The organism is Bacteroidota bacterium (assembly GCA_030017895.1).
In the GTDB taxonomy this organism is placed as follows: domain Bacteria; phylum Bacteroidota; class Ignavibacteria; order UBA10030; family BY39; genus JASEGV01.
The window spans coordinates 1-57,671 of sequence record JASEGV010000002.1 but is presented as its reverse complement, the minus strand read 5'-3'; the positions used below and the strand labels follow the sequence as shown (position 1 = coordinate 57,671).

Genomic DNA, 57,671 nt, shown 5'->3' with positions numbered 1-57,671 from the left:
CTAGATGATCCTGAGTCAAATTTGTAAAAACACCGGCAGCAAAATTTATCCCAAAGACTCTGTTTTGATGCAGGGCGTGCGAGGAAACTTCCATCACTACAGTAGAGCAACCGGCTTCATTCATTTTTAAAAACATCTTTTGCAGCTCCAACGATTCAGGTGTTGTCAGCGTCGAAGGAATTACTTTGTCGCCGATTTTATTTTCTATTGTTCCTATCAATCCGATTTTATTATTTTGTTTTTCTTCAAATAATGATTTGATTATATGTGTTGCAGTTGTTTTTCCGTTGGTTCCTGTTACTCCAATTATTTTTAATTTATCAGCAGGATGTTTACAGTAATTTGCAGAAAGAATTGCAAGTGCTTTACGACTGTTCCCGACGACGATTTTTACCACACCTGTGTGCATAAAAAACGAATCGGGCAAAGCATTGTCGTCTTCAACTACTACTACTTTTGCTCCGTTGGCAATGGCGTCCTGAATAAATTTATGTCCGTCGGAATTTTTTCCGCGAAGTGCAACAAACATATCGCCCCGGCTGATTTCGCGCGAGTCGTATTCAACTTTGTTGATTACTACATCGTGCGTAACTGCCATTTTCCCAAACTGAGTCTGGAAAATTTTAATAACCGTTACACTATTTAGTAAATTCGCTAACTGCATATTTTAATAATAAATGTATTTGTACTTTATAATTCTTAACGGGCTTCCGGGTGAACTTTCGGTTTCTTTAACAGGTTTACCATCGTTATTATTTTCATATTTATTTGTTCTGATTAAATTTCCGTTGCCGTCGAACATTTTACGTTCGACCAAAATATTTTTCATGTCATATTTAAAAAGCCACTTATAGCGAGGCGTTCCCCTGTCTTTTCCTTTTTCTTCAATAAGTTTTCCTTTGTTATTGTAAGAATATTCCTTTTCTGTGTAAGTTACACCTTCCGGATTTGATATGATTTCTCTGACTTTCAATTTTTTATCGTTGTAGAAATATTTAGTTCTGAATGAAGATTTTCCGTCGGGAAGAATTTCCACAGCCCCAATAACAGTCCCTGTCGTATCAAATTCATACACCAACTTTAAAACAACATTTTCGCCTTCGAATAATATTGAAGAATCTAAAAGCTCTTCGCTGTTATAAAAATATTTTGTGTCGTAAGTGATTTCTTTTTGAATTTCCTCCCAAAACCTCTGATTTGATTCTGAAACAATTTTACCTTTTTCATCATAATGTTTTACAACCACCGACCTATCGGGTACTAAAATACCGTTTGCTCCTTGGGTATGGCTGGTTTGAGTTTCGGATTTTATTTTTTTTGATTGCGAGAAAATCAAACTTTGAATTGCTACTGAAATCGTTAAGCACAAGAATATTCTAAACATCATAATTTACTCGCCACTTTTTTATCTTCACAAATTAGAGACACATTCGCATTAAGCGAAGCTGATTTTCCCGCTTCGGGCGATTGACTGACTACAATACCGTTACCAAGAGCAGTCGATTCAAAGCCTTCCAACGAAAGCCTGTTCACCGCCCGCCTTAATGGAAGCCCAACTACATTCGGTACTATATAAAAACTATTTTCGTCCGCATGATTTGTTTTGGCAAACATCAATTTTACTTCAGCCCCCTTTGCTACTAAAGTTCCGGGTTTCGGGTCTTGGTCTAAAACTGAAATTCCGTTTCCAATTTTTGAAGCAGATAAACCAAATTTCTCCAACAAACGCACGGCATTTTTGGGTTGCATACCGCAAACATCCGGAACTAATGGAAAATCGCTTGCTTCATATAATTTATTTTCATTTGTTTCACTATTCCGATTGAATGAGCTTTTCGTAATGCTGATTCGTTCAGCAATAGCTTTGAAGATGTTTGCACTTGTAACTCCACCAGTATAGCCGCCGGTTTTTGGATTGTCAAGCATTACTAAACAAACTACTTGAGGATCTTCAATTGGAAAGAAACCCACGAATGAAGCGAGATGGTTTTTTTGTGAATATTTTCCGTCAACTATTTTGCGTGCAGTTCCTGTTTTTCCGGCTATTCGCAGTCCGTTTATAATTGCTGATTTTGCCGTTCCGCGTTCACCTTCAACAACAGATGTGAATATCTCTAAAAGTTGGGATGCAGTTTTTTCGCTGAATACACGACGAATGATTGTTGGTTGTGTTGAGGCTACTGAATCGCCCCTTTCATTTTGAATTTGTTTCAGAATATATGGCTTCATCAAAACCCCTTTATTTGCGAGTGCTGCATACGCCGCAGCAATCTGAATCGGAGTTGCGCCAACTTCATATCCGCGAGACATCGCTTGCAGGGTAGTTCCCGACCATTGGTTTGGTTTTTTGAGGAGGCCTTTTGCTTCACCCGGCAGTTCGATATTTGTGAAGTTCCCAAATCCCAAATCACGCGCCTGTGAGTAGAAAGCATCCGAGCCAACAATTTTATTAATCTTTGCAAAGACTATATTGCTTGAAACTTCCATGGCCTCTTTAAAAGTTAAAATACTATAAGGATGTGTATCTGTTATGAGAATACCTTTCTTACCGACCGGATAAAGATATCTACCATTTTCGGCATTAAATTTTTGTTCTAGCTTCACCAGATCTAATTCTAAGGCGGCAGCCGCAGCAACAATTTTAAACATCGAACCGGGTTCGTAAGTATCAGTAAGAGCTTTAATTCGTTGATTGGCTAAATCAGCTTGTGACGAGTGCGATGGATCAAAACTTGGATATTGGGCAACAGCTAATACTTCTCCGGTCGATGGTTTCAGCATTATTACAATTGCACCGTCAGCTTGAAATTTCTCCACACCCTTTTGTAATTCTTCTTCAACTATAGACTGATATGCGAAATCGATAGTTAAATAAATACTGTTACCGTTTTGAGGATCGATCTTTGGAAAATCCAGCACTGGTTGAATTCGTCGTGAACCATCACGATATTTTATTATCGAGCCATCCTTCCCTTGCAATTGTGAATTGAAATAACTTTCGATTCCCCCTTTTCCATAGTTATCGTAGTGCATTCCGCCTAGAACCTGTGCTGCCAAATTTCCATAGTGATAGAAACGTTTTGGCACTTCCTCAATTAACACACCGTGAGGTTTGTCCTCTTGTAAAAAACTTTTATAACTCGGACGAATTTCAGATTCTAAACAGACATATCGTTTATTAGAATGAAATTTTTTTAAATAAACCCGCGGATTGATGTTTGTTAATTTAGATAATTTTTTAGCTATCGCATTTTTCGATTCATTATCCATTAAGGAACAATCGGCTGCAACTTTAATTGCCATAGCCGATGATGCTAAAATATTTCCGTTACAATCGTAGATATTTCCTCTCTTAGCAGGGATTGTTGCCGGCTGCTTGTATTGCGATTGTGCTTCTAATTGTAAGTCGGTGGACCGCACTACCTGAATTTGAATCAATCGACTTGATATAATAATAAATACGACCAGGCAGGCAAGCAATATTAATTTTGAACGACGTTGTTTAATCCTTAAAAATTTTTGAGAAGCAATATGTTTTTGAGTCGATATCATTTATTATTGGAAAGTTCAAACCATTCGGAGGGAGTTTTTTGGATGAACATCCCCAATTCCCGTTGAGCTAAGGGAACAATCCTTTCGTATGTTGATTTTTTATTAATCTCAGCAATTAAGAATTCGTTTGTGCTTTTTATTGTTTTATATTTTTTTGATAAAGAATCGATTTCTTTCACTAATGAATTTATTGTTAAAATATTATTTATTACAAGCAAACCGAGAGAAGTACAAAAAATAATAATAAGCCCCATTTTTATGAGCGATGGTCTTTGATTTGATACAGACTTGTTTTTTCGCAACATAACTTCCGAAGGCAAAAATCCTTCTGTTTTTTTTGATCCATTATAAACGAAACGTGGATCAGGAGTCATATTATTTAATTTATCTTCGTTTCTTGGAGACATATTCTTAATCATTTAGAAGCTCAGCTACCCTCAGTTTTGCACTGCGAGACCTTGGATTTTGCACGATCTCCGGTTCTTCAGGTAGAATTGGTTTCTTTGTTAGAACTCGTATTAACGGCTTCGTTGTTTCTATGCCGGTCAATTTCCATGTAATATCTCTAGTCGGAGTTGAAAACTCCTTGAAGAACGACTTTACAATCCTGTCTTCTAGCGAGTGATACGAGATAACAATTAATCTGCCTGCCGGATTCAGGTGCATCAATGAACTTTTTAAAGCCGACTGTAAAGATTCTAATTCTCGGTTTACTTCAATTCTTATAGCTTGAAAAATTCTTGCTAACGATTTATTCAAGAATTTTCCGCTTACAACAGATTTTACAATTTCAGCTAATTCTAAAGTAGTTTCAATTGATTTACGTGTTCTTGAATCAACAATTTTTTTTGCAATCCGGCGCGAAAATTTTTCTTCGCCGAACTGCCAGAATATCCGGCTGAGTTCTTCTTCGGAATACGAATTAACGATGTAATGTGCATCCAACTCTTGCCTCGAGTCGAAACGCATATCAAGTTTAGCATCGCAGCTAAAACTAAATCCCTTTTGGGCTGAGTCGATTTGACGGGATGAAATTCCTAAATCAAAAAGAAAACCATCCACTTTAGGTAAGTTATGTTCGGAAAGAATTTGGGAGAGATGCGAAAAATTGCTTTGTATTAATAACACTCTTTCTCCAAAACGCACTTTTGAAAATTCAAGAGCATCTTTATCGGCATCAATTCCAATTAAAACTCCTGTGGGTATGAGTCGTTCTAAAATTTTTTCCGAATGACCACCACCTCCTAAAGTTGCATCGACATAAACACCGTCAGGTTTAGTAATAAGGTACTCAAGAACTTTTTCGACTAAAACCGGCGTGTGATATTCATAGCTCATTGCATATTATCAAGGAACATCAACCAAGATTGTTCATTACCTTTTGAGCGACAGTTTCGTAAGAATCAACTTGACTGCTAATATATTCTTCGTAAATTTTTGGATTCCAAATTTCTATTCTATTCCGAATTCCGATTATTAACGCATCGCTATCGATCTGAGCATATTCGCGTAAATCGGGTGGGATACTTATCCGGGCTTGCGAATCTAATTCCACTTCTGAAAGATTAGCGTATATCGTCCGCTCTAATTGGCGATGTTCAGAATTATAAGCCGACAGCTTAATAAATTCCGCTTCAACATCTGCCCAAACGTTAATCGGATAAACGAACAAGCATTTATCGAATCCGCGCATCACAACAAAATGATCCTTGATATCGTCGGTAAGTTGCTTTCGCAATTTCGACGGAATATTCAGGCGACCTTTGCTGTCGACACTATATTTGTATGTTCCTTTAAATGAAGCCATAAATTTTATAATTATTGAAAGGGGGTAATTTTCCTACACACTTTTACCCACTCTTGTATAATTTATATGGTAATTTAAACGATTTTCCTTGAAAGTCAAGCAAAAAAACAAATTTTTAATAATAATTTTTGTGGGTAGTTTTTTAAAGTCGTAGTATTTTAGAAAATTGGCTTTTATAAGCTAATTTCGAGGGTTGGATAACAAACTGTAGGTGAAGGTTTTTTTTACTTTTTTGCTGATAATATGTATTTTTGGGTTAATACTTTTCTTAACTCGTTTGTTGATTGAAAATGAACAGCATCAATCCCAAGTAAGAATGCACTCTCAACGTTTGTGATTTTATCATCAATAAAAAAAATATCTTCCGGCTCAATTTCCAATTCATTGAGCATGAATTGAAATATTTCTTCATCCGGTTTCATTACACCGATTTTATACGATAAAAATAATCTTTGAAAATTTTCTAAAATTGGATAGTTCTTTTTAATATGATGCAGATGGAGTTCGTTAGTATTGCTCAATAAATATAACGGATATTGTCGTGCAAGTTCAATAACTACTTCCTCGATATTTTCAACCATCACGGTCGCAACACTGCACCAAGCATGAACAAACTTCTCATAATCAATATTAATTTGAAGCATCCTCATAGTTTCGTTGTAAAACTCGTGCGAACTTAATTTTCCACTTTCGTATGCAATCGCAGGGTTTTCTAATAAATTGTAAACCTCCTCTTCACTGAATTTACCGTTAAGTCCTGTATGAACAAGCAAAGGTTTATAATCGATTTTTACTAATACATTTCCTAAATCAAAAACTATTGCTTTTATATTACTCATACTCATTATTTGTACTCAGAATTTGTAACTTCTATTTTTTCACTTATTTGTATAACAGCGTAATAACCGCGGCTTGCTTGCCCGCAATTAATTATTTTTGTTTTCCCCAAAGTATCCTGCCCCCGACCTTCGTGTATGTGCCCGCAAATTACTACATCTACTTTTTCAGCCTCAATAAAATCCCGAACAGCCGAACTGCCAACATGATACCCCGAATGAACAATATCTACTTTCGTCCCATAAGGTGGTGCGTGTGAAACCAGAATTTTAGTTTTTGCATTCAATACATCTTTATATCCTTCGGCAATTTTTTCTGAGATTGCTTCTTCATCAATTTCATAAGGTGTTCGAAGTGGTGAAGTCGGCACCGCCGATACACCAAATATCCCAACTTCATTCATAATAATGCCTTTACCGTTGATTGAAACGTTCAGTTTATCAAACAAATCATCATGCTGGGGTAAGTCCATATTGCCTGCAATACAAAACAAATTGGGGGTTAAAGTTTGAAATTGCCGTATAACCGATTCAACTTCTTGGACTCTGCCTAAGTTTGTTAAATCGCCGCCAATAATTACCATATCGGGTTTTTCTGATTTAATGATCTCTAAAACCCGGTTATACGAACCGTGTATGTCAGTGAATGCTAAAATGCGCATCTATATTTGTTTGATGTTATAAATTTTACAACTCAACCTACAAAAACATTTAAAAATATCAAAACTTGACTTCTCAAAAATAATTCCTTATTTTAGTGTGCGACAAATATGACGCTGATAATAATATACAAAGACATATATGTCTATCAAATAAACAAGAGGTTAATATGAGATCAAAAATCGGCAACCGTATAAACGAATCACGGTTGAACAAAGAACTCGACCAACACACATTAGCTGAAAAAGTTGATGTGGCAACACGAACACTCCAGCGCTGGGAAAAAGGCGAGCAAGTCCCCGACAGTAATTATCTGATGCGACTTGCAAAATTTACGGGTGTGCGACCTGAATGGCTGCTAACAGGTGAAGGCGAGATGTATCATTCGCCGCCCGACAGGACAAAAATTTTTCCATTACACAAAACAACATATTTACGAGATATTCCTTTAGTGGATATTCCATTGTACTCATCGGTTCCTGCGGGGAGAACTACTCCTATTTTTCATCCCGATTATGTTGACCGTTATGTAACGATTGATAATATAAACGACCCGAATGCTTTCGCACTCGTTGTAAAGGGAGCAAGTATGTCGCCAAAAATTGAGGACAGTGATATTGTCGTCGTGAGTCCGAAGCAGGAAGTTCGCAACGGCGATATCTGTGTAGTGCGTGTGAACGATGAGGATGTTTTGAAGAAAGTAAAAATCGACAGCACACATATTCACTTAATTCCACTAAATCCTGATTTTGAACCGGTCTCGGTTCGAAAACGTGACGTTGGATTTATATGGAGAGTTGTGAAGGTTATAAAGAATTTATAATGTTTCGACTACGCGCTGTCATGTGCTTGTCGAAGGGCTCACCACAAGTTTTTTATTTTTACCTGCTCGCCAGACTACCCGCCGGCAGACGGGGATTTAGGATTCGATCGATTTACTCCTTTTGTTTTCTCACTAAATTTAATTAGATTTACACAGTCTTATACAGTTTTTAATCAAGAAGAGGCTATTTGCCTCTTGTTTTTTATAATTTAAACAGGAAAGTTTTATGAAAAAATTTGTTTTGTTTGTATTTGTAATGATTTTTGCGACCTCCTCAATATTTTCACAATCTATTATTATCAATGAACTTTATAATTCAAGCGGCAACGATGAATGGGTTGAGTTGCTCGTGGTTCAAGATGGGTTAGATATAAGGAGCTGGGATATTAGGGATTTTTCGAGTACAGGCGGTGCATTAGCTCCATTAGTCTTTACAACAAATGCCCTATGGAACAATCTCAAATCAGGTACTGTTATTATCATTGCTCGTCCCGAAAACACTTTCCCCGAAGATTTTGATCCGAGTGATTATTCACTTACAATAAAATCAAACAATTCTACTTACTTTACTGGCAATGTGTTTTCAATTGCTGGAACTAGCGATGCTGTTCAAATCCGTAATACATCACAAACACATATCTTTGGTGTTTCATGGGGACCTGCCAATGCAGCCAGCATACCTGCACCAAAAGTTCATTTTTCGGCTGCTTTAACTTCGAACACGGCAACTGCTTTCAAGGGAAATAGTGTAAGCCAATTAATCGATGTAGCAAACTGGTCACAAAACACTCTTACTATCACGCGTGGAACCGGTAATACAACAGAAAATTCTGCTTGGATATCTTTACTACGTGCACGTCCGGAAGGTTCAGGTTCAGTATCAATTACTCCATCTCTTTTAGATGGCAGTGTCGATACAACCATCAAAATTACATACCGTAAAGACCCTGCATTTGCTGTTAATAATTTAAGAATAATCGTCCCACCCGAATTTTCATGGTCAAAGAATATTAGCGACGTTAGTTACACAAACATAATTGCAACTGCAAGCGTAATTGGCGATACAATTTATTTTACAGGTATATCGTTCAGTGCAGATTCAACAGAAATTACAATCTCACCTATTACATCAGCAACCTTTACAGGTTATTATAAATTTAAAACACAATCGGGTGCAAGCGGAACTTACGGAGACGTCGCACCGATCCCGGTTATTACTGTCTATGGTGCAGCAATTCCGATCTCGGAAGTAAAAGTAAACGATGCTAACGGAGCTTCAACGAGAATCGGTGATCTGGTAACTGTTCGTGGAATTATAACCGTCGCGAACGAATTCGGCAGTCCAAGTTTTATACAGGATAATTCCGCCGGTATGTCGATATACGGAACTATATTTTCAGCAGCCGTTAATATTGGTGATGAAATTCAGGTAACTGGAAAAGTAACACAATTCGGTGGATTGAACCAGATCGAATTGCCCGAACAGTATTCAGTTATCAGCACAGGCAATTTTGTTGATCCCGTAATATCAACACCAACACAGATTAATTTTAATGGTGTTGGAGGAGTTGAAATTTATGAGGGCAAACTCGTACACATCATCGGTGTTACTGTTACCACCCTAAGTGGAACCCCTGTAACAAACTGGGCTGCAAATACGAACTACCGCCTGATTGGCGCTTCAACAAGCGATACGGTTCAACTGCGTATCGATAATAACACAAACTTAGTCGGCGGAGTAGCTCCTGCGGGTACATTCGACCTAATCGGTGTCGTGGGGCAATACAAGACAACAACACCTTACATCGGTGGTTATCAAGTTATGCCTCGCTTTACTCAAGACATTATATCATCGGGACCTTTATTCACAGAATATCCTGAAGAAACTTACCTTGATTCATCTTCGGTAACGGTTGGCTGGAAAACACTTTTTCCCGGTACATCGCGTGTTCGTTATGGAGTTAATACAAACTACGAATTAGGTGTAATCGAAATTGATAATGATTTGAGGATATCTCATTCAGTAGCATTAACCGGCTTAACAGCAGCAACAATTTATAACGTTCAAGCTTTTTCCGTTTCAGGAAACGATACAAGTTTCGCAGGTAATTTAATAGTGAGTACAACATCAAAATCTCCGACAACCGGAAAAATTAATGTTTATTTTAGCAAGAGTGTGAACACAACATTATCGATTGGTGAAGCGGCTTTAGCTAATATAAATTTATCATCAAAAGTTATTGAGCGGATAAACAATTCGCGAAGATCGATTGATGCTGCTCTTTATAGTTTAAGCGGTACGGTTGGCGCTAATGTGGCAAGCGCATTGGTGGCAGCAAAAAATCGTGGAGTTAAAGTTCGAGTAATAGGTGAGTACGATAACAGAACCACTTTGCCTTGGTCAACACTCACAAATAATGGAATCACGGTTATCTACGATGCTTACGGACTTAATGACGGCACGGGCTTACATCATAATAAGTTTTTTGTGTTTGACTATCGCGGCGGCGCGCCGGAAAGCGTTTGGGTATGGACCGGTTCTTGGAATGCTACAGACCCCGGAACCGATGCCGACAGACAAAATGTGATTGAGATCCAGGATGTGGCTCTTGCGGGCGCATACACACGCGAGTTCGAAGAAATGTGGGGAGCCAACACCGAAACTCCAAACTCCGGAATTTCTAGATTCGGCGCAAGAAAGCTAAACAACACACCGCATAAATTTATTATTGGCGGTAAATATATTGAGTCGTTTTTCAGTCCAAGCGACAGAACAACAACCTATATCGGCAAAGCTTTAGGAAAAACTCAAAGTTCCATTAATATTGCTATGCTAACTTTCACAAGAAAAGAGTTAGCCGATTCAATAGTAGTAAAGAAAAGTGCTGGAAAAAAGACACGTGTTATTTTAGATAATAACACTGATAGCGGGACACAATTTCCATACATGCAATCGAGTGGTGTAGATATTTTGTTAAAAGTTGGCACCGGATTTTTACATCATAAGTACGCAATCGTTGATGCAGAACCTTATGGAGGAACTGCATGGGTTGTAACCGGCTCGCATAACTGGTCGAGTGCCGCTGAAACAAGGAACGATGAAAACACATTAATTATAAAAGATAACAGAGTTGGTAATCTTTACATACAGGAATTTGCTGCCCGATATACAGAAGCCGGCGGAACTGACCCTGTCCGTGTAAGCGTGAACGAAAATGGTAACGGAATTCCCGATGACTTCAACCTAAGTCAAAACTATCCGAACCCGTTCAACCCAACAACTACAATTGCATTCAGTTTGCCTATAGCAAATTTAGTTACTCTTAGAGTTTACAATATATTGGGACAAGAAGTAGCTACATTAGTTAACGAAGAAATGAAAGCCGGAAACTACACTGTTAATTTCAATGCATCTCATTTAGCGAGCGGAGTTTATTTCTACAAACTTACTGCCGGTTCGTTTAATTCTGTAAAAAAATTGAGTCTGCTTAAGTAAGCAATGGAGTAGTTGAGTAAATAAAAAAATGTGCTGCTTTAGAAAGAAAAAGAGTTCAGAGACCAATACGGGCGTTGAGCTTGTCGAAACGCCATTACCGGTGAGTTTAGAAAACGGTTGCTTCGACAAGCTCAGCAACTATCTGTTTTCCGCAATGCAGCACCCATTTTTCTGATATTGTTTCTATTTCCTGTTCTGTTTTTCCAGTGCCGAACGTTTTTACTACAGAGATAATTTGAACGCTGATACTTTTATTTCGGTTCTTATTTTACAATGATTTAATTTTTTGTTGAAAGAGGCTTGCAGAAGACAGGAAAAGCGCAATCCGAAACCAAAAACAGATCTATTTTTTATGTAAGTATCGAATCAATTTTAAAACAAATCCTGCCGGTATAAATTTTACTAAGCAAACAAAAATTCTGTTCATCAATCCTTGAATAGCTAACCTTTTCCCTTTATTCATCGCGTGGTATCCATAAAGAGCTGCATCATGAGAACTGGAAAATTTTAGTAACTTCATAATTTTTGATTTTTTCATTCCTGCAGTATTTTGGAAACCTGATACAGTCGGTCCGGGGCACAAACAAGTTACCGTAACTCCGCTTCCTTCAAGTTCAGTTGCGATTGCTTGCGAAAACGATACTACAAAAGATTTTGTAGCATAATAAACCGCCATAAACGGACCTGGTTGAAATGCCGCTGTCGAAGCTACGTTTAAAATTTTACCACTCCCCCGTTTAACCATACCTGATAGAAAAAGTCTGGTTAAGTGAACAAGTACGATGATATTAACATTCATCATACTGTTATGAACATCCCAATCTGTTTCTTGAAAATTTCCAACAGATCCGAATCCTACGTTGTTGACTAAAACATCTATCTGTGTTTGTTCAAGCTCGTTAAATAATTCTTCAGCGGATGTTGGTTTCGCTAAATCTTTTTGGATTACTCTGACTGAAACTTTACTTCCCTTTTCCAATTCAGTTTTTAATTTCTCAAGTTCATTTATTCTGCGGGCAACTAAAACTAAATCATAACCATCACCTGCAAATAATCTAGCAAATTCTAAACCAATGCCGCCCGAGGCGCCTGTAATTAATGTTGTTTTTCGATTCATTTTCTTTTTCTCACAACTTCATACACTAAAAGTGCTGCGGCAACTGAAGCATTCAGCGATTCGATTTTACCGAAGAGCGGTATCTTTACTAAAAAGTCGCACTTCTCTTTTACAAGTCGCCGCATTCCCCGCCCTTCGCTGCCTACTACCAATGCCAACGGAATTTTGTAATCAAGCTCAGTATATTTTTTATCGGCGCTACTGTCGGTTCCTACAATCCATACTCCATTTTCTTTTAACTCATCAATTGTTTGTGCGATGTTTGTAACGCGCGCCATTGCAACGTATTCGACTGCACCGGCTGAGGCTTTCGTAACTGACGATGTTACAGGAGCTGCGTTGTGTTTCGGAATAATTACCCCGTGCACACCGGCACACTCGGCTGTCCGGATTATGGCTCCTAAATTTTGCGGATCCTGAATTTCATCTAAAATCAAAATGAACGGAAGTTCATTTTTCGCTAATGCAATTTCAAGTATGTCATCTACGTCAACAAACTTTTTCTCTTCGATTATTGCAGCAACACCTTGATTAACATCACCTGAGGTTAATTCCTCAAATTTATTGCGATTGATTTCGATGCAGGGAATTTTTCTCTCCCGTGCAAGTTTATAAATTGTTTCGATGTTTCCGCCTCTGATACCGTGTAGAAGGAAAATTTTTACAATGGGAGTAGCAGCACGAAGTGCTTCGATGACCGGATTCCTGCCAACAATTAAGTTGTGTGTGATTTTACTTTTTTCTCTCATTTTTTCTTTTCAAATAAAAAATACCTAAAACTCCGATAGCAATTAATATAATAGAAATAATTTGCGCTTCAGAAAGTCCGAATAAAACTATTGGATTTAGTCGTATGAACTCCACAAAGAAACGTTCCGCTCCTGAAAAAGTCAGATAAATCATAAACAGCAGTCCGTCGGGTGCAATTTTTTTACGAAGTTTCCAGAGGATTAAAAATAAAAACACTGCGGCAATCAGTTCGTACAACGGTGCCGGATGTACTAAAATACTATCAGGAACAACTCCGTTAACTCCATATTTTTCAACGATTTCAGGGAAGTCGCGGAATGCAGCAGAGGGCGGGTAAGTGCCGTTTTCATAACTCATTGCCCATGGCAACTTGGTCGGCATCCCGTAATCTCCGTCGCCCGACAAGTGGCAGCCGATACGAGCAATCCCGTAGCCGATCATCAAACCGGGCGCTGCCGCATCGGTGATTTTTAATACCGGAACTTTCTTCTGCTTCAAATACAAAATTATAACAATCGTAGCAAGTATGAACCCACCATAAAATGTAAGTCCGCCTGCAGAAAACATCATCTCGATCGGTGATCGCAGAAAGTGTTCCAAATTTTCTATCAAGTGAAATAATTTAGCGCCAACGATTCCACAAATAACAGCAAGCAACGTAATTGTCGATGCTAAATTCGGGTCTAATTTTTTTCGTTTCAACTCACTTGTTAGTATATAGCTTGCAGTTAGGAATGCTATGCCAAGCATCAGTCCGTAACTGTAAATTGTAAACGGTCCTATTTTAAAAAGTTCTGGATACATATATTTATAAATTTTTCTTCAGGAATTTTTATAACTTTAATTTTATATTTTGATATACGTATTTCAAAAACGTTTTCTCGTTTATCTATTCCGATTATCTCAACGATGTAATTTCCTTTTAACGACGCATATTTTTTTTCAAATGTAGCTGGACCACCGCCGGGAATAAGTAACCTCGGTGTTTTTAATCCAATCAATTTAAAAGTGATGTGATTGTCGTGAATAGTTTCTTCTACATCGATCTCGTATCTGAATGTTGTGAATATTTGAGAAGTTTCTAACCGGAAAGTAGTTATGTATTTCTTTGTAAGTTCATTGTAGTTTGAGAACAAAAACAGGTTCAATTCATTCTTTTGATCTGTTTTGTCGATTTTACTTTTCATTTTTATGATGTCAGAAATTTTACAAGTTCATCGAACGATAACTTATTCTGATTTCCGGTTTTCATTTCTTTAAGTTCGACAGTGTTCGTTTTGATTTCTTCCTCGCCAATCACTATTACAAAATCAGCTTCCTGGCGGTCGGCTTCACGCATTTGTGCTTTTAAACTGCGGCGCAGCCAATCAATTTCGCATGCAATGCCGGCTCGACGCATTCGCGTTGCCTCGTGCAGTACTTTTTTATAAGATAACTCATCCGCTGCTGCAATAAACAATTTTGGATGTTGTGTATTTGGTTTCAAGCTTTCACGTTTTTCCAAAACCATTAATAGTCGTTCCATACCCGCAGCGAAACCGACTGCCGGTGTCGATTTTCCACCTAACTCTTTCACGAGCAGATCATATCTTCCTCCGCCGACGAGAGCATTTTGCGAACCGAGTTCATTGCTGGTTATTTCGTAAGCGGTCTTTGTGTAATAATCCAAACCGCGAACAATTCTTCCATCTACTTCGTATTGAATACCTAAAACGTTCAATGCTTCCTGCAATTTTTCAAAATGATTTTTACATTCATCGCAGAGAGAGTGCATCATCAGCGGCGCATCCTGTGTAAGAACTTTATCGATCTCATCTTTCGAGTCTAATATACGCATCGGATTTGTTTCCAAACGTTTCTGGCTCTCGATACTGAGTTTGGCGAAAACTTTTTTTAAGTGTTCCTTTAATTTTTCTTTATACTCGTTTCTGCAAATGGGGCATCCGACAGAATTAATTTTTACCTGAAATTCCTGAATGCCAAACTTTGTGTAAATAGCCGCCGATAGTGCGATTATCTCAGCATCAATTTCAGGATTGGAGCCGCCGATTGCCTCGGCACCGAATTGATGAAATTGCCGTAACCTGCCTGCTTGGGGTCGCTCTTGCCGAAAAGCCGGGCTGATGTAATACACTTTTGTAAGTGGCAGCTTCTCACCCAAATTGTGTTGGATGTAAGCACGAATAACCGAAGCGGTCATTTCCGGTTTTAGTGTTAAACTATCGCCGCTGCGGTCGGTGAACGAATACATTTCTTTCCCGACTATATCAGTCAACTCACCTATGCTTCGTGCAAAGAGGGATGTTTCTTCAAAAACGGGAGTTCTGATTTCTTTGTAATTGAACAACTCCATTGTTGCGCGAATATTTTTTTCGACTAATTGCCAAAGGTGAGTTTCATCTGGTAGAATATCCTTCGTACCTTTTATTGATTTGAATTTCAAGTGAATGCCTAAATTATTTCTCGATTAGATGTCAAAGTAAGACGACTCTTCTGTTTTGAAGGCATCGATTACTTCTGCAGGATTGGATAAATTAAGAAGTCTCTGACGGAATTCTTCTTTGTTCATTAAACGCGAAATGCGGCTTAAAAGTTTAATGTGGGGTCCAACCATATTATCGCGGGCTACTAATAAAAACACCAACCGAACGGGTTTTTCATCGAGCGATTGATAATCTATCGGTTTAGCCGTAATCCCGAAAGCTGCAATAATATCGGATACGGCATCGGTTTTACCGTGCGGAATTGCGAATCCGTTGCCAACACCGGTGGACATAATTTTCTCCCGTTCAAAAATACATGACCGCACTTTTTCTTTTTCCAATATTTTCGTGGAAGCATTTGAAGCTATAAGTAAATCTATCATCTCGTTGATGATTTCTTCTTTTGTATTTCCAATAAGATTTGTTTTTACAAGGTTTTCATTTAAGATATCGATTATTTTCATCCGTATTTCCTTCTAAGTTTGAAATATTTTTCCTACATGTCGCGCCATTCGATTACTTTTTGCATATACTCATCCGCCAACCGAATTGCCGCTTCTTCGGTGTGGGCTTCAGTGCGTATGTGGAAAAATGGCCTTTCTCTATCCGGTATTATTTGAGCGGAGATATTTTCATCATGTGAGGAATTGAATTTTATTTTTACCCCATCCACAAGTTCCCTGTCAGCATTTTCTGTCGCTTTATTTAAGTGTCGCATAACCTTACCTTTGCAGTCCCACGGACACATTACATCGCGTTTAACGCTGTAATATTTAATAATTTTTTTATCGAGTGATCCGAATTTTTCACCGCTAACTGCTAACAATTCAATTATTTTCGCAGCTGAGTACATTGCGTCGGAAGCGAAGAAAAATTCCGTAAATATGAAACCACCCTTTGTTCCACCTACAAATGCAACCGATTTATCGGACGCAGCTTCCATCATTGCAAGGTGCGAATTTTTTGCTTTTGTAATTGAACAATCTTTACTCAGCACATCAATCTCTGACGGCGCAACTATAGGAACGGCTATTCGTCTGGTATTCGGATAAACATCCAGGAATAATTTAATCACCATAGTCAATAAGCGTTCACTGTCGAGAATATTTCCGAGTTCATCAATAATGGTAATTCGTTCCGATCCTGCATCTATCATAATACCAAGGTCGTATTTTAAGGAAGTAACTATATGAGCAAGCTGCTTAAGCGATTCGGAAATCTCTAATTCGTCGCGTGTCAACTTGTTCGGATCGAGGTGAGAATTCAAGGCAACTGATTGAATGTTAAAAGAACCCAAAAGCGTTGGGAAAATAGTCGAGGCAACTCCGTATGAATAATCCAATACAATATTGAATTTAGCTTTCTTGATTGCTTCGAGATTTAAAGACGACAAAAACTTCTGGCGATAAACTTCGTTTGTCCTTTCAGAAAAATGGATACTACCCACCTTGTTAGCAGGTGCACGCAGATAATCTTCTCCGAAGAATATCCGTTCGACTGATTTAGTTTTCCGGATTGGTAAATCTCTTCCGTTGGAATCGAAAAATATTATATCAGTCATCGCTTTGTTGTAAGGAGATTTCCTCACATGAATGCCCGCTGCTTCGTTGCCTGTGCTAAGTTCGTGACGTACGAGCGGAATTGGCATAGCACGCAAATCGTTCACGCTAACGCCAGCAGAAAGTAAACCGCATATCATAGCACGATTCAACATTCGTGAAACATTATCGGAATCGCGGCTTGTTGCTACTATTTTTCCAACACCTAAATATGTACCTAATGCAGCGCCGAGCCGGGCGCCGAATTCAGGATTCATCTCGAGGTTCGAAAGTCCTGTTACACGTGCATCCGTGAACAATTCTTTCAGCCACCGGTCTTCTAATACCAAACTACGATTCAGAACAGCAGAATCTTCTACAATCTTTTCGGGCCAGAGTTTAATATTAGCTATCAACTTCGCTTTGTTGCCGATGATACACTTGTCGCTTATAAAAACATTATCGCCGATAATCACCTCATCTTGAATATCGCAATCGAAACCGATCACATCGGCTGAAAGTTCTGAATTTTTTCCTATCTTGGAACCGCTCCAGATTACACTATTTTTGATAATTGAGCCTGCCCCTATCTTGCAATGGTCGCCGATAACAGAATTCGAAATAATAGCATGCTCATCAATCACGGAATTCTTACCAATCAAATTATTTCCTGAAAAATTTTCTGGAGCAGTTTTAATAACAGTTTTTTCGCCGGACACAAAATTTTTATTTTGCGTACCGTCGGTTTTAACTTTAACTTTTCCATTCAGGAAATCCAAATGTGCTTCTTGATAATCATAAAGATTTCCGATATCCCGCCAGTAACAATCGGCAATGTATCCGTAAAGATCCATTTTTTGTTCGAGCATTAAAGGGAACAAATCCTTGCTGAAGTCGAATTCCTCACGATATGGGATAAGCTTTAGTACTTCGGGCTCTAAAATATAAATACCTGTATTTATTGTATCTGAAAAAACTTCGCCCCATGTAGGTTTTTCGAGGAAACGGGAAATCCTTCCGTCATCCTCAGTAATTACAACACCAAATTGCAGCGGATTGTTAGCGTGTGTTAATACAAGCGTTGCCTTGGCTTTTTTTGAATTATGAAATTCAATTGCTTGAGTTAAATCGACATCTGTTAAAACGTCGCCGCTGATAATCAGTATTTTATCGTTCGAAATTCCCAACGACACGACCGCATTTTTAACGCTGCCGGCAGTTCCGTAGTCGGCTTCTGCCCGTACGTAACTCATCGTTACACCATATTTTTCACCGTTCCCGAAATAACTTGAGATAACCTCCGGTTGGTAAAATAGCGAAGAAATAATATTATCTATGTTGTGGTTTTTTAACAAGCTGACGATATGCTGCATCATCGGCTTATTTACAATTGGAACCATTGGCTTAGGTATATTTGCTGTTAGAGGCCTGAGTCGTGTCCCAAAACCCCCTGCCATTATGATAGCTTTCATATAACTCGCTCTTTAGCTATTTAATTTTTGGTGAATTTATTGAAAATTTAATAAAATTTAGGCTACATTGCAATAAAAATATTATTTAGGGTGTGATTTCGTATCGTTTGATTTTTAAGTAGAGAGCTTTCTGGCTGATTTTCAGAACTTCAGCAGTTTTGGTCCTATTCCCTTTCATCATCTTTAAAACGTTTTCGATGTGAATTTTTTCGACTTCATCGATAGAGAGAGTTTGATGATTAAAATTTTTATTTATACCAACAACTTCAGTGTGTGGCGCGATGGAATTTTGTCTGCCTCCAATATGCATCTTTAAATCTGTCGGTTGGATAATATAATCCGGAGATAGTAAGACGGCTCCTTCGATTACATGTTCTAACTCTCTCACGTTACCGGGCCAAGTGTAATTCATCAGGACTTCACGGGCTTCGGGGCTGATAATTTTTGGTTCTTTAACTTTTGCTTTTTTCTTCAGAAAATATTCGATCAGAAGCGGAATGTCCTCGATCCGATCACGTAATAACGGGATGTGTAATGTAACAACGTTCAAACGGTAGAGCAAGTCTTCACGAAATTTTCCGTTACGAACTTCTTCGTGTAAATCTTTATTGGTTGCCGATATCACTCTTACATCAACATGAATTTCGTGTGTTCCTCCAACTCTCCTGAAATTACCTGTTTCTAAAAAACGTAGAAGCTTGGGTTGAATTTGCATACTGATATCTCCTGTTTCATCGAGGAATAGCGTTCCGCCATTGGCTACTTCTACCAAGCCCTGCTTTACAGCGTATGCATTTGTAAATGCGCCTTTCTCGTAACCGAACAATTCGCTCTCCAGCAGTGTATCCGGAATTGAAGCACTATTGACTGCCACGAAGGGATAATCTTTTCGCGGACTACTCTTGTGAATCAAATGGGCAACTAATTCTTTTCCCGTTCCGCTGGCTCCCTCGATCAACACGAACGAATCGCTGTCGGCGATTCTTCGCGCATCATCAAGAACCTGTAAGAAAGCCGGGCTTTTTCCAATAATTTCGGCACTCGAAGTTTTGGAAAGCTCATTTTCCAACAGTTTACTTTTTATTAATAGTTTTTTCCTTTCGATGGCTCGTTCGAGTACATTCAGAAGTTCATCAATGTCGTAAGGTTTCCCGATGAAATCGTAGGCACCAAGTTTCATAGTTTGGACAACTGTTTTTACATCGCCATAACGGGATAAAATTATAACTTGCGAGTCCGGCGACTTTTCCTGTATAAATTGCAAAACCTCGAATCCACCCACACGAGGTAACTTTATATCAAGGAGGATAACATCATAAAGATTGTTTTGAATTAAATTGATAGCCTCCACACCATCAAATGCGAGGTCAACTATATAGCGGTTAGTTTCCTGTAGTTCGGACTGAAGAAGATTACTTAATTGAATCTCATCGTCAACGATAAGAATCTTATCTCGTTGAACCATTTACTCACTTAATACTCTTTCGATGGTGGTTAGTAAATCGACCAGGTCATAAGGTTTACTAACAAAATCTTCTGCTCCCAATTTTTTTGATTCGATTGCATTCTTAAGGTCGGCAAAACCTGTCAACATAATAATTTTTAAATCTTTGTGGTTTTGTTTGATATACTTTAAAACCTCGAAACCATCCATATTGGGCATCTTAATATCCAACAGAACCAGATCAAAATTATTTTGCTTAATAGCGTCTAAGGCGAGTAACCCGTCGGCTGCTGTTTCAACTTCATAACCTTCACCTTTTAACTCCTGACTGAGAACTGTACGAAGTGTATCTTCATCGTCAACTACTAAAATTTTACTTTTTTCTGACATGTTAAGCTCCTAATTTATATTACTTGAATTTACGAATTAAATTCGACCTTCTTTTAACTCATGTTCTTTACGTTAGTAAGTTAAGAAAATGATTTAATAAAATCAACTCTTATAGCAATTAAAAAAAAATACTTGTAAATTATGATAACAAATACTATAATAATTCAAAAAATAGGTAAAATGATGGATTTCGATACAATCAACATACTACTGATTGACGATGACGCGGCTTATGTTAGTGTAGCAAGGCATCTTTTAAATAAATTCCCCGGTAGGAGATTCAATTTAATTTGGAAGGAAAATGGTCAGAAAGCAGTTGCTGAACTAAAAACCAACCCGAACATCCAATTAATTTTGGTAGATTATTATCTTCCCGATCAAAACGGTTTAGAGATTGTAAAAGAAATTTCCGAACAAGGTATATCGGTACCCATAATATTTTTAACTACTCACAAAAATTTCAAATTAGCTATTGAAGCTATGAGGTATAACGTTGAAGATTATCTCATCAAAGACGAAGCTGTTGATACTTTATTGCCGCGTGCAATAATAACTGTTTTGGAACGGGTTAAAATAAAAAGACAAATTGAAACTGCCGAAAAGACAAAAATGATTTCTGAGAAAAGAGCGGAGGCTATCCGTGAACTCATTGTTACTATCTGTCACGAATTCAATAACCCGCTGGCAGCAATCAGAATAAGCACCGATATTATTTCGCGCCAGAAGCTAACCGCTGAATCTGAAAAAATTTTGCAAGAATTGATTACAAACTTGAAAATAATTGAAAAGGAAATCTTAACATTACGTGATATCGATGTTTCCGAAGCCTTAAAGTAACTTGCATTTATAAACGGATATTTCTATATTAAAACAGTTATGATAATGCGTGTTCAAACATTTTCTCTTAAAATTGAAAGAATTTTTCCGACTCTCGAGGGTATCAAAAAGAACAATACCCTCAACTCAAAAATCTTTACAAACGAAAAAAATAACATAAAGAGTTTCTAAAAAAGTCCTGCTGATAAATCAGGACTTTTTTTATTCCAGAATGACGATTAAAGAAATAAATAGCCTAATATCTGAATGGGCACCCAAAGAATTAGCATGGGAAAGAGACAACATTGGTTTGCAGGTTGGCAGTTACGAAAAACCTGTTCATAAAATTTTAGCTGCATTAGATGTTACAATCGATGTAGTTGACGAGTGTATATCCAAGAACATTGATTTACTCATCGTTCATCATCCGCTGATATTCAATCCAATTAAATCCATTAATTCTAATGATAGAATCGGACAATTAATATTTAAACTAATCGAAAACCGGATTTCGGTAATCGCCGCTCATACAAATTTAGATTTTACTAAATATGGTGTAAGCTATACACTTGCTCAAAAGTTGGAATTAAAAAACATCAAAATTTTGAAGCCGACAGAATCGCATTTCAAAAAAATAGCAGTGTTTGTTCCGTCCGATTACACCGAAAAAGTTGCTGAGAGTATGGCAAACGCCGGCGCTGGCGTCATTGGAAATTACGATTATTGCTCTTTCCGCACTTCTGGAATCGGCACATTCAAAGGGGGCAAGGAGACCAAACCATTTATCGGCTCTCCCGGAGAGTTCGAAAAGGTGGAAGAAATAAAATTGGAGATGATTGTACCAAATTGGAAATTATCCGATGTTACGAGTGCCCTACGTCGTTCGCATCCTTACGAAGAACCCGCTTTCGATATCTATCCTTTGGAAATCGTATCGGAATATTATGGTGCCGGGGCAATCGGAACTTTTGAAGAAGCATTAACTCAAAAAAAATTTTTGCAACATGCAAAAGAAAAATTAAATGCCGAAAACATTAAATACGTCGAAGGCAGTCAGGACAAAATAAAAACTGTAGCTGTTTGCGGTGGTTCAGGAAGCAACTTAATTCCCGATGCGATAGCTGCTAAAGCCGATGCATTTGTTACCGGCGATGTGGGATACCATTCATTCATTGAAGCTAATGGAATAATTCTACTTGTCGATGCCGGACATTTCGAAACCGAAGTAGCAATTGTCGATTCTATTGTGAATTATTTAAAAAACAAGTTTATCTCGCTGAAGGAAAATATTCAGATTTCAGCGACAACGCAGATAAAAAATCCAATTCAAAACATATAAAATATTTTGGAGAAATTATTGGAAACAAAATTACGTTTTCTATACGCACTACAACAGGTCGATTCTCAGCTCGATGAGCTTGAAGATTTTAAAGGCGAACTTCCGGCGATAGTGAATCAGCTTACTGAAGCAGTAAACTCACTAAAAACAAAGATTACAGAACTGGAAGCAGAAATTAAGAACAACAAGAAAAAAAGTGATGAGGGGGATGTTGAGCAAATAAGCTTATCCGAAAAAATCACAAAATACAAAAAACAGCAGTACGAAGTAAAAACCAATAAACAATATGATGCACTGACTCACGAAATTGAAAATTCAGAAAAAAAAATTGAACAACTGACAAATGACATCATAATTTTCGAGGGTAATATCAAGAATGGAAAAGAGGATCTCGAAAAACTCAGAGAAGAACTTAAAACTGCTGAAGAGGAATTAGAAGAAAAACAAGCCGAGCTGGATGTTATCATAAAAGAGAACGAAGAAGAAGAATTAAAAGTACAACACGAGCGCGAAAAGTTAGTAGCACGTGTAAATAAACAAGATTTAGCGACTTACAGTCGTATCCGGAAAGCAAAAAACGGATTAGCAGTGGTTTCTGTTAAACGTAATGCATGCGGCGGATGCTATAATAGTTTACCGCCTCAGAAAATTCAGGAACTGCGGCAAAACACAAACATGTTTACTTGTGAACGTTGCGGCAGAATATTAGTTTCCGATACAATAGTTGAAGGAAGTAAAAACCTTTTATGAAAATTAATGCCTTCATCGACGGAGCCTCGCGTGGTAACCCGGGCGAAAGTGGTATCGGCGTTTTATTGATAGACGAAGCAGGCAATACACTTGCTTCGATTAATGGATATATTGGCAAGGCAACAAATAATATTGCCGAATACACTGCTTTGATCGCATGCCTGAAAAAAGCGAAAGATTTAAATTGTACCAAGATTACAATCCATTCGGACAGCGAACTATTAGTCCGACAGATGAACAGGCAATATCGAGTTAGGAATGAAGGTATAAAAGAGATATTTGAACGCGTGCAGTGCGTTTTACGATCCGCCAAAGGCGGATTTAAGTGCGAGATAAAACATATTAAGCGTGAACTAAACCGCGATGCTGACCTTCTTGCTAATGCTGGAATTGACAGCAAGCAACCTATAAAAATTTAATTAACATAATCCGCCTTTGGCGGATTGGTAGATAGTAGAGTAGGACGACGAACGTAAATCGTGCAATCGCTCCGCAACTTGTTGCGGAGAGGAAAGTCCGAACTCCGCAGGACAGGACACCTTGTGAAAACGAGGGTGCTGTAGCCGAAAGGTTACTGCAACGGAAAGTGCCACAGAAAAAATACCGCTCCGTTCCGTCAATTTATTGACCGAATGGAGTAAGGGTGAAAAGGCGAGTTAAGAGCTCACCGCTTCGTCAGTAATGGCGGAGGTCCCGAAAGGGATGGCGCTTCTGGCGCCACACGGCAAACCCTATCCGGAGCAAGACCATGTAAGTCCCGCTTTTCCGTTTTGGCGGAATGAAGAGTTGTCCGTTCAACTTCCTCTCTTTGGAGGGGAAAGCAGGATGGGTAAGTCGCATTAGAGAAATGATTGCAGCCCCGTTCCTCCGCTTCTTGCGGGGTAACGGGAAACAAAATTCGGCTTATAGATTTACGTTTTGTCGTCGTTTCTACTTCTTCTCCAATTTAACTTTTAAAGAATGCATAATATATATGATAAGAGAATACCGATGGACTTTAACGAACGAACCTCAAATTGAAAAAATTGAAAAGCTTTCAAAAGATATAAATGTTCCTAATGTTATTGCAAAAATATTAGTCAATCGTGGAATTGAGGATTACGATTCAGCAAAGCAGTATTTTAGACCTAAATTTGAGCACTTGCACGATCCGTTTCTGATGAGTGGAATGGATAAAGCCGTGAGTCGAATTCTTACTGCTCTCGACACAAAAGAAAAAATTATGATATACGGCGATTACGATGTAGATGGTACCAGCGGCATTGCAATGCTCTATCTATTCTTCAAAAAATTTAATGATCATACGTACTATCATGTTCCTGACCGTGTGAAAGAAGGATATGGCATATCGAATTATGGAATAGATTTAGCAAAAAATCACGGCGCCACACTGTTAATCGCTATCGATTGTGGAATCACTGCCAACGAACAAGTGGACTATGCCAATTCATTAGGCATCGATGTAATAATTGCCGACCACCATGAACCAAACGCTGAAATTCCAAAAGCTTATGCTGTTCTCGACCCGCTGCTGCCAAACTGTAACTACCCTTTTAAATCGCTGTGCGGTTGTGGAGTTGGATTCAAACTTATCCAAGCTGTGGGACAAAAAATTGGACAGGAAGATTTTGCTTTTTCATTTATCGACTTTGTTACGTTGGCAACAACTGCCGACATCGTTCCGCTTGTCGGCGAGAACCGTACGATTGTAAAATTGGGACTACAGAAAATTAATGAAAATCCGAGACCCGGGATAAGGGCACTTATGGATAATTCCGGAATTAAGTCGGAGGAATTAAGCTCATCTCAAATTGTATTCATACTCGCACCACGTATCAATGCTGTCGGACGTCTCGGCGATGCAGGCAGGGCTGTAGAATTGTTAATCAGCCACGACTATCAAGATGCTTTAAAAATAGCTAAAGTTTTAGAAACAGAAAATCAAAATCGAAGAAAAATTGACGAAGATACTTTCGCCAACGCCCAACAACTTGTTGAAAATTACGTAAATGAGGACAACGATTTATCAATTATTTTACATCAAGAAGATTGGCATCCGGGTGTGATAGGTATTGTTGCTTCACGTTTAGTCGAAAAATATTACTTACCCACAATTATGATGACCACTATCGATGGAGTTGCAAAAGGCTCAGCCCGAAGCATAGCTGGTTTCGATATTTATCAGGCATTAAAGCGGGTTGAAGATACGATATTGCAATTTGGCGGACACAAGTATGCTGCAGGTGTTTCGGTTGAGTTGGAAAGGCTCGATGAATTTAAGCTTGCCTTCAACGTAACAGTTAAAGAATTACTCAGCGAAGAACTACTTAAACCTGAAATCAAGGTTGATTCTGAAATTCAACTTACAGATATTACGCCACGGTTCCAGAAGATATTAAAAGAATTTGCTCCATTCGGACCAGGTAACTTGCGCCCCGTATTTTTGGTTTCAAAAGTTCAAGCCACCGCACCTCTAAAAATTGTTGGAAAAAATCATTTGCGATTAAAAATTAAGCAAAACAATTTGGTCTTCGATGCAATCGGTTTTAACCTCGGTCACCTGAAAGACAAAGTTAATGCATCTATAAGCAGCACAAAGGAAATGGATCTGGTATTTTCAATCAACGAGTCGGATTGGCAAGGTGGCGCACCGGCTGGCGATGCATTTCCACAACTTAAAATAAGAGATTTACGCTGAAATTATTTTTTAAAAGGAGAATAGCGATATGTCAGGACATTCAAAATGGGCAACCATCAAACGCAAAAAAGCTTCCACCGATGCGAAGAGAGGAAAAATTTTTACACAAATTATTAAAGAAATAACTATCGCTGCCAAGATGGGCGGCGGCGACCCAAACGGAAACCCACGGTTACGCTTAGCCGTCGATAAAGCGAAGGCGAGTAATATGCCCGCCGATAATATCAAACGCGCAATTATGAAAGGTACAGGCGAGCTCCCCGGTGTTTCATACGAAGACGTTACTTACGAAGCATACGGTGCCGGTGGTGTTGCTTTGATAATCGAATCGGTAACTGATAATAAAAACAGAACTGTTTCCGAACTGCGCCATATGTTAGAGCGTAACAACGGTAAATTAGCAACAGCCGGTTCGGTTGCATGGAGCTTCCATCGCAAAGGTGTTATTCAAATTCCAAAATCAAATTACACAGAAGACGATATACTCGCAATTATTTTAGATGCGGGCGCCGATGATTTGAAAGTGGAAGACGAGTTCTACGAAGTTAACACTACTCCCGAAACATTTGAACCTGTTAAAAAAGCTCTCGAAGCAAATAAAATCGCAATAGAATCAGCGGAACTTTCTTTGGTTCCTGAAAATTTAGTAAAGGTCGAAGGTAAAGATGCCGAACAAGTTCTAAAACTAATGGACGCTTTAGAAGAAAACGAAGATGTTCAGAATGTTTATCCTAATTTCGATATAGACGAAAAGGTTTTGGCTAACTATCAAGCTTAACCAAACAGGTTTCGATGAAAACCGTAAAAAATAAACGGATAATTTTAGGAATTGATCCCGGCTCGATGATTACAGGTTTTGGAATCATCGAACTGAACAACGGAAAATTTAGTCTGGTTAAATGCGATGCCATTGTAAATAATAGTAAAACAGATTTACCAATCCGGCTTGGAGTTATATTTCAAACATTAGATAGCGTAATTAAAAAATACAAGCCCGACGAAATAGCAATTGAGACGGCTTTTTATGGAAAGAATGCACAGTCGGCTTTGAAATTGGGTCAAGCACGCGGTGTGGCGATGCTTTCGGCAGTTATCAACAAAATTGCTTTATCAGAATACTCGCCGCGTGAAGTTAAAAAAGCTGTGGTAGGTAACGGCGCCGCTTCAAAAGAACAGGTTCAATATATGGTAAAATCGATTCTGAAACTTCATCCCGACAAAGTCGGGACAAAATATTACGATATTACAGATGCTCTGGCCGTTGCTATCTGCCACTCGTTCCGTTCAGTCAATTCACTCATTATTCCCAAAAAACAATTTCAACAGAACTCTCGAAGATATAAAGACTGGAAAGCTTTTGTAATCGACAACAACAAATCTATAAAACCTAAAAGCTATGTTATCATATCTAACCGGAAAATTAACTTACAAAACTCCAACTGAAATTGTGATAGACGTAAACGGAGTTGGATATAGTTTAAACATATCGCTGACAACATACGAGCAATTAAGTTCGGCTAATGATCAGGTAAAAGTTTTTACATATTTGCACGTCCGCGAAGACGCTTTGCTGTTATTTGGGTTCTCTTCGGAATCGGAACGGGAGATGTTCAAACTTTTAATTTCGGTTTCCGGAATCGGTCCCAAAATCGCACAGGGTATGCTATCAGGAATGACTGCCGATGAATTGAAATCAGCTATACAAACCGGCGACATTGCTGCGTTGACTTCGCTTCAAGGTGTTGGAAGAAAAACAGCCGAACGGTTGCTATTAGAACTCCGCGACAAAATCGGAAAAGCTGAAATAGAACTTCCCTCCTTCCCTGCAACTTCTCCACAAATTAAAACGCGGAACGATGCGCTGAATGCTCTTATATCGCTTGGTTACAATCGCAATACCGCCGAAAATGCAATTCGAGAGGTATTAAAAGAAAATAAAGATTTATCCGTCGAGGAATTAATAAGGCAGGCGCTGAGGCATACTTCGAAGTAAAAACCGATTATTTAGAGAAGGTGAAGCGAAGAAACGGTGTAAGTGAGGAGCGGCGAGAAAGACGAATCGGAAAGGTAATTTATAACTAACCCATTTTATTACAATTTTGTTTTCACCCCATTTTTAATTATATTTTTGCCGATTTTATGCAATTAAAGGAACCCCGTAAGCGGAAAAAAGAAAAATTAACTATCGTAATTGTTCCAGGCAATAAATCTGAAAATGCCAAGAACTTTACTGTCGGAAAATTTAGCTTGCTCCTGATGTCTGTTTCGGCAATTGGATTGATAGCCGTTTTCGTTATCGGTTTACTAATTTATACTCCGTTAGGTCATTTTCTTCCGATAACCGATCCCGAAATCGAGAACAGATACGGCAAACAGATTATTCAGGTACAGGAGAAACTGAATACTTTGATTAATGAAATCGTAGTTCTGCGGCAATACAATTTAAAACTTAGAAAAGCTTTAGGCGAAAAAATAAGCGACTCGGATAGCATATTGGTAGAAAGATATACTGAACCGGCGAACGAACCCAAAATTAATCTAAAAACTGAGCCTGATGTTGAAATCGAAAGAGTGGAAACAACACCGTTGTTCGGTTCCGATGAAAAAATATTTAACCCGCTGCGAATTTCTACACAAGGCGAATTCGGAATGCCCGACCTCCCGCTTACAAAACCGATCGATGGTTTGGTAACGAGAGACTTTAATTTTGAAAACGGACATTTAGGAATTGATATTTCCGGAAAAGAAGGAAGTGCGATATTTGCTTCGGCACCAGGAACAATTATTTTTGCCGACTGGTCTTACGATTATGGAAATATGATTATCCTCGCACACGCAAACGGATTCAGAACTGTTTACAAACACAACCAGCGGCTTTTGAAAACAACCGGCCAAACGGTGCGACGCGGCGAACCAATTGCATTGTTAGGCAATACAGGTAAAGAAAGTACAGGTCCGCATTTGCATTTCGAAATCTGGAAAGACGAAATTGCAATCGACCCGAAAGATTATTTATTGAATTAATTAAAAAAATGAAGGATTAATTAGTTGGCATCAAAAAGTGAAATCTCGAACGAACTTAACTTAATTGGAACTGGAACAATCATCGAAGGCAAGTTGCGAAGCAGAGGAAACATCCGCATAGACGGTAAAGTAATCGGTGAATTATTTGCGAGCGAATTGGTTTCAGTTGGCTCATCCGGCGAAATCGAAGGTTCTGTTTCGGCGAAAAATATTTCAATCGGCGGAAAAATAAAAGGCAGCATCACTGTTCAGGAAAAATTAGTTCTGGAAAACAAAGCAATCGTTAGCGGCGACATCCGAGCAGCAAAGCTCGTTATCGACGAAGGAGCAATATTCGACGGTAACTGCACGATGTCGGGGAGTAAAACTCTCCCGTTGCAACCTGATACAAAAGGGTAATTTTTCGAAAAATGAATTTAAAAGATTTGAACCACTTAGCTAAAGCTTACCGCGAGGCAATGCCCTATTTAGCTATCGGCGTTCAAATGGCAGCTATGGTTATAATTATGTTTTTAGTCGGTAAATGGGCTGACGATAAATTCTCGACACAACCCTGGCTTATGATAGTAGGAATTTTTTTTGGGATCTCAGCCGGATTCTATCATTTCTTTAAGTTTGTTTCGGCTGAATCCAAAAAATCAAATACATCAAATAAAAATGAAAATTGATATATCGTTCTTCAAAAAAATATTTTGGATTTTAATAATTAGTATAGTAATAGCTTCTTATCCACTGGCTGTGTATTCGAACTCGGAAATTATAATTGCCGCAGCTGTCGGTGCAATACTAAGCACAGCAAATATTATTGTCGGATATCTTTCAATCGAATATGCTTTCAACAAATCGATGACCAGATTTTTAAAAACTATTCTCGGTGGAATGGGATTTCGTATGTTCGTGCTGTTGCTTGCTATGTTGTTCGTAATTCAGATTATAAAACTGCATGTATTGGCATTTATTATTTCACTTTTTATTTATTATGTAATTTTTCTTGTCCTCGAAATTTTTTATATTGAACAAAAAGTTAGAGCAAAAACATCGTAAATGAGTTCTGTAATCGACACATTAAAATCTTCGCAACACACAATATCGGCTATGACTGATACAGTTGCGGCACACACTGAACATAAAGAAAATATTTTCGTGGAACTGCTTCATCACACACAAGATGCGCCCTACCTCGAAGTTCCATTCGGATATATTAATCTACCCCACTTCCCTCCTGTCAACCTATTTGGAATTGAAATTGATTTCTCCATAACAAAACATGTTTTCTTTCTCTGGATATCGGCAATAATTGTTTTGTTCATTGCTGTTGCGGCAGCACGAAAAAATACTAAATCAAAAATTCCAAAAGGGATTGGTAATTTTATCGAAGTGTTTGTAGTTTTTATACGCGATGAAATTGTAATGCCCAACATGGGAAAAGAGGGCGTCCGTTATATGCCTTATTTTCTCACAACATTCTTTTTCATTTTAATTATGAACTTGACCGGACTCGTTCCCTACGGTTCAACTTCTACAAGCAACGTAAGTGTAACAGCCGCTCTGGCATTAATCGCATTTGTGATGATACAGGCTTCTGCCATCCGCCAACAAGGTTTCGGTCATTACCTTGCTCATTTAACAGGGGGCGTTCATTGGATACTTTGGCCCATAATGATTCCGATTGAAATCCTCGGACTGTTCACAAAACCATTTGCACTATGTATCCGTTTATTTGCAAATATGACAGGCGGACACATTGTAATAGTTTCGTTGATTGGATTGATATTTATATTCAAGACAATTTGGGTTGCACCAATTCCAATTGCTTTTGCTGTTGGAATATATATTTTAGAATTATTTGTAGCATTCCTGCAAGCTTACATTTTCACAATGCTCACTTCCTTATTTATGGGACTTGGGATGCAGGTAAGTACTGATAAAGAAAATTCACATTAATTAATAAACACTTAACAAAAAATAAAATTGGAGATATAAAATGGAAGCAAACGCATTTGGATATTTAGCAGCCGGAATCGGCGCAGCATTAACAGTGATCGGAGCCGGACTTGGAATCGGAAAGCTTGCAGCAGCAGCAATGGAAGCAAGCGGACGTCAACCGGAAGTCGCCGGTCAAGTTCGAACCTCGATGTTAATTGCTGCAGCTCTTATCGAAGGTGCAACATTTTTTGCTCTTGCAATTTGCATAATCCTTGCTACCAAGTAAGATAAAACTTCGAGAATAAAATGTTAGATATAAATCCCGGATTAATAATCTGGACAATAGTAACTTTTCTGATACTGATGTTTTTGTTGAAGAAGTTAGCATGGAAGCCGCTACTTACAGCTCTCGAAAAGCGAGAGGAACACATCCGAAGCTCGATTGACAGAGCCGAGAAAGCTGCACGCGATGCCGAACATCAAGCTGCTGAAAACAAAAAGCACATAGCCAACGCCGAAGTTAAAGCCTCGAAGCTATTAAAAGAAGGACACGAACTTGGCGAAAAACTGAAAGCTGAAATAGTTGAGAAGGCACATCATCAAGCGCGGCATATGGTCGAATCGGCGAAATTGGAAATCGAGAGAGAAAAAGAAGCCGCACTACTCAAATTGCGAAGCGAAGTTGCCGATTTGGCAATCAACACCGCAAAAAAAATAATTGGCGAAACCCTCGACGATGAAAAACATCGGAAAGTAGTCGATTCATATTTAGATGAACTGCCGAAAAATTAAGCTATGATAGAATCAAAAGCTGCACAACGTTATGCAACGGCTTTTTTACAGATTGCCGTAGAAGAAAATAAAGTAGAGAAACTCTTCTCCGATATTGAAACCCTCGAGAAGTTGTTGAATACTTCGAACGATTTTAAGCTTTTTTTAAAAAGTCCAATCATCAACACCGAAAAGAAGAAAAAGATAATGTTGGATCTTTTCGAAAATAAAGTTGATCCGATTACTATAAAATTTCTTCTACTGTTAACCACTAAAAATCGTGAGGCAATTGTGCCGGCAATCATCAATAGTTTTAAATCACTTTTAGATGAAAGGCGAGGTATAGTGAATGCAGATATATCCGCTGTAGTTGCGTTCAGCAATGAACAAAAAGAGAAAGTTACGAAACGGTTAGAAGGTCTCACAAAAAAGAAAGTTCGAACACATTTCAAAATCGATCCTACTCTTATCGGCGGATTCAAAATACAAATCAATGATACTGTTTACGATGGGAGTATTTTAAATCAGTTCGATATTCTAAAACAGCATTTTAACACTTAAGACGAAAAAAATATAGAGGAATAGAATGGTAGAAATCAGACCCGACGAAGTATCGGCGATATTACGAAAACAACTCTCAAGTTTTGATAAAGAAATCGACACTTATGAAGTCGGAACAGTATTACAAGTCGGCGACGGAATTGCGCGCATTTACGGTTTACAAAACGTAATGGCGAGCGAACTGGTAGAATTCCCGAACGGCGTGTTTGGTATGGTTCTTAATTTAGAGGAAGATAATGTCGGGTGTATTCTTTTCGGTGAAAGCCGGTATATTAAAGAAGGCGACCCTGTAAAACGAACTGGTCGAGTTGCTTCGATGCCTGTTGGTGAAGAAATGTTAGGACGAGTAATCAACCCATTGGGTCAACCGATCGACGGACACGGTCCGATAAAAGCAGATAAATATTTGCCGATCGAACGGAAAGCTTTAGGTGTAATTCAGCGACAACCGGTAAAAGAACCATTGCAAACCGGTATTAAGGCAGTCGATGGAATGATCCCGATAGGCAGAGGTCAGCGGGAACTTATCATCGGCGACCGGCAAACGGGAAAAACAGCTATCGCAGTTGATACTATCATCAATCAAAAATATACACACACCGAAAAAGCTCGCGCATCTGGTGTGAAACCAGTCTTCTGTATTTATGTTGCAGTCGGACAAAAAGGTTCAACAGTAGCTCAAGTTGTCGCTAAATTAGAAGAATCGGGCGCAATGGAATACACAACTGTAATAGCATCGAATGCTAACGAGCCATCGCCGTTGCAGTTCATAGCGCCTTATTCGGGAGCAACGTTAGGCGAATATTTTAGAGACAACGGCCGGCACGCTTTAGTAATCTACGACGACTTATCGAAACACGCACAAGCATACCGGCAAGTGTCGTTACTACTACGCAGGCCCCCAGGACGCGAAGCATATCCAGGCGATGTTTTTTACCTCCACTCACGTTTGTTAGAGCGTGCCTCAAAATTATCCGAAGAGCTTGGCGGCGGTAGTTTAACTGCACTGCCGATTATCGAAACTCAAGCCGGCGACGTATCGGCTTACATTCCCACAAACGTAATATCTATTACCGATGGACAAATTTATTTGGAGCCTGGATTATTCAACTCGGGCGTTCGCCCCGCTATCAACGTAGGTATTTCGGTATCGCGTGTAGGCGGTAACGCTCAGATTAAAGCTATGAAAAAAATTGCTGGCAGACTTCGTCTCGATTTAGCTCAATACCGGGAATTGGAAGCTTTTGCAAAGTTCGGTTCCGATTTAGATAAATCTACACAGGCACAACTACGACGTGGTTCGCGACTCGTTGAACTTCTGAAACAAGGACAGTATAACCCGATGTCTGTTGAAGATGAAATAATTGTAATTTTTGCTGGCACAAACGGCTATTTAGATGAACTTCCGTTAGGACACGTTCAACGATTCGAAAAAGAGTTTTTAGAAACAATGCATCTAAAACATAAAGATTTGTTGAATGAGATTTCAGAAAAGAAAGACCTTACCGAACCGATTACTAATAAACTTCATTCGGTATTAAAAGAATTTTTAGCTTCGTTTAAATTAGGATAAAAGATGCCGACGCTACGTGAAATACGCCGCCGTATAGCTGGTGTTAAAAACACACAGAAGATAACAAAAGCGATGAAAATGGTGGCAGCCGCAAAGTTACGCCGCGCTCAGGATGCTATTATTTCGGCGCGCCCATACGCACGCAAGATAAAAGAACTTCTGCAAAATTTATCAGCTAACAATCAAGATTTTTCAAATCCTTTCTTCGCACAACGTGAAGTCAAAAATGTCATTCTTGTAGTCGTTACCTCCGACAGAGGACTTTGCGGAGCCTTTAGTTCCAATATCATCCGCACTACACGACAGCAGATCAACCGCTATTATTCTGACCCGGGTTGTAATCTGCGTTTGATAACTGTTGGTAAAAAGGGATACGATTATTTTGTAAAAAAAGAGATAAAAATTGAGAGTAAACACATCGGTATATTTTCGCATTTAGATTTTCGGATCGCTAAAAATATCATTACGGAAATTAGCAACAGTTTCTTAAAAGGTAAATGCGATAAAATCGAAGTGATTTACAACGAATTTAAAACCGTAGCTCAGCAACGGATTGTTATCGAACAACTTCTTCCGATTCCTTTAGAATCAATTCAATCAAAGGATAGCAATCCTGCCGATTACATTTACGAACCGTCCAGTAAAAAGATCGTAGATTCGTTGATACCAAAGCATCTTAATTTCCAAATGTGGCGTATTTTATTGGAATCGAATGCAGCCGAGCAAGGATCGCGAATGACCGCTATGGAAAACGCCACAATAAACGCTAACGATTTGATAAGAAATTTACAGTTAGTTTACAACAAAGCCCGTCAGGCATCAATCACGAAAGAGCTGCTTGAAATTGTAGGCGGCGCAGAAGCATTGAAGAAAACGGGATAGCAGCAAACTTAAGATTTAAGTTTTTATTTAAAGGCGATTTTTCTTAACGAAAAGTTGGGTTTTTTTAAACAGATTCGCCACTTAACCATTGAATCATTGTGTAAATGGATAAATTTCCATTTCGTTAACTTGATAATTCCTTTTCCGTTATGTATATTGTATTCGAGGTTATTGAAAGGATCTTCAAAATGGACCGAACAACTTTACAGTTGAAATTATTTCTTTACAGTATGAGTATCCTCTTTTACACTCAGCTAGTCGCTCAAACAACATCCAAAATACAACTTCCTCATACTTTTTATCGTCTTACAGTTAACGATATTAATCGTCTGCCAATTCGTGGGATTGAATCATATCTCCCTCTTTTTCCCGGGATCATAGAAATCAACGGCAACCTGCATTTGCGTGCAAGCCGTGCAAACGATATCACATACTTACTCGACGGTTTTAATGTCACAAACCCTATCAAACACTCGAACAATGTGTCTTTGATTCCCGAAGCAATCGATCAGCTTGAAATACACACCGGGGCATTCGGAGCAAATTACGGATGGACTACAGGCGGGGTTGTTCAAAGCAGAATGCGGACAGGAGGAGATGAATACGAATTTAGCGCGGATATGCGTTCCGATGATTTTGCCAAACCGGGCAATCAGTTTTTTAAAACAAGCTCATACGGTTACCGCAACGTTGTAATGACTGCGGGAGGTCCGTTGCCATACGGAATAAAATTCTTTGTTGCAGGACAGCATAACTTCTGGCGCAACCGGCAGCCGATGTTCTTGGAAGAATTCCGTTTCGATACTTTAAAGGAAGATTCGTGGTCATTTAATTCTGGAAAACCTCTCCCCGGACCGCTTGAATTTCAGAAAAACTATCTATACAATAATTGGAATGAAAACAACACTATACAGGCAAACCTAACCACAAACTATTACAACCTTCACTTCCGGTTAATCGGCTCCTTCGAACACGATCGTACGCCGCAAGGCAGTCAGTGGCCCCACGCCCTCGAAAATTATTACAGGCAAAAACGTAATATGATGCTTACTAATTTCACTTCATTTGTTGGGTTTCAGACATTACACAAAGTTATTCCCGATCTATCGTACCGGATCTCACTCGGTTATTTCAACAAGTCTTCAGAACTTACTGACCCTGATTTTGGAAACAACTGGCAATTATTTACAGACAGCATCGCGAACGCAGAAAATGGATACAATGGATTCAGAAGTCGTTATCGCGGACCATATTCAATTTACACTCTTAATAGTTTTATATTCAACCATCCCGGCACTCCAAACAACAAATACGAAAAATCCAAGAACGAATCATTTCAAGCTTCGATTGAAGCAGATGTAAAAGTTACAGATACGTGGGAGTTGCGTTCAGGAATTGCAAGCGAGTGGTTAGTGCTGCGGAAATATTCAATTGGAAATTTATCTTACTTGATGCAGACTATCTACGGTTACGATGGTAACTCTCCGAGAATATTTAAGGATGAAATGGAACGAAGGTATTGGTTGTTGAGAACTGGAAATATCCATCAATATGGTTACAATGTAGATGGAAAGTTAGTAAATAGCGGATTTGATGCCCCGCGAACACCCTCCTTCAGTTCTGCTTATGTAGAAAATATTTTTCAGGGCATGCGGCATACAATTCACGCAGGACTTCGGTTCGAGCGGTACGATTTGCAGTTACCTTCAATTCCTGATTTAATTAAGATTCATCATCCTGTTTACTACTGGATTGATGAATCCCGTCTCTCGAAAAGTAAACCGATAAATCTTTTTTTACCACGATTTTCATTTATTACACAACTGAACGAACGAACAGATGTATATTTTTCGTTGGGAAAATATGCAAGGTATGTTCCTTTAGATGAGGTGTTAATTTCAACAAGAGATTTGAATCAAATGCTAATTGACGGTCATTCGTATTATGGACTTAAAGGTTCTATTTCAGGTCAGTTTTTACAGCCCGAACATACTATGCACTACGAAGCAGGAATTTCACACCGCTTTAATAAACTGGTAGCTGCCGATGTACGCCTTTACTATAAGTTGCTTTCCAATCAGGCACAGCTTGCCTGGGCAGATTCGACTGTTAATTACCCACGATCGCTCGTGCTTAAAAATGACGGGGGAGGAAAAGCAAGCGGGTTTGAGCTTACATTTCATTTTACACCCGAGTCGCGGTTCGCTGCTCAACTGAATTACTCCTTAACCGATGCCAGCGGGAACAACTCCGATAGCCGTGAGAATTGGAAAACTTTAGCATCCGGGTGGTATAGGGGCCACCCGCAACAGTATCCTCAGAATGCATCTTACCCATTTAGTTACAATCCAACTCATCATGGCTCTTTGATGCTTGAATTCAAGTTTGATGAGCGCGACGGCTGGCTTCTCGATGGTTTACGTTTAATACAGATTGCATCGTTTCACAACGGCAAGCGATATACAAGAGTTGACCCGGTAGGTTATTACGCTTATGGGTCATACAAGCCTGGTGTTGTGTCAATCATTAACCCGCTCTACTCAGTACCAGGTGAAACTCCCAACGCATCTTCAACTCCTTGGTATTTTAATGTTGACCTACGCATCGAGAAAACTTTTTTGAAAAGCCCCGTGCGGGCTTTACTTTCGCTCGACATTCTGAATCTCTTTAACCGGCGGAATGTTTTAAATGTTTATCCGACAACCGGCATACCCACCGATGACGGTTGGTTGAATTCTCTACCTGCCCAGCAATTTATTACAAGTCCGGATTACGAAAAGGCATACCGTATTTTCAATCTACAAAATCGTTGGGCATATATGACTGCAACAGGATTTGATATTTACGGAACTCCTCGTCAAATCCGATTAGGTTTGAGAATCGAGGTATGAAATGAAATCGAACCTACAATTTGTGTCTCTCGCTTTACTCCTTTTTTCAATGGCTGCTGACGGACAACAGTCTGAATTTTTTAACAAATCGAATCCACCATTACCGCTTTCAAAAATTTCAGGCTCTCCTTCCTATCAGATTCTAAACATAAACAACATAACAACCTGGCAGCGGGCAGACGGACAATCGAATCACACACCATTAGGAGAGAACGGATGTATTTTCCCACGCGGCACCGCTTCGGTAATTTATCAAGATGGTATTTTATGGGGAGCAAAAGCTTATCTCGACTCAGCTTATACCATGCCTGATTCAAATCAAGTCGTTCGTGTCGGGGGAACCACCTATTTTTCCGGGACGCGAGCAGGACGAATAATTGGATGGGACACTAATGCTGTGCGTGCGAATGAAAACGACGCCGATGTTAGGGTGTATCGCATCCGCCGGGATTATGCTGAACTTGGACGTAACCCCGACAATTGGGAACTTCTTAAAGATGCCTCTGAATATTTTGAGATTCCAATCGGCATTGTTAGTCAATCTCAAATATTACAAATTTTAAGTTGGTACGCACGTGATTGGCGTGAGTGGCCCGTTCAATACGGAGCGCCATACATTGAACGGAATGGAATTGCTGGCTATCAACCCCCACCTCCGTTCAGTGTGGATTTTACCCACCACAATTTAATATCAGGAAATTACGATGAACCCGGAATTGCAGGTTCCGATCCATCAGCGACTGCTGATCAGGTTATATGGACTGTTTACAATGACCTCGATCGTACCGCAACCATTGGCTTATTTGGTACTGAACCACTCGGACTTGAAATTCAAGTTACACTTTGGGGATACAAATCAACACACCAAATAAACAATGCTTATTTTAAACGGGCGAAAATTATTAATAAAGGAGGCGTGGATATTGGCGGCGGACAGAAAGGATCATTCTGGATTGATAGTTTATTTATCGGTATCTGGTCGGACATTGACATCGGCGACTTTGCAGACGACCTGATTGGATGTGATACATTGCGTCAATCAGCTTTCTGCTACAACAATACTTCGATAGATGCTGAGTTCAAGAGATTCAATTTAATACCACCCGCAGTTGGGTATGCACTACTCTACGGACCATTAGTAGCGGGAAGTCCGACTGATAAGGGTGTTTTTAATTTCCGAAGTATTAATGGAAAAAGAAATCTTGGGATTACTTCATTCTCCCCAAAATATACAGGCAGCAGTTTTGGCGATCCTCCTTTTAGCTACGAAGGAGCGCTACGTTGGTGGAAATGGCTTCGTGGATATCTTCCTGAACCCTCAACTAATCCCGATCGTCTCTATCCTCATCCACCCGGAATGTTGCCGACTAAATTTCCTTTTTCCGGGGATCCAATCAATCGAACAGGTTTCATTGACGGTTTGGGGACGCTCTACTCAGCACCTGCGGGTGATCGAATATTAACACTCAACACTGGGCCGGTAAAGCTTGCACCCGGTGATTCAACTGAAATTGTATATGCCGTAATTGGAGGGCATGCCTACGACCACCTCGCGAGTTTATCGCTTCTGCGTCATTATATAGATATAGCTCGCCATTTAGCAAAAATAAAATTTGCACTACCACGTCCGCCGGAGTCACCGAAGGTACGAGTTATCGAGCTTGACAGGGAAATTATTCTTGAGTGGGGGTCTGACCTCGCAAGTGTTCAGAGAATTGAAAAACAAATTATCGCAGGAGAATATGGATTCGAAGGCTACAACATCTATCAACTCCCATCTGCCAACTCAAAAAAATCGGATGCAACCCGGATTGCAACGTACGACTTGAAAAACAATGTTGGATGGATAACGGACAAGTTTATCGATCCAACTTTTTATTATATTCGGGAAGAGGTTGTACAACGCGGCGAGAATACAAGAATAAAACGCTATATCAGTTTCAAGCAGGATGTATTGGATAAGAACCACCGCCTTAACAACGGACAGGAATATTACTTTGCAGTAACCGCTTATAATTATTCACCGTCGCCTGATGCAATACCGAAAACGATGGAATCGGAAATGATTATTCTGAAAGCTAAACCTCAAATCCCTTTTGGAGTCGGGCTGCAAACAAAACACTACGATAAACTTCCTGTCAAACATATACAAGGACAGAGCGAGGGAAGTATTTCACCTTACGTAATTGACCCGACTTCGGGAACAGGCGATACATACGAGATTCGTTTTGATACAATCAATGGTGGTGTAAAATGGAGTTTATACAATTTAAATTCCAACAGACAAATAATTGCAGACCAATTTGTTGAACCCGATGCAGACCCGCCAATAGTCGAGGGGGGAATTCTCCTCAAAATTAACTATATGGATGTCGATACGATGGTACTTTCAAGATACCACTGGCTTGATGATATTTATCAGTACACAGTACCGGCAATTGATAGTAGTCTTGCTCAGAAAAAAGCGAGCAGCCGCATGGTGAATGTGTTTCCAAATCCGTACTACGCCGGGCACTCGCATACAACGTCCAGCTACAGGGAGTTTGTAACATTTAACAATCTTCCCCCGCGTGCCGTCATTCGCATTTTTAATTTAGCCGGTCATCTTGTGCAAACAATTCACAAATCCGACGCATCGCAATTTGTTGAGTGGAATTTGAGAACAGAAGAAAGTTTGCAGGTAGCAAGCGGAATATATTTATGTTACGTTGAGATGCCGGAAATCGGTGAAACGAAAGTTCTTAAACTCGCTATAATACAACCGGAAATTTTAGAAAGGTAGTTTTAATAAAATTAAAAAAATAATTTGGAGGTGATATGAAATATTATATTATCTTAATGCTCATAGCTATCGTTAGCTGTCGGGAAATAAGTGGACCAAATAGCTCGGAGCCGATTATACAACCAGTTGATGAACTTATATGGGTAGCAACATTCTATTTTGGTGGGATGCAATGTGATCCTAATGACCGCTACACCCCGCCGGATGTTAAGCTTGTCTTAAATGGTGCCGGCATTCCGGTTTACGAAACCGCAATCGAATACTATCCTGTATGTGCTGCGTGTGGTTGTCCCACCTATTCGGCAATGCACTATGCGCTAATCAGCAAAGAATTCCTGGCACGAGCTGAGCAGTTAGGGTTTCAACAGAAAGACCCGCCACCGACGAATTAAGCAAAATCGCAACTCAACTATTAATGCAGTAAGAGTTAGTTTTTTACACCGTTGCTTCTAACCTCTTTTTTGTATATATTTTAGCTGATTTTTTACAAAAACTGTTATTTTAATCGTTATTTAACATATTTTAGAACATGGAAACTCCGACACAACATTCTAAAAAGCAAAAAAGCGTATCAGAATCCGGTTTGAAAATAAATATTTCAAAACTGTCGGAGGGAATACACGACTTTAATCTGCAGGCTGACCCGTCGCAACTTGAATTGGACGATAAGTTCACTTCACCTGTATCAGTAAATGTTAAATTAGATAAAAGTTCATCACAAATTTATCTTAAAGCTGAAATTGTGTTGGACGTAAATTTTACTTGCGACAGATGTTTAATTGATTTTAAATCTAAATTTCATACCTCTTTTAGTATAGTTTTTATGTATGAGACACGGGGTCTAAAAGGCGAACAATTGAACGATGTTCAGATACTAAGCCCCGACACGAACCATATCGATATTGCTGAGGATGTACGCCAATACATACTTTTAGCTATACCGATAAAGATTTTATGTTCAGAAAATTGCAAAGGATTGTGCTCTTCGTGTGGTATCGATTTAAATGAAAACAAATGCAAATGCGATAACAACACGTACGACCCGAGATGGGAAACGTTATTTAAAACTCTTAAGAATAAAAAAAATAATTAAATAGATGGAGAAATATTAAATGCCAAATCCAAAACGAAGACATTCAAAATCGCGTGGTGCAAAACGACGAACCCACTACAAAGCAGCAACCCCGGCAGTAGGCGAATGCCCCAATTGCCACGAACACCGACTACTTCACCGCGCATGCCCAAACTGCGGGCATTACAACGGTAAAGCTGTACTCATTCCAAAAGCAACAAAATAAATAGTTTTTAAACTGCTTGTCAAAGCAAAATGGTAAAATAAAAATTGTTGTGGATGCTATGGGGGGCGATTTCGCACCTGCCAACATAGTAGCTGGCGGAATCGAAGCTCTGCGCGAAAGCAACAACCGATTTGAGATTATCTTTGTAGGCATCGAAGCCGATATCAAAAACGAAATTTCGAAGTTAAATACCGGCGGATTAAGTTACTCGATTGTTCATGCCTCGGAAGTTATCGATATGCATGAATCGCCAACGGTTGCTTTCAAACAAAAAAAAGATTCCTCGATTGTTGTAGGTTTAAACCTGCACAAAGAAGGCAAAGCCGATGCGTTCCTCAGTGCGGGCAATACCGGCGCAGTGATGTCAGCATCTACACTTTTACTCGGAAGAATCGAAGGAGTAAGCCGCCCTACAATTGGAACCTTTTTCCCTTCTCAAAAAGGAGCTTGCCTGTTATTGGATGCTGGCGCCAATGTTGATTGCCGACCTCAGCACCTCGTTGAATTTGCGATGATGGGAAGTATTTATGCCAATTACATTCTAAATTCCCCAAACCCGACGGTTGGTATAGTAAACATTGGCGAAGAAAGTTCAAAAGGAAACGAAGTTACAATCGAAACTCATCGTTTATTGAAAGAAAGTAAACTGAATTTCATCGGTAACATCGAAGGCAGAGATATTTTAAAAGGTAAAGCTCAGGTTATTGTGTGCGATGGTTTTGTTGGAAACATTGTCTTAAAATTTGCCGAGAGTACACTCGGCTTCTTAAAATCGAAATTTAAATCGTACGCCTCCGAGAGTGTCTTTAAAAAGATATGGGTAGGTTTGATGTACGGAACTTTGAAAAAAATATTGAAAGATTTCGACTACCAGGAACACGGCGGTGTGCCGCTATTGGGCGTGAATGGAATTTCGTTGATCGGCCACGGCAGTTCGACTCCCAAAGCAATTAAGAATATGGTTTATCGGGCTGAAGAAATGGCTGCAAAACAAATTGATAAGCAAATAGCAAAAATGATGTCGACTACAAATACAAATGAATAAAAATAAAAAAATACAAGCTGCAATTACTGCCGTTGCACACTACGTCCCTGAAAAAATTCTTTCAAACATTGATTTAGAAAAAATGGTTGATACTACCGACGAGTGGATTAAAACACGAACCGGAATATCGGAACGTCGGATATTAGAGAACGGCGCTTCATCCGATATGGCAGCCGAGGCAATCAATCAACTTCTAAAAAATCGTGGCATCGGACCGGAAGAAATAGAAATAATAATTACGGCAACAGTAACCCCCGATATGATGTTCCCTCCTACCTCAACCATCATTCAACGAAAAGTTGGGGCAAAAAATGCTTGGGGCTTCGACATTGAAGCGGCATGTTCAGGGTTCCTTTACTCCCTGATTGTTGGTGCTCAGTTTATTGAAACCGGAAATTATAAAAAAGTTATTGTTGTAGGTTCCGACAAGATGAGCTCAATAACCGATTATACCGATAGAAACAGTTGCATATTGTTTGGTGATGCTGCCGCTGCTGTTTTGTTAGAACCGTCGGACAATGAAAACATAGGAATCCTTGACCACATATTTTATTCCGATGGAACAGGTGAAGACGCTTTACACATGAAAGGTGGCGGTAGTTTGAATCCGCCAACGCATGAAACAGTAGATAAAAAATGGCATTACATCTATCAAGATGGAAAGGCAGTCTTCAAAGTCGCCGTAATGGGTATGGCTGATGTATCGGAAGAAATTTTGAAGCGAAATAATTTAACCGGCGATGATATAGATTATTTCGTTCCTCATCAAGCTAACTTGCGGATAATTGATGCCGCCGCAAATAGAATGGGAATAGATTACTCGAAAGTTATGATTAACATAGATAAATACGGTAACACAACGGCTGCAACAATTCCGCTTTGCCTATCTGAGTGGTGGCTTGCCGGTAAGTTAAAACGGGGTAATACGGTAGTATTAGCAAGTTTTGGTGCAGGTTATACCTGGGGTTCAATTCTTTTAAAATGGGCGATTGATTAAAACCGATTATGCCAAAAACTGCAATCATTTTTCCCGGTCAGGGATCGCAATATGTTGGAATGGGCAAGGACTTATACGAAAACAGTTCGGTTGCCCGTGAAGTTTTTCAACAAGCTGACGACATTTTAGGATTTTCGTTGAGCAAAATATGTTTCGAAGGACCCGAAGAGGAGTTGAAACAAACTAAGAATACACAACCTGCAATTTTTTTACATAGTTGTGTTCTTTTGAAAATGACACAAGATTTAAAAGCTGATTACACTGCGGGCCATTCTCTCGGCGAATACACGGCAAATGTTTTTGCCGGATCAATAAATTTTGAAACCGCTTTGAAACTCGTACGACTTCGTGGCGAATTAATGCAAAAAGCGGGCGAAGAACATATAGGAACACTGGCAGCGGTAGTCGGACTCGAACCAAATATTGTTGAAGATGTTTGTGCAAAAGCAAGTTCACAGGGAATTGTTCAATGTGCAAATTATAATTCACCCGGACAAATTGTAATAAGTGGTTCAATCGCCGGGATTCAGGCAGCTATGCTGCTTGCAAAAGAAGCCGGTGCTAAAATGGTGAAAGAGTTACCGGTAAGCGGTGCCTTTCATTCACCATTAATGCTTTCTGCAAAAACCGGACTCTCGTTAGCTTTAGATAATACAGCTTTTACAGATGCGAAGATTCCTGTTTACTCAAACGTAACAGGTAACCCGATTCAAAGTTCTGAAGAAATCCGAACTGCGTTGAAAGAACAGTTAACAGCCGCCGTGCGTTGGGAGAGTTCTATCAGAAATATGATTGCCGATGGTGCCGATAATTTTATCGAAATAGGCCCCGGAAAAATTTTGCAAGGTTTAGTTAAACGTATCAATCCGAATGTTACAATTTCAGGAATTTCGTAAATGGAAAAAAAAGAATTAACAATTAACAAATTAAATATCGACCCGGAACTTTTTGAGTTAGGGTTTGCTGAAAATGCCACACCGAACGATTGTTGCGGACAGTGCTGTCGGGGTGGAGTGTATCTAAGTTTAGATGAAAAAGGAAAAATCCTTGAAAACCGCCAACTCATCAAACAGTATATGGATGAGACCCAGCCATCTGATGATGACCTTTGGTTTGCAAACCAGCTAATTGAAGATGCCGATTTCCCGAATCACGTCTGCGACTCTACAAACATTCACAACGATAAGTGTGTGTTCCTGAAGAAAGATAATAAATGCTCGCTACAGTCACTCGCCCTCGATAAGGGATTCCATAAATGGTCGCTAAAACCATTATATTGTGTAGCGTTTCCAATTGTGATTGCAAATAATCAAGTTACTTTCGACGATTTTTTATCGGGTGAAGCCGAATGTTGCACTGCAAAAAAAGGTTTACCCATCAGTGTCATCGAAGCATGCAAAGAAGAATTCTTGCATATTTTAGGAAAAGATGGTTATATTAAGCTAACTCAGATTGAAAAAGAGTCTAAAGAATCAAAATAATTATGAAAGTTCTACAAAATAAAGTCGCACTAATTACTGGCGGTGCACGTGGCATCGGTAAAGCTATAGCACTCGAGTTAGCTGAAGCAGGTGCGCACATTGCAATTACCGACGTAGCGCCCCAACCCGAAATGGAGTCAACAGTCAACGAAATAAAATCGTTGGGCGTTGATGCTCTGGCTATTAATGCCAATGCGGTTTTGTTTCCCCAAGCCCAACAGGCTGTCGATCAAATAATTGAGCATTTTAAACGGCTCGATATTTTGGTAAACAATGCTGGCATTACGCGGGATGGACTTTTAATGCGGATGAGCGAAGAAGATTGGGATTTAGTAATAAATGTAAATTTGAAAAGTGTTTTTAATTATACAAAAGCAGCCATCCGACCGATGATGAATCAGAAATCTGGAAAAATTGTTAACATATCATCTGTAGTCGGAGTAATGGGAAATGCAGGTCAATCAAATTATTCGGCATCGAAAGCCGGCATCATCGGATTCACGAAATCTATCGCAAAGGAAGTTGCTTCACGGAACATTCAGGTGAATGCAATTGCACCCGGATATGTAGAAACAGCAATGACAGCAAAGTTGACCGACGATCAGCGTAAACTTCTGACCGATGCAATTCCGTTGAAACGAACAGCACAACCCAAAGATATTGCGAACATAGTTAAGTTTTTATCATCACCCGATTCCGATTATATTACAGGTGAAGTTATTAACGTAAACGGCGGTCTGTATATGTAAGTTTTTTTTAATTAAATCTAATCATAAACAAATAAAAGGAGAAACTAAATGAGCGATGTAGCAACTAAAGTAAAAGAAATCGTAATGAACAAATTAGGTGTCGAAGAATCAGCAATAACACCTGAAGCCTCATTTACGAATGATTTAGGCGCCGACTCATTAGACACAGTCGAATTAGTAATGGAATTTGAAAAATCTTTCAACATTCAAATCCCCGATGAAGATGCTGAAAAAATCGGTACTGTCGGTGATGCCATTAACTATCTAACACAAAAATTAGGATAATGGGAAACAACCAAAATAGACGCCGCGTTGTAGTTACCGGAATGGGTGCGGTTACCCCTATTGGATTAAATATTAATGATTTTTGGGGAAATTTGATTTCCGGAAAAAGCGGAGCTTCGCATATAACTTCGTTTGATACTACAGGATTCGACACAAAGATAGCCGCTGAATTAAAAGGATTTGATCCGACCCTTTATATGGACAAAAAGTCAGTCAAACGGATGGACCCTTTTACTCACTATGCATTAGCTGCCGCCGAAATGGCAATAACCGACTCGGGGATGAATTTCGAGAAGGAAGACCGCAACCGCATCGGTGTTGTGTTTGGTTCGGGCATTGGTGGAATGTGGACTTATTATCACCAAACGAAAGAATTATTTGAAAACGGGCCAAGCCGTGTAAGCCCGCTGTTCGTTCCAATGATGATTGCTGATATAGCTGCCGGCTATATTGCTATGAAATTCGGTGTGAAAGGTCCCAACTATGCCACAACTTCAGCCTGTGCAACTTCGTCGCACGCAATCGCCGACGCAGTTATGCTCATTGAGCGAGGTAATGCTAATGTAATGTTAACCGGTGGTTCCGAAGCACCAATCTGCCCCATTGGTGTAGCCGGTTTCAACTCGATGAGAGCAATGTCCACGCGCAACGACGAACCTGAAAGGGCAAGCCGTCCGTTCGATGCAGAACGCACCGGTTTTGTTATGGGCGAAGGTGGCGCTGTATTAGTGGTCGAAGAACTCGAACATGCAATAAAACGCGGTGCTAAAATTTATGCTGAAATTGCAGGTTTCGGACTTACAGCCGACGCGTACCACATTACAGCTCCGGCACCGGGCGGCGAAGGTGCTGTCCGTTCGATGAGTCTGGCTATTCAAGATGCCGGTTTAAAGCCAATTGATATTGATTATATCAACGCACACGGAACATCGACTCCGTTCAACGATAAAAACGAAACCGAAGCAATAAAAACAGTTTTTGCTAATCACGCATATAAACTTCATATAAGTTCAAACAAGTCGATGATCGGGCATTTGCTCGGTGCAGCCGGCGCCGTAGAAGCGGTTGCAACAATTAAAACAATAGTTGAAGGCATTATTCCTCCAACAATCAACCTTGAAAATCCGGACCCTGAATGCGATTTAAATTATGTGCCGAATACAGCTATCCAAAAAACTGTAAACGCGGCTATTAGTAATACATTCGGATTTGGCGGTCATAACGCATCAATTCTTTTTACCAAGTATTCCAATAATGATGGGAATTTTTAGTCGGAAATTTTCGAAACTCTGGCGGCAATATTTTTTTAAAAAACAAACAACAAGAAAATTCCCATTAGTTTCGGAACTTCCCGAAAGTTATAAAAATATAGATTTAAAAAAATTTGAGCTGGTGGCTGAGTATAGTATCAAGAATCCTGCTCTTTTCTATCAAGCTTTTACACATCGTTCTTATTTACAGTATGCTGATAAACCGGGAATAATTTCCAACGAACGATTAGAATTCCTCGGCGATTCAATTTTAAATTTAGTAGTCGCTGAATACCTTTACGAAAATTTTCCGGATGCGGACGAAGGAGAGTTAACGAAGTTACGGTCGCGCCTCGTCAACCGCAAGGCGCTTGCCATTTTTGCCCGTGAATTAAATTTATGGAGTTATCTTCTCTTAAGTTCCAGCGCCTCCCAAGCCGTGGGACAAGGTTCTGATACAATATTAGCCGATGGATTTGAAGCTGTTGTAGGTGCAATGTATTTAGACAAAGGTATCGAACCGATACGTAACTTCATTATAAATAGGTTGCTCTCCGCAATAAGGATAAAAGCTATCAGCACCGACGATACAAATTACAAAAGTCTTCTGTTGGAGTATGCACAAGCACACGGATTTCCGGCTCCAAGGTATAGCATAACAAACTCGGAAGGTCCCGATCACGACCGAATGTTTACAGTCGAAGTTCACATAAATAATGAAGTGTGCGGCAGAGGCACCGGCAAGAACAAGAAATCTGCTGAACAAGAAGCCGCTGCTGAAGCTGTTGTAAAATTTAATATTTCAAATAACAATGCCTGAAAAATTATTATTCGAAAAAAGTGTTACCGGACGAAAAGGATACACTTTGCCGAAATTAGACGTACCCGAACAACCGATTGGCGAGTTGATACCTCCAAAGTTTATACGTAAATATTTAGCGACACTTCCGGAAATCAGTGAGAACGAAGTCGTCCGCCATTTCGTCCGCCTATCGAATATGAATTATCACATCGACAAAGGATTTTATCCGCTCGGCTCTTGTACAATGAAGTATAATCCAAAAGTAAATGAGGTTACATCAGCGATGGCAGGCTTTACCAATCTGCATCCATTTGCCCCGGAAGAATTTTCGCAAGGTGCATTAAAGTTGCTGTATGAATTAGGCGAATATTTAAAAGCTATTTCAGGTATGGAGGGAGTAACGCTGCAACCGGCTGCCGGTGCACAGGGTGAGTTTACAAGTCTTCTTATGATACGGGCATACCACAACAGTAAAGGCAAACCGCGGGATATCATATTAGTTCCTGATTCTGCTCACGGAACAAATCCGGCAAGCGTAACTATTTCGGGCTTCAAATCAGTGAATGTAAAATCGAACATCCATGGAACGATAGATATCGAGGATTTGAAACGCAACCTCAACGAGAACGTTGCAGCGATTATGATAACAAATCCGAATACACTCGGAATTTTTGAAAGCGATATTGTAACAATCGAAAAATTAGTTCACGAAGCCGGCGCCTTGATGTATATGGACGGGGCAAATCTGAATGCCCTTTTGAGTATCGTTCGTCCAGGCGATATGAGCTTCGATGCAGTTCACATCAATCTGCATAAAACTTTTTCGACTCCGCACGGCGGCGGCGGTCCGGGTGCTGGTCCTGTGGCAGTAAGTAAACGATTGGAACAGTTTCTCCCCACACCCCTCATTACTAAAACCGGTAGCCAATACCATTTGAAAAACAACGGAGAAAAATCTATCGGGCGAATCCACACTTTCTTCGGCAACTTCGGAATGTTAGTCCGCGCTTATACTTATATTCGAATGATTGGCTCAGAAGGATTACGGGATATCAGTGAAAATGCAATCATAAATGCAAATTATCTTTTAAGCAGATTGAAAGACCACTTCGATGTTGCTTACAACGAAACACCGATGCACGAGTTTATTTTATCCGGCGAGAAACAAAAAAACCGGGGAGTGCGTGTGATGGATATAGCAAAGCGGCTTCTCGATTATGGCTTCCACGCGCCGACCACTTACTTCCCTCTTATCGTTAAAGAAGCTTTGATGATTGAACCGACTGAAACCGAAACAAAAGAGACTCTCGATGCGTTTGCCGATGCGCTTATTAAAATCAATGAAGAGATTACAACAAATCCGGAACTACTATTAACCGCCCCACAATCAACTCCTGTAAAACGATTAGACGATACCCGCGGCACAAAACAACTCGACGCATGCTACAAGGGATAAAAATAGCCGAAAACAATAGCGACATCAAATCTGTTTTAACAAGCAGCCGTGTTATAGCTGTTGTCGGAAGCTCGCCCTCACCTGAAAAAGACAGCTACAGGATAACCGAATTTCTCATTAAAAAAGGTTACTCAGAAATTCCGGAAAAAATTGATATTGTAAATATTTTCCGCCGCCCTGAATTTGTTCTGCCCGTCGTCGAAGAAGCAATCCAAGCCGAAGCTTCGGTTGTTTGGTTTCAATTCGGAGTGGGTTCAGCAGAGACAATCAAATATGCACTCGATAATGAATTCACGGTTGTAAATGATCGTTGCATAAAAATTGAACACATGCAGCTTGTCGGTTAAGCTGATAGGCGTGATGAAAACATTTTTATTAATAATATTTTTCTTTGCCGCAAATAATTTTTTACAAAGCAACAACCTACCTTTACAACAAAATCAAGATATCCTTGTAGATAGCGTTATAATTCTTGGTAATAATAAAACAAAATCGTTTGTAATTCTGCGTGAAATGACACTCAGGTCGGGCAGCGTAATAACCGACGAGGCAATCGACTACGATAAGAAACGAATTTACAGCTTGCAATTATTCAACAGTGTTGAGATATTAAAAGTTGAAACTACAATACACAAATACAATCTTTTAGTTGTAGTTACAGAGCGATGGTTTCTTTACCCCATTCCTATTTTGGGAATTAAAGACCGGGATTGGAAAAAAATTTATTACGGGGCCGGAATTGTAGATATCAACTTCAGAGGCAGGAACGAAAAAATTTATGCTATCGGAACTTTAGGGTACGAACCATCTTTACAATTATCCTACCGGAATCCTCAGATTGATTTCTGGAAAGATGTGTTTATAAATACCTCCTTTGGCTATTTTGAAAACGAAAATAAAAGTTTATCCTTACAAAATGATGCGGCTAATTTTTTTCAGTATCATACATCTGCTTCTCTTTCAATTGGCAAGCGTTTTCAAACCTCGCACACTGCCTGGATGCACTTTGGCTACGAGGTAGTTAAACTATCCGATTACCAACCGGGGCGATTACTGAATGCCTGGGGAAAAGATGCCTTCCCGATTTTTTCAACCGGATACAATTACGATACCCGCGACTTGAACGACTATACACTCTTCGGGTCATATATAAATTTTAGTATATCCAAGTTTGGATTATTTGAAAAAAATATTAATTACTGGAAGTATTCTTTCGATTACCGGCGATTCATACCGTTAGTACCTGACGTAGTCCTTGCATTTCGTTCGTTTGGAACATTTTCGAGCGGAGGAAAGCTACCTTCGTATAAACATGTTTATTTCGGATATAGCGAACGAATAAGAGGACACTACAAAAATATTTATGAAGGCGAAAATGTTTTAGGCAGCTCTGCTGAATTGCGGATTGTTTTATTACAACCGCAATATTTTAATTTAGATTTCATGCCGATGCCCGAATTCAGCGTTTGGAAATTCGGAATTGCGGCTGCTCTCTTCGGAGATGCCGGTAACGTTTGGTACCGGAAGCAACCACTTGCAATTGGTAATTTCAAAAAAGGTTACGGTGCCGGTTTGCACTTTATGCTTCCCTATCACTTTGTTTTCCGCGCCGAGTATGCAATTAATGAAATAAGAAAAGGCGAATTCATTTTCGATATTTCAGCAGCATTCTAAATAAATAAGAAACTGAAAAGAACTATGTCAGATTATTTTTATACTCCTCCGGCTAATATTAAAAACGATATCGTGGTTATCGAGGGAGAAGAGTTCAACCATCTTAATCACGTGATGCGGAAAAAAATCAATGAACAGATTATGATTGTGGATGGGTTGGGAATAGCTTACGAAGTTTCGATAACTGCAATAGCTAAACGACATGCTGATGCTAAAATTGTACAGAAGTTTGAACATCACAATGAGCCAAAAATAAAAGTTGCTTTAGCGGTTGGTATTTTAAAAAATCCAGCCAAGTTCGATTTTTTAGTTGAAAAAGCTGTCGAATTAGGTGTGTCTGAAATCATCCCTCTGAAAACCGAACGAACAATTCCTCAACATGCAAAAATTTATAGATGGCAAAAGCTTGCCCTCGCGGCTATGAAACAATGCGGAAGATCTTTCCTTCCAAAAATTCACGACCTTATGATATTCGAAGATGCAATTCGATATTCTAAAAATTTCAACACAAAAATTATTTTGCACCAACCCGATTTGCATAGTGAAAGTGCTAATTGGCAAGTTACTGTACCGAATGTTAATATAGACACAGTGATAGTTTTTATTGGTCCCGAAGGTGGCTTCTCAGATTTAGAAATTGAAATCGCTAACGATTTAGGAATAAAGTGTTTGGGATTAGGAAAGAGACGACTGCGGACTGAAACCGCTGCCATCGCAGCTTGCTCGTTGCTGCTAACAGGATATTAATTCATTTTTTAACAAAACACCGAGCGTGTTTATTGTTGTACCGTTCAAACAACTTACAATAAATAGCAGTTTCACGATGACAGGCGCCCGATAGGCATGTATCCGTAAATGAGGCATACTTACAATAAAGGTCGCAGTATAAAGGTAAATTTTGGTAATTAAGTTTGTTGAGTTGGGGATTCAATATTTTCCTTTTTGTCGAATGTCTTTTTATTGTGGCTTTGTTCTTCATAGTTCATGATAATTTATAAAATTTATTTGAATTTTGCTTGATTATCATACATCTTTTCCTTATAATCTTCCTTGATACAAATAATAAGGAAAAATAAATAATGCTAGAAGAACAACGTTCGCAATGGGGCTCAAAACTTGGGTTCATTCTTGCCGCTGCTGGCTCAGCAATCGGGCTGGGTAACATCTGGCGTTTCCCTTACACAACTGGCGAAAACGGAGGCGCTGCTTTTGTACTGGTCTATTTAATCTGTGTAATGGTTATCGGAATTCCTGTATTAATTGCTGAACTCACATTAGGCAGACACACTCAACGCAATCCCGTCGGTGCTATCAAGAAAATTATCCCAAAAGGTTGGTGGAAGTTTGTTGGCTACCTTGGTGTAATCGCAGGTATCGTAATACTATCATACTATTCAGTCGTCGCCGGCTGGACTATCGGTTACATAGTAAAAACCGCATTACATCAAATAGGAAGTTTCTCGGATTTTATATCGAATCCGATAAGTGAAATTGGATACTTCGTTCTATTTTTATCTCTCACCATGTTTGTAGTTCTCGGTGGAGTAAGAAGTGGTATCGAACGTTGGTCAAAAATTTTAATGCCACTCCTTTTCTTGATTTTATTGGGACTGATTCTTTTCTCAATTACTTTACCGGGTGCCGAAGCAGGTATTAAATTTTATCTCAACCCCGATTTCAGCAAAATTACAGGCAAAACAATTTTAGCCGCATTAGGACAGGCTTTTTTTTCATTAAGCTTGGGGATGGGAGCTATGATTACTTATGGGAGCTACATCAATAAAAATACAAATATAATTACGTCGGCTACAACGGTTGCATTATCGGATTCACTGATTGCTATTATGGCTGGTTTGGTAATTTTTCCGGCTCTGTTCGCCGCCGGTATGAGTCCGGCACAAGGTCCCGGTTTAGTGTTCAATGTTCTCCCTCAAATTTTCAGTCAGATGCCCGCAGGAACAATAGTAGGGATTTTCTTTTTCATATTGTTGGCAATCGCTGCTTTAACTTCATCAATCTCGCTTCTTGAAGTGGGTGTTGCTTGGGCTGTTGATGAATTAAAAATTACACGGATGAAAGCAACATTAGCTTTAGGATTCGCTGCTTTCATAATCGGTATTCCTTCGGCGATGTCGCAGGGTTACAGTTCATTCTTCAGTAATCTTCATCTTTTAGGTAAAACCGGATTTTTAGATATTGCTGATTTTCTTTTCGGAAGTTTCGCACTCACATTCGGTGGATTAATACTTTCTATCTTCATCGGTTGGAAATGGGGTTCGGCAAAAGCATCCGATGAAATAATGTACGGCTTGGATAAAAACTACAAGCCGGTACTTAAAATCTGGAGTTTCTTAATTCGCTTTGTTTGTCCTGTTGTAATTTTCTTTGTGTTGTTGAATATCTTTGAAATATTTTAATAATAAAGGAATAACATAATGGAAGAACTCTATTCGCAACTGGTCCAGTGGGTTGACCAATTCGCAACGTGGATATGGTCGTATATGGTTTACGTACTTTTTGCTGTTGGCGCTTGGCTGACATTCAAAACTGGTTTCATTCAATTCCGACGGCTCGGTGATGGGGCAAAATTAGTTTTCCGAGGATTTATGCGCAAATCCGATGGCACAAAACACGAGGGAGATGTTTCGCCATTCGCTGCACTTTCAACAGCACTCGCGGCAACCGTAGGAAATGGAAACATAGGGGGTGTAGCTACTGCTCTTTTCTGGGGTGGACCCGGTGCAATATTCTGGATGTGGGTGTGCGGTTCCATAGGTATGGCTACAAAATATGCTGAAGCATTATTAGGCGTTTATTATCGCGAAAAATATCCTGATGGCTCAATCGCAGGTGGTCCGATGTATTACATTAAAAACGGTTTGAAAAATAAATCGGTTGCAGTTTACCTCGCCGCTGCATTTGCAGTTTGCGGCGTCTTTGCTGCTTTATTTGGTACCGGAAATATGATGCAAGCTAACCAGATGGCTTTGGCTTTTCACTCTCAATTCGGAATTCCAAAAGTTGTTTCGGGAATCGTTATTACAATATTAGTCGCTCTCGTGATAATTGGTGGTATCAAACGAATTGCTATGGTTGCTGAACGGCTTGTTCCAACCATGATTATTGTTTACTTTTTATTTGGTTTTGTAGTAATCGTTGAGCACTATGCTGAAATACCAAATGTATTTATGTTAATATTTCAATATGCATTCACTCCTTCCGCCGCAATGGGTGGTTTTTTAGGTGCAACTGTTAGTCAGGCAATTCAATTTGGATTTCGTAGAGGATTGCTCTCGAACGAAGCCGGACTCGGCAGCGCTCCAATTGCACACGCTGCTGCTCAAACACCTTCACCCGTTCATCAAGGTTTAATAGGATCTATGGAGGTTTTTATCGATACAATTGTAGTTTGCACACTCACAGCTATAATTAATTTATCCACAGGAATGTGGCAAAGCGGTTTATCGGGGACTGCGATGACGGCGGCATCCTTTTCAGAAGGCATACCATATTTAGGTGGTTTCGTTGTAGCATTGTCGTCTTTTCTTTTTGGTTACACAACTTTAATAGGTTGGTGTTATTACGGTGAACAATGTCTGAAATTTTTGTTCGGTATCAAAGTAACGTACGCTTATAGAATCGTTTATATAATATTAATGTTCATTGGTTCGATTGCATCTATCGAATTAGTATTTTTTGTTGGCGACATAGCTAACGCATTTATGGCATTACCAAATTTAATTGCTCTTGCGTTACTAGGTGGAACAGTTGGTGCTTTGACTAAAGAGTTTTTTAAAAAATTTCCAAAGATCGATGAGTTTAAATAAGTAAAGCATTGAACCATTTAATCATTGAAGAATTGAATCAATGAACAAATGAATAAATGGAAAAATGGAAAAATTCTTATGAAACTTTCTATCGTACAAACCTATCCGACTTTCGGTGAAGTCAGAAGGAATATTAATGAAGCCGTTGAATTAATGAGCGGTGTTTCAGCCGACTTTTTTGTTTTGCCTGAACTTTTTAACACGGGTTATAACTTCACTTCCGAAGCAGAACTTGAACAATTAGCCGAACCGATCGAAGGAACAACTTTTTCAGTTCTCGCAAGTTTAGCACATCAAAAACAATGTTACATAGTTTACGGATTTGCCGAAGCCGATGGCAGCACGTTTTTTAACTCTTCCGCATTAATAGGTCCCAAGGGATTGATTGGTATTTACAGGAAAGTTCATTTGTATTACCGCGAAAATATATTTTTTAAACGTGGCGATTTAGGATTTCCGGTTTTTGATACAGAGTTTGGAAAAGTGGGGATGATGATATGCTTCGACTGGTTATTTCCTGAAGCCGCTCGTACCCTCGCTTTAAAAGGTGCCCAACTTATTGCACACCCCTCAAACTTGGTACTCCCACATTGTCCCGATGCTATGGTTACCCGTTGTTTAGAAAACAAAGTTTTTTCCGCAACGGCAAATAGAATTGGAACTGAAGACAGAGGTGGACATAAATTATCTTTCATTGGGAAAAGCGAGATTGTTACACCCAAAGGTGAAGTCCTATCACGACTTTCTTCTAATGAAGCGGGAATTTCTGTTGTGGAAATTAATTTAGCTGATGCGTTAAATAAGCGGCTGAACGAATACAACGATGTGTTTGAGGATAGAGATGAAGATGCGTACAAGATTTTGTTTTTATAAACAAAAGAGCCGACCCATCCGTCCCGAAAGCATTCGTGACAGATTGAACCGGCTCTTTCTAACTCTCGATTTCTGTCCTTGCGTTAGCTCAGAAGAAATAGCCTCAATTGAAATTTTACCATTGAGGCAATGACTCAATTATATTTACCGCATCAGCATTTATCCTCCGAAGCTACCACCTACGTCCCGAATGCTTTCGGGACTTCGGCGGGCAGGTTAGCGTAGGAGGAGCATCTTCTTTACAGATGTAAACGAGCCAGCAGTTATTGTGTAAAAATAAACACCGCTTGCTACATTGTTACCCATACTGTTGTCGCTGTTCCAAACTGCCTCATAATATCCTGCATCCTGCACTTCATCTACAAGCTTTTTAATTTCCTGCCCGAATATATTGTAAATCTTTATCTCTACTTTATTGGCTTGGGGAAGTTGGTATTTTATGAGTGTACTTGGATTGAACGGATTCGGATAATTCTGTTCAATCCTATATTCTTCCGGAATGTTATTTAATTTTTGATCAGCCTTCGGAAAATTCGGCAGTTCACGCATTGCAACTTTGAATTCTGATACCTTCCCGATGCACGGTATTGCAGAGCATCCATTAATAACTGTTCGATTTCTTCTGGGTCCATTACAGGTTCATATATCATCTGTGACAAGCCAGCCAGAACAAAATTTGTCCCATTAACTTGTTGCGTTCCCCAGTATGTTCCCATTGCCGAGATAACTGAATTATCTAGTGCTACTGTGAACGGTGTGTATATATCGGTTGATGTTATGATGTTAGCGCCGCCTAACATATATGAACCGCTGCCATAACCAAGAAATGCATATCCCTTAACGGCAAGTATCTGTGTGATACCGTTGTTCTGGATGGTGTTTAAGCCGGGCTGATTAATGGCAATTCCACCAAAACGCGGATAACCCATTCCGTAAATAACTACACCGACTTGTGTGTTGTTGCTTATTGTGTTGCCGTAAAACTCGGGACTGCTCGCATCGACAAGGACACCTTTTTGCCCGCCTGTTATACTGCTATTTTTTATTATAGCTTTTGAGCCGGCAAGTGTAACCAAACCCCAGGCATTGTTTTCGATACGACAGCTATCAACAACCGGCGGCTCGTAACTCAAACCATAAAAGCCAATTCCGACAAGTGAATTTTGTATTTTTGTATTACTGATTTCAGCATTCGATTTGGATGCAAATATACCGAATGTAGCACCGCTGATTTCAGCATGCTCGATATGTGCTTTAGCTTCTTTGTTAATATAAATTCCGCCCCAGCGCTGTGATGGACTTTCGGAAACAAATAAAACCTTTTTATCTTTTGTACCTTGTACAGATAATTTTCCTTGAATACGGAGTTGTGTACCTGGTGCAAACATAACTTTTACTCCCGGCTCTATTGTTAAGCAACTTCCTTCAGGAATGGTTGGTGTTCCGCTTATTAAAACCGATGTTTCGCTTTCCCATACGATATTCGATGGAGAGGTTGGCGCAGGTGGTGGTAAGTTAACAGAAGCTACATGTGCACTCAACTGGAACGAATA

General features: G+C 39.4%; 59 protein-coding genes and 1 other RNA gene (1 of these 60 running past the window's edge). 41 read left to right on the top strand and 19 right to left on the bottom strand.

Translation table 11 applies throughout. The features are described from left to right. The 8 genes from QME58_00895 to QME58_00860 all read right to left on the bottom strand — a co-directional run. On the bottom strand, positions 1-664 hold the 5' end (the start) of the coding sequence (locus QME58_00895; GenBank protein MDI6802387.1) for a UDP-N-acetylmuramoyl-L-alanyl-D-glutamate--2,6-diaminopimelate ligase. The gene continues 851 nt to the left of window position 1, outside the view; only the first 664 of its 1,515 coding nucleotides appear in the window; the start codon lies at positions 662-664; the stop codon falls past the left edge of the window. A 3-nt stretch (positions 665-667) separates the two neighbouring features. Next, positions 668-1,387 (bottom strand): hypothetical protein, encoded by a 720-nt coding sequence (locus QME58_00890; protein MDI6802386.1) that lies wholly within the window; start codon positions 1,385-1,387, stop codon positions 668-670. Continuing rightward, positions 1,384-3,552, bottom strand: a complete 2,169-nt coding sequence (locus QME58_00885) for a penicillin-binding transpeptidase domain-containing protein (GenBank protein ID MDI6802385.1) — start codon at positions 3,550-3,552, stop codon at positions 1,384-1,386. The genes QME58_00890 and QME58_00885 overlap by 4 nt, the downstream gene beginning before the upstream one ends. Continuing rightward, complete coding sequence (locus tag QME58_00880) at positions 3,549-3,959, bottom strand: FtsL-like putative cell division protein (protein ID MDI6802384.1); 411 nt, start codon at positions 3,957-3,959, stop codon at positions 3,549-3,551. Before QME58_00880 ends, QME58_00885 begins: the two co-directional genes overlap by 4 nt. Positions 3,960-3,963: 4 nt before the next feature. After that, positions 3,964-4,890, bottom strand: coding sequence for a 16S rRNA (cytosine(1402)-N(4))-methyltransferase RsmH (rsmH, locus tag QME58_00875; protein ID MDI6802383.1), 927 nt, complete (start codon positions 4,888-4,890; stop codon positions 3,964-3,966). Positions 4,891-4,909: 19 nt separating this feature from the next. Further along, entirely contained in the window at positions 4,910-5,359 is a 450-nt protein-coding gene (mraZ, locus tag QME58_00870) for a division/cell wall cluster transcriptional repressor MraZ (GenBank protein ID MDI6802382.1), read from the bottom strand. A 224-nt stretch (positions 5,360-5,583) separates the two neighbouring features. Then, positions 5,584-6,198 (bottom strand): HAD family phosphatase, encoded by a 615-nt coding sequence (locus tag QME58_00865; protein ID MDI6802381.1) that lies wholly within the window; start codon positions 6,196-6,198, stop codon positions 5,584-5,586. Between the two features lie 5 nt (positions 6,199-6,203). Further along, entirely contained in the window at positions 6,204-6,857 is a 654-nt protein-coding gene (locus tag QME58_00860) for a metallophosphoesterase (GenBank protein ID MDI6802380.1), read from the bottom strand. A gap of 167 nt (positions 6,858-7,024) precedes the next feature. Between QME58_00860 and QME58_00855 the strand changes: the two genes are divergently transcribed. Both QME58_00855 and QME58_00850 read left to right on the top strand, forming a co-directional pair. Beyond that, complete coding sequence (locus QME58_00855) at positions 7,025-7,678, top strand: XRE family transcriptional regulator (protein MDI6802379.1); 654 nt, start codon at positions 7,025-7,027, stop codon at positions 7,676-7,678. A 226-nt stretch (positions 7,679-7,904) separates the two neighbouring features. Next, positions 7,905-11,174, top strand: a complete 3,270-nt coding sequence (locus QME58_00850; protein ID MDI6802378.1) for a phospholipase D-like domain-containing protein — start codon at positions 7,905-7,907, stop codon at positions 11,172-11,174. 343 nt (positions 11,175-11,517) lie between these two features. Here the strand turns inward: QME58_00850 and QME58_00845 are convergent, their stop codons facing one another. The 9 genes from QME58_00845 to QME58_00805 form a co-directional block, all read right to left on the bottom strand. Then, a complete protein-coding gene (locus tag QME58_00845; protein MDI6802377.1) occupies positions 11,518-12,291 on the bottom strand; it encodes an SDR family oxidoreductase in 774 nt (257 codons plus the stop codon). Beyond that, on the bottom strand, positions 12,288-13,022 hold the full coding sequence (rlmB, locus tag QME58_00840) for a 23S rRNA (guanosine(2251)-2'-O)-methyltransferase RlmB (GenBank protein MDI6802376.1): 735 nt from the start codon (positions 13,020-13,022) through the stop codon (positions 12,288-12,290). The genes QME58_00845 and rlmB overlap by 4 nt, the downstream gene beginning before the upstream one ends. Position 13,023: 1 nt before the next feature. Then, positions 13,024-13,845: a prolipoprotein diacylglyceryl transferase gene (lgt, locus tag QME58_00835; GenBank protein MDI6802375.1), complete on the bottom strand. Its 822-nt coding sequence runs from the start codon at positions 13,843-13,845 to the stop codon at positions 13,024-13,026. Further along, complete coding sequence (locus QME58_00830) at positions 13,821-14,228, bottom strand: hypothetical protein (protein MDI6802374.1); 408 nt, start codon at positions 14,226-14,228, stop codon at positions 13,821-13,823. The genes lgt and QME58_00830 overlap by 25 nt, the downstream gene beginning before the upstream one ends. Before the next feature lie 2 nt (positions 14,229-14,230). Continuing rightward, positions 14,231-15,484: a histidine--tRNA ligase gene (gene hisS, locus QME58_00825; protein MDI6802373.1), complete on the bottom strand. Its 1,254-nt coding sequence runs from the start codon at positions 15,482-15,484 to the stop codon at positions 14,231-14,233. A gap of 24 nt (positions 15,485-15,508) precedes the next feature. After that, positions 15,509-15,988, bottom strand: coding sequence for a PTS sugar transporter subunit IIA (locus tag QME58_00820; protein MDI6802372.1), 480 nt, complete (start codon positions 15,986-15,988; stop codon positions 15,509-15,511). A 32-nt stretch (positions 15,989-16,020) separates the two neighbouring features. Further along, a complete protein-coding gene (locus QME58_00815) occupies positions 16,021-18,534 on the bottom strand; it encodes a sugar phosphate nucleotidyltransferase (protein ID MDI6802371.1) in 2,514 nt (837 codons plus the stop codon). 85 nt (positions 18,535-18,619) lie between these two features. Beyond that, positions 18,620-19,999, bottom strand: coding sequence for a sigma-54 dependent transcriptional regulator (locus QME58_00810; protein ID MDI6802370.1), 1,380 nt, complete (start codon positions 19,997-19,999; stop codon positions 18,620-18,622). Continuing rightward, positions 20,000-20,368: a response regulator gene (locus tag QME58_00805; protein ID MDI6802369.1), complete on the bottom strand. Its 369-nt coding sequence runs from the start codon at positions 20,366-20,368 to the stop codon at positions 20,000-20,002. Positions 20,369-20,509: 141 nt separating this feature from the next. On the opposite strand from QME58_00805, the gene QME58_00800 reads away from it, so the two are divergent. The 39 genes from QME58_00800 (at position 20,510) to QME58_00610 (ending at position 56,118) form a co-directional block, all read left to right on the top strand. Beyond that, a complete protein-coding gene (locus tag QME58_00800) occupies positions 20,510-21,205 on the top strand; it encodes a response regulator (GenBank protein MDI6802368.1) in 696 nt (231 codons plus the stop codon). 211 nt (positions 21,206-21,416) lie between these two features. After that, the gene (locus tag QME58_00795) at positions 21,417-22,523 is read left to right on the top strand and encodes a Nif3-like dinuclear metal center hexameric protein (protein MDI6802367.1); all 1,107 of its coding nucleotides are present in this window, start codon (positions 21,417-21,419) and stop codon (positions 22,521-22,523) included. Positions 22,524-22,541: 18 nt separating this feature from the next. Further along, a complete protein-coding gene (locus tag QME58_00790; GenBank protein ID MDI6802366.1) occupies positions 22,542-23,273 on the top strand; it encodes a C4-type zinc ribbon domain-containing protein in 732 nt (243 codons plus the stop codon). Then, positions 23,270-23,692: a ribonuclease HI family protein gene (locus QME58_00785; protein ID MDI6802365.1), complete on the top strand. Its 423-nt coding sequence runs from the start codon at positions 23,270-23,272 to the stop codon at positions 23,690-23,692. The genes QME58_00790 and QME58_00785 overlap by 4 nt, the downstream gene beginning before the upstream one ends. A gap of 50 nt (positions 23,693-23,742) precedes the next feature. Next, positions 23,743-24,195, top strand: an RNA gene (gene rnpB, locus QME58_00780) — RNase P RNA component class A. Between the two features lie 51 nt (positions 24,196-24,246). Then, the gene (gene recJ, locus QME58_00775) at positions 24,247-25,971 is read left to right on the top strand and encodes a single-stranded-DNA-specific exonuclease RecJ (protein ID MDI6802364.1); all 1,725 of its coding nucleotides are present in this window, start codon (positions 24,247-24,249) and stop codon (positions 25,969-25,971) included. 28 nt (positions 25,972-25,999) lie between these two features. Next, positions 26,000-26,749: a YebC/PmpR family DNA-binding transcriptional regulator gene (locus QME58_00770; protein ID MDI6802363.1), complete on the top strand. Its 750-nt coding sequence runs from the start codon at positions 26,000-26,002 to the stop codon at positions 26,747-26,749. A 14-nt stretch (positions 26,750-26,763) separates the two neighbouring features. Further along, entirely contained in the window at positions 26,764-27,414 is a 651-nt protein-coding gene (gene ruvC / locus QME58_00765) for a crossover junction endodeoxyribonuclease RuvC (GenBank protein MDI6802362.1), read from the top strand. Further along, positions 27,368-27,964, top strand: a complete 597-nt coding sequence (gene ruvA / locus QME58_00760; GenBank protein MDI6802361.1) for a Holliday junction branch migration protein RuvA — start codon at positions 27,368-27,370, stop codon at positions 27,962-27,964. The genes ruvC and ruvA overlap by 47 nt, the downstream gene beginning before the upstream one ends. A 146-nt stretch (positions 27,965-28,110) precedes the next feature. Continuing rightward, a complete protein-coding gene (locus QME58_00755) occupies positions 28,111-28,995 on the top strand; it encodes a M23 family metallopeptidase (GenBank protein MDI6802360.1) in 885 nt (294 codons plus the stop codon). Positions 28,996-29,019: 24 nt separating this feature from the next. Continuing rightward, a complete protein-coding gene (locus QME58_00750) occupies positions 29,020-29,394 on the top strand; it encodes a polymer-forming cytoskeletal protein (GenBank protein ID MDI6802359.1) in 375 nt (124 codons plus the stop codon). 11 nt (positions 29,395-29,405) lie between these two features. After that, a complete protein-coding gene (locus QME58_00745; protein ID MDI6802358.1) occupies positions 29,406-29,663 on the top strand; it encodes an AtpZ/AtpI family protein in 258 nt (85 codons plus the stop codon). Then, positions 29,653-30,039 (top strand): hypothetical protein, encoded by a 387-nt coding sequence (locus QME58_00740; GenBank protein MDI6802357.1) that lies wholly within the window; start codon positions 29,653-29,655, stop codon positions 30,037-30,039. The genes QME58_00745 and QME58_00740 overlap by 11 nt, the downstream gene beginning before the upstream one ends. After that, positions 30,040-30,939 (top strand): F0F1 ATP synthase subunit A, encoded by a 900-nt coding sequence (gene atpB / locus QME58_00735; GenBank protein MDI6802356.1) that lies wholly within the window; start codon positions 30,040-30,042, stop codon positions 30,937-30,939. Positions 30,940-30,979: 40 nt separating this feature from the next. After that, positions 30,980-31,207, top strand: coding sequence for an ATP synthase F0 subunit C (locus QME58_00730; protein ID MDI6802355.1), 228 nt, complete (start codon positions 30,980-30,982; stop codon positions 31,205-31,207). A 20-nt stretch (positions 31,208-31,227) separates the two neighbouring features. Then, positions 31,228-31,713 carry a F0F1 ATP synthase subunit B gene (gene atpF / locus QME58_00725; protein MDI6802354.1) on the top strand — a complete coding sequence of 162 codons (486 nt, stop codon included), beginning with the start codon at positions 31,228-31,230 and terminating at the stop codon, positions 31,711-31,713. A gap of 3 nt (positions 31,714-31,716) precedes the next feature. Then, positions 31,717-32,253: an ATP synthase F1 subunit delta gene (gene atpH, locus QME58_00720; protein ID MDI6802353.1), complete on the top strand. Its 537-nt coding sequence runs from the start codon at positions 31,717-31,719 to the stop codon at positions 32,251-32,253. Positions 32,254-32,278: 25 nt separating this feature from the next. Beyond that, positions 32,279-33,826 (top strand): F0F1 ATP synthase subunit alpha, encoded by a 1,548-nt coding sequence (atpA, locus tag QME58_00715; GenBank protein ID MDI6802352.1) that lies wholly within the window; start codon positions 32,279-32,281, stop codon positions 33,824-33,826. A 3-nt stretch (positions 33,827-33,829) separates the two neighbouring features. After that, complete coding sequence (gene atpG, locus QME58_00710; GenBank protein ID MDI6802351.1) at positions 33,830-34,708, top strand: ATP synthase F1 subunit gamma; 879 nt, start codon at positions 33,830-33,832, stop codon at positions 34,706-34,708. A 188-nt stretch (positions 34,709-34,896) separates the two neighbouring features. Next, the gene (locus QME58_00705; protein ID MDI6802350.1) at positions 34,897-37,599 is read left to right on the top strand and encodes a TonB-dependent receptor plug domain-containing protein; all 2,703 of its coding nucleotides are present in this window, start codon (positions 34,897-34,899) and stop codon (positions 37,597-37,599) included. 1 nt (position 37,600) lies between these two features. Further along, complete coding sequence (locus QME58_00700; GenBank protein MDI6802349.1) at positions 37,601-40,381, top strand: T9SS type A sorting domain-containing protein; 2,781 nt, start codon at positions 37,601-37,603, stop codon at positions 40,379-40,381. A gap of 35 nt (positions 40,382-40,416) precedes the next feature. After that, positions 40,417-40,773 carry a hypothetical protein gene (locus tag QME58_00695; GenBank protein MDI6802348.1) on the top strand — a complete coding sequence of 119 codons (357 nt, stop codon included), beginning with the start codon at positions 40,417-40,419 and terminating at the stop codon, positions 40,771-40,773. Positions 40,774-40,964: 191 nt separating this feature from the next. Beyond that, entirely contained in the window at positions 40,965-41,474 is a 510-nt protein-coding gene (locus tag QME58_00690) for a DUF177 domain-containing protein (protein MDI6802347.1), read from the top strand. Positions 41,475-41,493: 19 nt separating this feature from the next. Beyond that, positions 41,494-41,679 carry a 50S ribosomal protein L32 gene (gene rpmF, locus QME58_00685; protein MDI6802346.1) on the top strand — a complete coding sequence of 62 codons (186 nt, stop codon included), beginning with the start codon at positions 41,494-41,496 and terminating at the stop codon, positions 41,677-41,679. A gap of 16 nt (positions 41,680-41,695) precedes the next feature. Next, positions 41,696-42,724: a phosphate acyltransferase PlsX gene (gene plsX, locus QME58_00680; GenBank protein MDI6802345.1), complete on the top strand. Its 1,029-nt coding sequence runs from the start codon at positions 41,696-41,698 to the stop codon at positions 42,722-42,724. Beyond that, positions 42,717-43,721 carry a beta-ketoacyl-ACP synthase III gene (locus tag QME58_00675; protein MDI6802344.1) on the top strand — a complete coding sequence of 335 codons (1,005 nt, stop codon included), beginning with the start codon at positions 42,717-42,719 and terminating at the stop codon, positions 43,719-43,721. The genes plsX and QME58_00675 overlap by 8 nt, the downstream gene beginning before the upstream one ends. An 8-nt stretch (positions 43,722-43,729) precedes the next feature. After that, positions 43,730-44,617: an ACP S-malonyltransferase gene (gene fabD / locus QME58_00670; protein ID MDI6802343.1), complete on the top strand. Its 888-nt coding sequence runs from the start codon at positions 43,730-43,732 to the stop codon at positions 44,615-44,617. Beyond that, a complete protein-coding gene (locus QME58_00665) occupies positions 44,618-45,202 on the top strand; it encodes a DUF3109 family protein (GenBank protein ID MDI6802342.1) in 585 nt (194 codons plus the stop codon). It abuts the gene before it with no gap. A gap of 2 nt (positions 45,203-45,204) precedes the next feature. Then, positions 45,205-45,951, top strand: a complete 747-nt coding sequence (gene fabG / locus QME58_00660) for a 3-oxoacyl-[acyl-carrier-protein] reductase (GenBank protein ID MDI6802341.1) — start codon at positions 45,205-45,207, stop codon at positions 45,949-45,951. 48 nt (positions 45,952-45,999) lie between these two features. Next, on the top strand, positions 46,000-46,236 hold the full coding sequence (locus QME58_00655) for an acyl carrier protein (GenBank protein ID MDI6802340.1): 237 nt from the start codon (positions 46,000-46,002) through the stop codon (positions 46,234-46,236). After that, entirely contained in the window at positions 46,236-47,507 is a 1,272-nt protein-coding gene (gene fabF, locus QME58_00650; protein MDI6802339.1) for a beta-ketoacyl-ACP synthase II, read from the top strand. The genes QME58_00655 and fabF overlap by 1 nt, the downstream gene beginning before the upstream one ends. Then, positions 47,491-48,306, top strand: coding sequence for a ribonuclease III (gene rnc, locus QME58_00645; GenBank protein MDI6802338.1), 816 nt, complete (start codon positions 47,491-47,493; stop codon positions 48,304-48,306). The genes fabF and rnc overlap by 17 nt, the downstream gene beginning before the upstream one ends. After that, a complete protein-coding gene (gene gcvPB / locus QME58_00640; protein MDI6802337.1) occupies positions 48,299-49,744 on the top strand; it encodes an aminomethyl-transferring glycine dehydrogenase subunit GcvPB in 1,446 nt (481 codons plus the stop codon). Before rnc ends, gcvPB begins: the two co-directional genes overlap by 8 nt. Continuing rightward, the gene (locus QME58_00635; protein ID MDI6802336.1) at positions 49,729-50,091 is read left to right on the top strand and encodes a CoA-binding protein; all 363 of its coding nucleotides are present in this window, start codon (positions 49,729-49,731) and stop codon (positions 50,089-50,091) included. The genes gcvPB and QME58_00635 overlap by 16 nt, the downstream gene beginning before the upstream one ends. A gap of 13 nt (positions 50,092-50,104) precedes the next feature. Continuing rightward, positions 50,105-51,418: a POTRA domain-containing protein gene (locus QME58_00630; GenBank protein ID MDI6802335.1), complete on the top strand. Its 1,314-nt coding sequence runs from the start codon at positions 50,105-50,107 to the stop codon at positions 51,416-51,418. Between the two features lie 24 nt (positions 51,419-51,442). Then, positions 51,443-52,165, top strand: coding sequence for an RsmE family RNA methyltransferase (locus QME58_00625; protein MDI6802334.1), 723 nt, complete (start codon positions 51,443-51,445; stop codon positions 52,163-52,165). Between the two features lie 332 nt (positions 52,166-52,497). Then, positions 52,498-53,835, top strand: coding sequence for a sodium-dependent transporter (locus tag QME58_00620; protein ID MDI6802333.1), 1,338 nt, complete (start codon positions 52,498-52,500; stop codon positions 53,833-53,835). A gap of 18 nt (positions 53,836-53,853) precedes the next feature. Further along, positions 53,854-55,245: a sodium:alanine symporter family protein gene (locus QME58_00615; GenBank protein ID MDI6802332.1), complete on the top strand. Its 1,392-nt coding sequence runs from the start codon at positions 53,854-53,856 to the stop codon at positions 55,243-55,245. Positions 55,246-55,293: 48 nt separating this feature from the next. Further along, positions 55,294-56,118: a nitrilase-related carbon-nitrogen hydrolase gene (locus QME58_00610; protein ID MDI6802331.1), complete on the top strand. Its 825-nt coding sequence runs from the start codon at positions 55,294-55,296 to the stop codon at positions 56,116-56,118. 216 nt (positions 56,119-56,334) lie between these two features. Here QME58_00610 and QME58_00605 read toward each other — a convergent pair whose 3' ends face one another. Both QME58_00605 and QME58_00600 read right to left on the bottom strand, forming a co-directional pair. Then, complete coding sequence (locus tag QME58_00605; GenBank protein ID MDI6802330.1) at positions 56,335-56,667, bottom strand: T9SS type A sorting domain-containing protein; 333 nt, start codon at positions 56,665-56,667, stop codon at positions 56,335-56,337. Further along, positions 56,625-57,671 (bottom strand): right-handed parallel beta-helix repeat-containing protein (locus tag QME58_00600; GenBank protein ID MDI6802329.1); only part of this gene is annotated, 1,047 nt, incomplete at its 5' end. The genes QME58_00605 and QME58_00600, both read right to left, overlap by 43 nt.

Bases quoted from the DNA above. Each gene is read 5' to 3' on its own strand.
- lgt (MDI6802375.1), bottom strand. From the start codon at position 13,845: ATGTATCCAGAACTTTTTAAAATAGGACCGTTTACAATTTACAGTTAC.
- rpmF (MDI6802346.1), top strand. From the start codon at position 41,494: ATGCCAAATCCAAAACGAAGACATTCAAAATCGCGTGGTGCAAAACGA.
- gcvPB (MDI6802337.1), top strand. From the start codon at position 48,299: ATGCCTGAAAAATTATTATTCGAAAAAAGTGTTACCGGACGAAAAGGA.
- rsmH (MDI6802383.1), bottom strand. From the start codon at position 4,890: ATGAGCTATGAATATCACACGCCGGTTTTAGTCGAAAAAGTTCTTGAG.
- QME58_00785 (MDI6802365.1), top strand. From the start codon at position 23,270: ATGAAAATTAATGCCTTCATCGACGGAGCCTCGCGTGGTAACCCGGGC.
- QME58_00665 (MDI6802342.1), top strand. From the start codon at position 44,618: ATGGAAAAAAAAGAATTAACAATTAACAAATTAAATATCGACCCGGAA.
- QME58_00850 (MDI6802378.1), top strand. From the start codon at position 7,905: ATGAAAAAATTTGTTTTGTTTGTATTTGTAATGATTTTTGCGACCTCC.
- fabF (MDI6802339.1), top strand. From the start codon at position 46,236: ATGGGAAACAACCAAAATAGACGCCGCGTTGTAGTTACCGGAATGGGT.
- QME58_00635 (MDI6802336.1), top strand. From the start codon at position 49,729: ATGCTACAAGGGATAAAAATAGCCGAAAACAATAGCGACATCAAATCT.
- QME58_00695 (MDI6802348.1), top strand. From the start codon at position 40,417: ATGAAATATTATATTATCTTAATGCTCATAGCTATCGTTAGCTGTCGG.
- QME58_00890 (MDI6802386.1), bottom strand. From the start codon at position 1,387: ATGATGTTTAGAATATTCTTGTGCTTAACGATTTCAGTAGCAATTCAA.
- atpH (MDI6802353.1), top strand. From the start codon at position 31,717: ATGATAGAATCAAAAGCTGCACAACGTTATGCAACGGCTTTTTTACAG.
- QME58_00795 (MDI6802367.1), top strand. From the start codon at position 21,417: ATGACGATTAAAGAAATAAATAGCCTAATATCTGAATGGGCACCCAAA.
- atpB (MDI6802356.1), top strand. From the start codon at position 30,040: ATGAGTTCTGTAATCGACACATTAAAATCTTCGCAACACACAATATCG.
- QME58_00675 (MDI6802344.1), top strand. From the start codon at position 42,717: ATGAATAAAAATAAAAAAATACAAGCTGCAATTACTGCCGTTGCACAC.
- QME58_00625 (MDI6802334.1), top strand. From the start codon at position 51,443: ATGTCAGATTATTTTTATACTCCTCCGGCTAATATTAAAAACGATATC.
- QME58_00880 (MDI6802384.1), bottom strand. From the start codon at position 3,959: ATGTCTCCAAGAAACGAAGATAAATTAAATAATATGACTCCTGATCCA.
- QME58_00605 (MDI6802330.1), bottom strand. From the start codon at position 56,667: ATGCGTGAACTGCCGAATTTTCCGAAGGCTGATCAAAAATTAAATAAC.
- recJ (MDI6802364.1), top strand. From the start codon at position 24,247: ATGATAAGAGAATACCGATGGACTTTAACGAACGAACCTCAAATTGAA.
- QME58_00745 (MDI6802358.1), top strand. From the start codon at position 29,406: ATGAATTTAAAAGATTTGAACCACTTAGCTAAAGCTTACCGCGAGGCA.
- QME58_00805 (MDI6802369.1), bottom strand. From the start codon at position 20,368: ATGTCAGAAAAAAGTAAAATTTTAGTAGTTGACGATGAAGATACACTT.
- QME58_00620 (MDI6802333.1), top strand. From the start codon at position 52,498: ATGCTAGAAGAACAACGTTCGCAATGGGGCTCAAAACTTGGGTTCATT.
- QME58_00615 (MDI6802332.1), top strand. From the start codon at position 53,854: ATGGAAGAACTCTATTCGCAACTGGTCCAGTGGGTTGACCAATTCGCA.
- fabD (MDI6802343.1), top strand. From the start codon at position 43,730: ATGCCAAAAACTGCAATCATTTTTCCCGGTCAGGGATCGCAATATGTT.
- atpF (MDI6802354.1), top strand. From the start codon at position 31,228: ATGTTAGATATAAATCCCGGATTAATAATCTGGACAATAGTAACTTTT.
- mraZ (MDI6802382.1), bottom strand. From the start codon at position 5,359: ATGGCTTCATTTAAAGGAACATACAAATATAGTGTCGACAGCAAAGGT.
- QME58_00655 (MDI6802340.1), top strand. From the start codon at position 46,000: ATGAGCGATGTAGCAACTAAAGTAAAAGAAATCGTAATGAACAAATTA.
- rnc (MDI6802338.1), top strand. From the start codon at position 47,491: ATGATGGGAATTTTTAGTCGGAAATTTTCGAAACTCTGGCGGCAATAT.
- QME58_00810 (MDI6802370.1), bottom strand. From the start codon at position 19,999: ATGGTTCAACGAGATAAGATTCTTATCGTTGACGATGAGATTCAATTA.
- QME58_00885 (MDI6802385.1), bottom strand. From the start codon at position 3,552: ATGATATCGACTCAAAAACATATTGCTTCTCAAAAATTTTTAAGGATT.
- QME58_00820 (MDI6802372.1), bottom strand. From the start codon at position 15,988: ATGAAAATAATCGATATCTTAAATGAAAACCTTGTAAAAACAAATCTT.
- QME58_00855 (MDI6802379.1), top strand. From the start codon at position 7,025: ATGAGATCAAAAATCGGCAACCGTATAAACGAATCACGGTTGAACAAA.
- QME58_00610 (MDI6802331.1), top strand. From the start codon at position 55,294: ATGAATAAATGGAAAAATGGAAAAATTCTTATGAAACTTTCTATCGTA.
- QME58_00730 (MDI6802355.1), top strand. From the start codon at position 30,980: ATGGAAGCAAACGCATTTGGATATTTAGCAGCCGGAATCGGCGCAGCA.
- ruvC (MDI6802362.1), top strand. From the start codon at position 26,764: ATGAAAACCGTAAAAAATAAACGGATAATTTTAGGAATTGATCCCGGC.
- QME58_00830 (MDI6802374.1), bottom strand. From the start codon at position 14,228: ATGAAAAGTAAAATCGACAAAACAGATCAAAAGAATGAATTGAACCTG.
- QME58_00755 (MDI6802360.1), top strand. From the start codon at position 28,111: ATGCAATTAAAGGAACCCCGTAAGCGGAAAAAAGAAAAATTAACTATC.
- QME58_00630 (MDI6802335.1), top strand. From the start codon at position 50,105: ATGAAAACATTTTTATTAATAATATTTTTCTTTGCCGCAAATAATTTT.
- QME58_00700 (MDI6802349.1), top strand. From the start codon at position 37,601: ATGAAATCGAACCTACAATTTGTGTCTCTCGCTTTACTCCTTTTTTCA.
- fabG (MDI6802341.1), top strand. From the start codon at position 45,205: ATGAAAGTTCTACAAAATAAAGTCGCACTAATTACTGGCGGTGCACGT.
- QME58_00845 (MDI6802377.1), bottom strand. From the start codon at position 12,291: ATGAATCGAAAAACAACATTAATTACAGGCGCCTCGGGCGGCATTGGT.
- QME58_00740 (MDI6802357.1), top strand. From the start codon at position 29,653: ATGAAAATTGATATATCGTTCTTCAAAAAAATATTTTGGATTTTAATA.
- QME58_00865 (MDI6802381.1), bottom strand. From the start codon at position 6,198: ATGAGTAATATAAAAGCAATAGTTTTTGATTTAGGAAATGTATTAGTA.
- QME58_00860 (MDI6802380.1), bottom strand. From the start codon at position 6,857: ATGCGCATTTTAGCATTCACTGACATACACGGTTCGTATAACCGGGTT.
- atpG (MDI6802351.1), top strand. From the start codon at position 33,830: ATGCCGACGCTACGTGAAATACGCCGCCGTATAGCTGGTGTTAAAAAC.
- atpA (MDI6802352.1), top strand. From the start codon at position 32,279: ATGGTAGAAATCAGACCCGACGAAGTATCGGCGATATTACGAAAACAA.
- QME58_00800 (MDI6802368.1), top strand. From the start codon at position 20,510: ATGATAACAAATACTATAATAATTCAAAAAATAGGTAAAATGATGGAT.
- QME58_00815 (MDI6802371.1), bottom strand. From the start codon at position 18,534: ATGAAAGCTATCATAATGGCAGGGGGTTTTGGGACACGACTCAGGCCT.
- QME58_00705 (MDI6802350.1), top strand. From the start codon at position 34,897: ATGGACCGAACAACTTTACAGTTGAAATTATTTCTTTACAGTATGAGT.
- ruvA (MDI6802361.1), top strand. From the start codon at position 27,368: ATGTTATCATATCTAACCGGAAAATTAACTTACAAAACTCCAACTGAA.
- QME58_00770 (MDI6802363.1), top strand. From the start codon at position 26,000: ATGTCAGGACATTCAAAATGGGCAACCATCAAACGCAAAAAAGCTTCC.